General features: G+C 56.3%; 48 protein-coding genes, 2 tRNA genes and 3 rRNA genes (1 of these 53 running past the window's edge). 28 read left to right on the top strand and 25 right to left on the bottom strand.

Annotated elements, in window-relative coordinates:
• The 6 genes from CPY64_RS00265 to CPY64_RS00240 all read left to right on the top strand — a co-directional run.
• On the top strand, positions 1-2,578 hold the 3' portion of the coding sequence (locus CPY64_RS00265) for a non-ribosomal peptide synthetase (RefSeq protein WP_042488629.1). The gene continues 1,346 nt to the left of window position 1, outside the view; only the last 2,578 of its 3,924 coding nucleotides appear in the window; the start codon falls outside the window, past its left edge; it ends in the stop codon at positions 2,576-2,578.
• A 3-nt stretch (positions 2,579-2,581) separates the two neighbouring features.
• Entirely contained in the window at positions 2,582-3,832 is a 1,251-nt protein-coding gene (gene entS / locus CPY64_RS00260; protein WP_042488632.1) for an enterobactin transporter EntS, read from the top strand.
• Positions 3,833-3,929: 97 nt separating this feature from the next.
• Positions 3,930-5,327, top strand: coding sequence for a YncE family protein (locus CPY64_RS00255; protein ID WP_042488635.1), 1,398 nt, complete (start codon positions 3,930-3,932; stop codon positions 5,325-5,327).
• 68 nt (positions 5,328-5,395) lie between these two features.
• A complete protein-coding gene (locus tag CPY64_RS00250; protein WP_042488638.1) occupies positions 5,396-6,601 on the top strand; it encodes an isochorismate synthase in 1,206 nt (401 codons plus the stop codon).
• Between the two features lie 14 nt (positions 6,602-6,615).
• Positions 6,616-7,254: an isochorismatase family protein gene (locus tag CPY64_RS00245; protein ID WP_042488642.1), complete on the top strand. Its 639-nt coding sequence runs from the start codon at positions 6,616-6,618 to the stop codon at positions 7,252-7,254.
• A gap of 13 nt (positions 7,255-7,267) precedes the next feature.
• The gene (locus tag CPY64_RS00240; RefSeq protein ID WP_042488647.1) at positions 7,268-8,056 is read left to right on the top strand and encodes a 2,3-dihydro-2,3-dihydroxybenzoate dehydrogenase; all 789 of its coding nucleotides are present in this window, start codon (positions 7,268-7,270) and stop codon (positions 8,054-8,056) included.
• A gap of 445 nt (positions 8,057-8,501) precedes the next feature.
• Here the strand turns inward: CPY64_RS00240 and CPY64_RS00235 are convergent, their stop codons facing one another.
• The 7 genes from CPY64_RS00235 to apaG all read right to left on the bottom strand — a co-directional run bounded on the left by CPY64_RS00235 (position 8,502) and on the right by apaG (position 17,477).
• Complete coding sequence (locus CPY64_RS00235; protein ID WP_042488651.1) at positions 8,502-10,079, bottom strand: alpha/beta hydrolase; 1,578 nt, start codon at positions 10,077-10,079, stop codon at positions 8,502-8,504.
• Positions 10,080-10,188: 109 nt separating this feature from the next.
• Positions 10,189-11,736, bottom strand: a complete 1,548-nt coding sequence (locus CPY64_RS00230; protein ID WP_042488704.1) for a methyl-accepting chemotaxis protein — start codon at positions 11,734-11,736, stop codon at positions 10,189-10,191.
• 165 nt (positions 11,737-11,901) lie between these two features.
• Positions 11,902-13,518 carry an EAL domain-containing protein gene (locus CPY64_RS00225; RefSeq protein WP_052363031.1) on the bottom strand — a complete coding sequence of 539 codons (1,617 nt, stop codon included), beginning with the start codon at positions 13,516-13,518 and terminating at the stop codon, positions 11,902-11,904.
• Positions 13,519-13,830: 312 nt separating this feature from the next.
• Positions 13,831-14,562, bottom strand: coding sequence for a DsbC family protein (locus CPY64_RS00220; protein ID WP_042488653.1), 732 nt, complete (start codon positions 14,560-14,562; stop codon positions 13,831-13,833).
• A 39-nt stretch (positions 14,563-14,601) separates the two neighbouring features.
• Positions 14,602-15,795, bottom strand: coding sequence for an FAD-dependent monooxygenase (locus tag CPY64_RS00215; protein WP_042488656.1), 1,194 nt, complete (start codon positions 15,793-15,795; stop codon positions 14,602-14,604).
• On the bottom strand, positions 15,792-17,087 hold the full coding sequence (gene mltA / locus CPY64_RS00210; RefSeq protein WP_042488658.1) for a murein transglycosylase A: 1,296 nt from the start codon (positions 17,085-17,087) through the stop codon (positions 15,792-15,794). The genes CPY64_RS00215 and mltA overlap by 4 nt, the downstream gene beginning before the upstream one ends.
• Positions 17,088-17,102: 15 nt before the next feature.
• Positions 17,103-17,477, bottom strand: coding sequence for a Co2+/Mg2+ efflux protein ApaG (apaG, locus tag CPY64_RS00205; RefSeq protein WP_021447080.1), 375 nt, complete (start codon positions 17,475-17,477; stop codon positions 17,103-17,105).
• A 117-nt stretch (positions 17,478-17,594) separates the two neighbouring features.
• On the opposite strand from apaG, the gene rpe reads away from it, so the two are divergent.
• Positions 17,595-18,290 (top strand): ribulose-phosphate 3-epimerase, encoded by a 696-nt coding sequence (gene rpe, locus CPY64_RS00200; protein WP_042488661.1) that lies wholly within the window; start codon positions 17,595-17,597, stop codon positions 18,288-18,290.
• A gap of 55 nt (positions 18,291-18,345) precedes the next feature.
• On the opposite strand, the gene CPY64_RS00195 is transcribed toward rpe, so the two are convergent.
• Positions 18,346-20,148: a GGDEF domain-containing protein gene (locus CPY64_RS00195; protein ID WP_042488664.1), complete on the bottom strand. Its 1,803-nt coding sequence runs from the start codon at positions 20,146-20,148 to the stop codon at positions 18,346-18,348.
• A 211-nt stretch (positions 20,149-20,359) separates the two neighbouring features.
• Between CPY64_RS00195 and CPY64_RS00190 the strand changes: the two genes are divergently transcribed.
• From CPY64_RS00190 to CPY64_RS00150, 9 genes are all read left to right on the top strand, one after another.
• Positions 20,360-21,040 carry a phosphoglycolate phosphatase gene (locus tag CPY64_RS00190; protein WP_171902924.1) on the top strand — a complete coding sequence of 227 codons (681 nt, stop codon included), beginning with the start codon at positions 20,360-20,362 and terminating at the stop codon, positions 21,038-21,040.
• Positions 21,041-21,255: 215 nt separating this feature from the next.
• Complete coding sequence (gene trpE, locus CPY64_RS00185; RefSeq protein WP_042488668.1) at positions 21,256-22,776, top strand: anthranilate synthase component I; 1,521 nt, start codon at positions 21,256-21,258, stop codon at positions 22,774-22,776.
• A gap of 38 nt (positions 22,777-22,814) precedes the next feature.
• Positions 22,815-23,378: an anthranilate synthase component II gene (locus tag CPY64_RS00180; RefSeq protein WP_021447083.1), complete on the top strand. Its 564-nt coding sequence runs from the start codon at positions 22,815-22,817 to the stop codon at positions 23,376-23,378.
• Between the two features lie 3 nt (positions 23,379-23,381).
• Entirely contained in the window at positions 23,382-24,416 is a 1,035-nt protein-coding gene (gene trpD / locus CPY64_RS00175; protein ID WP_035268496.1) for an anthranilate phosphoribosyltransferase, read from the top strand.
• Positions 24,413-25,213 (top strand): indole-3-glycerol phosphate synthase TrpC, encoded by an 801-nt coding sequence (gene trpC, locus CPY64_RS00170; RefSeq protein ID WP_042488673.1) that lies wholly within the window; start codon positions 24,413-24,415, stop codon positions 25,211-25,213. Before trpD ends, trpC begins: the two co-directional genes overlap by 4 nt.
• A complete protein-coding gene (locus CPY64_RS00165; RefSeq protein ID WP_042488676.1) occupies positions 25,210-25,668 on the top strand; it encodes an HIT family protein in 459 nt (152 codons plus the stop codon). The genes trpC and CPY64_RS00165 overlap by 4 nt, the downstream gene beginning before the upstream one ends.
• Before the next feature lie 459 nt (positions 25,669-26,127).
• Entirely contained in the window at positions 26,128-27,966 is a 1,839-nt protein-coding gene (locus CPY64_RS00160) for a ribonucleoside triphosphate reductase (RefSeq protein WP_042488678.1), read from the top strand.
• Positions 27,967-28,142: 176 nt separating this feature from the next.
• Positions 28,143-28,325, top strand: a complete 183-nt coding sequence (nrdD, locus tag CPY64_RS00155) for an anaerobic ribonucleoside-triphosphate reductase (RefSeq protein WP_042488681.1) — start codon at positions 28,143-28,145, stop codon at positions 28,323-28,325.
• Positions 28,326-28,342: 17 nt separating this feature from the next.
• Positions 28,343-29,092, top strand: a complete 750-nt coding sequence (locus CPY64_RS00150; protein ID WP_042488684.1) for an anaerobic ribonucleoside-triphosphate reductase activating protein — start codon at positions 28,343-28,345, stop codon at positions 29,090-29,092.
• Between the two features lie 5 nt (positions 29,093-29,097).
• Here the strand turns inward: CPY64_RS00150 and ubiT are convergent, their stop codons facing one another.
• Genes ubiT through ubiU form a run of 3 tightly spaced genes read right to left on the bottom strand, consistent with a single transcriptional unit; the run spans position 29,098 to position 31,527 of the window.
• Entirely contained in the window at positions 29,098-29,595 is a 498-nt protein-coding gene (gene ubiT / locus CPY64_RS00145; RefSeq protein WP_223254103.1) for a ubiquinone anaerobic biosynthesis accessory factor UbiT, read from the bottom strand.
• Between the two features lie 15 nt (positions 29,596-29,610).
• Positions 29,611-30,513, bottom strand: a complete 903-nt coding sequence (gene ubiV, locus CPY64_RS00140; RefSeq protein ID WP_042488687.1) for a ubiquinone anaerobic biosynthesis protein UbiV — start codon at positions 30,511-30,513, stop codon at positions 29,611-29,613.
• A gap of 18 nt (positions 30,514-30,531) precedes the next feature.
• Entirely contained in the window at positions 30,532-31,527 is a 996-nt protein-coding gene (gene ubiU / locus CPY64_RS00135; RefSeq protein WP_042488709.1) for a ubiquinone anaerobic biosynthesis protein UbiU, read from the bottom strand.
• Between the two features lie 248 nt (positions 31,528-31,775).
• Here ubiU and CPY64_RS00130 point away from each other — a divergent pair, with 248 nt between their 5' ends.
• Both CPY64_RS00130 and CPY64_RS00125 read left to right on the top strand, forming a co-directional pair.
• Positions 31,776-31,997: a DUF2249 domain-containing protein gene (locus CPY64_RS00130; RefSeq protein ID WP_042488711.1), complete on the top strand. Its 222-nt coding sequence runs from the start codon at positions 31,776-31,778 to the stop codon at positions 31,995-31,997.
• A gap of 4 nt (positions 31,998-32,001) precedes the next feature.
• A complete protein-coding gene (locus CPY64_RS00125) occupies positions 32,002-33,369 on the top strand; it encodes a hypothetical protein (protein WP_042488691.1) in 1,368 nt (455 codons plus the stop codon).
• On the opposite strand, the gene CPY64_RS00120 is transcribed toward CPY64_RS00125, so the two are convergent.
• From CPY64_RS00120 to CPY64_RS00095, 6 genes are all read right to left on the bottom strand, one after another.
• On the bottom strand, positions 33,308-34,078 hold the full coding sequence (locus CPY64_RS00120) for a Crp/Fnr family transcriptional regulator (protein WP_052363033.1): 771 nt from the start codon (positions 34,076-34,078) through the stop codon (positions 33,308-33,310). The genes CPY64_RS00125 and CPY64_RS00120 overlap by 62 nt on opposite strands.
• 360 nt (positions 34,079-34,438) lie before the next feature.
• Positions 34,439-34,551, bottom strand: a 5S ribosomal RNA gene (rrf, locus tag CPY64_RS00115).
• 181 nt (positions 34,552-34,732) lie between these two features.
• Positions 34,733-37,615 (bottom strand): 23S ribosomal RNA (locus CPY64_RS00110).
• Between the two features lie 378 nt (positions 37,616-37,993).
• Positions 37,994-38,069: transfer RNA gene (locus CPY64_RS00105), tRNA-Ala, on the bottom strand.
• Between the two features lie 11 nt (positions 38,070-38,080).
• Positions 38,081-38,157, bottom strand: a tRNA-Ile gene (locus CPY64_RS00100).
• A gap of 93 nt (positions 38,158-38,250) precedes the next feature.
• Positions 38,251-39,787, bottom strand: a 16S ribosomal RNA gene (locus CPY64_RS00095).
• The 16S, 23S and 5S rRNA genes sit together here with 2 tRNA genes alongside, the layout of an rRNA operon.
• Positions 39,788-41,066: 1,279 nt before the next feature.
• Between CPY64_RS00095 and CPY64_RS00090 the strand changes: the two genes are divergently transcribed.
• Positions 41,067-41,861, top strand: a complete 795-nt coding sequence (locus CPY64_RS00090; protein WP_226791435.1) for a uracil-DNA glycosylase — start codon at positions 41,067-41,069, stop codon at positions 41,859-41,861.
• Between the two features lie 30 nt (positions 41,862-41,891).
• Positions 41,892-42,245, top strand: a complete 354-nt coding sequence (locus CPY64_RS00085) for a hypothetical protein (RefSeq protein ID WP_042484540.1) — start codon at positions 41,892-41,894, stop codon at positions 42,243-42,245.
• A gap of 200 nt (positions 42,246-42,445) precedes the next feature.
• Here the strand turns inward: CPY64_RS00085 and lipA are convergent, their stop codons facing one another.
• Complete coding sequence (gene lipA / locus CPY64_RS00080; protein ID WP_021447088.1) at positions 42,446-43,450, bottom strand: lipoyl synthase; 1,005 nt, start codon at positions 43,448-43,450, stop codon at positions 42,446-42,448.
• Between the two features lie 199 nt (positions 43,451-43,649).
• Between lipA and CPY64_RS00075 the strand changes: the two genes are divergently transcribed.
• Positions 43,650-44,441 (top strand): enoyl-CoA hydratase, encoded by a 792-nt coding sequence (locus CPY64_RS00075; protein ID WP_042484544.1) that lies wholly within the window; start codon positions 43,650-43,652, stop codon positions 44,439-44,441.
• Between the two features lie 72 nt (positions 44,442-44,513).
• Here CPY64_RS00075 and lipB read toward each other — a convergent pair whose 3' ends face one another.
• From lipB to CPY64_RS00050, 5 genes are all read right to left on the bottom strand, one after another.
• Positions 44,514-45,176, bottom strand: coding sequence for a lipoyl(octanoyl) transferase LipB (gene lipB, locus CPY64_RS00070; protein ID WP_042484547.1), 663 nt, complete (start codon positions 45,174-45,176; stop codon positions 44,514-44,516).
• 18 nt (positions 45,177-45,194) lie between these two features.
• Positions 45,195-45,467 (bottom strand): DUF493 family protein, encoded by a 273-nt coding sequence (locus tag CPY64_RS00065; RefSeq protein WP_009460108.1) that lies wholly within the window; start codon positions 45,465-45,467, stop codon positions 45,195-45,197.
• Positions 45,464-46,336, bottom strand: coding sequence for a D-amino acid aminotransferase (locus tag CPY64_RS00060; RefSeq protein WP_009460109.1), 873 nt, complete (start codon positions 46,334-46,336; stop codon positions 45,464-45,466). The genes CPY64_RS00065 and CPY64_RS00060 overlap by 4 nt, the downstream gene beginning before the upstream one ends.
• Before the next feature lie 24 nt (positions 46,337-46,360).
• Positions 46,361-47,590 (bottom strand): D-alanyl-D-alanine carboxypeptidase family protein, encoded by a 1,230-nt coding sequence (locus CPY64_RS00055; protein WP_042484552.1) that lies wholly within the window; start codon positions 47,588-47,590, stop codon positions 46,361-46,363.
• Between the two features lie 125 nt (positions 47,591-47,715).
• Entirely contained in the window at positions 47,716-48,366 is a 651-nt protein-coding gene (locus CPY64_RS00050; RefSeq protein WP_042484555.1) for an alpha/beta hydrolase, read from the bottom strand.
• Between the two features lie 57 nt (positions 48,367-48,423).
• On the opposite strand from CPY64_RS00050, the gene CPY64_RS00045 reads away from it, so the two are divergent.
• The 4 genes from CPY64_RS00045 to CPY64_RS00030 all read left to right on the top strand — a co-directional run bounded on the left by CPY64_RS00045 (position 48,424) and on the right by CPY64_RS00030 (position 51,798).
• Complete coding sequence (locus CPY64_RS00045; protein WP_042484559.1) at positions 48,424-49,293, top strand: biotin--[acetyl-CoA-carboxylase] ligase; 870 nt, start codon at positions 48,424-48,426, stop codon at positions 49,291-49,293.
• A 38-nt stretch (positions 49,294-49,331) separates the two neighbouring features.
• Positions 49,332-50,168 (top strand): type III pantothenate kinase, encoded by an 837-nt coding sequence (locus CPY64_RS00040; RefSeq protein WP_042484563.1) that lies wholly within the window; start codon positions 49,332-49,334, stop codon positions 50,166-50,168.
• Between the two features lie 335 nt (positions 50,169-50,503).
• Complete coding sequence (gene galU, locus CPY64_RS00035) at positions 50,504-51,334, top strand: UTP--glucose-1-phosphate uridylyltransferase GalU (RefSeq protein WP_035268525.1); 831 nt, start codon at positions 50,504-50,506, stop codon at positions 51,332-51,334.
• Positions 51,335-51,588: 254 nt separating this feature from the next.
• Entirely contained in the window at positions 51,589-51,798 is a 210-nt protein-coding gene (locus tag CPY64_RS00030; RefSeq protein ID WP_026483779.1) for a cold-shock protein, read from the top strand.
• Between the two features lie 156 nt (positions 51,799-51,954).
• On the opposite strand, the gene CPY64_RS00025 is transcribed toward CPY64_RS00030, so the two are convergent.
• Entirely contained in the window at positions 51,955-53,280 is a 1,326-nt protein-coding gene (locus CPY64_RS00025) for a 3-deoxy-D-manno-octulosonic acid transferase (RefSeq protein ID WP_042484569.1), read from the bottom strand.
• Positions 53,281-53,464: 184 nt separating this feature from the next.
• Positions 53,465-54,466 (bottom strand): lipopolysaccharide heptosyltransferase I, encoded by a 1,002-nt coding sequence (waaC, locus tag CPY64_RS00020; RefSeq protein ID WP_042485215.1) that lies wholly within the window; start codon positions 54,464-54,466, stop codon positions 53,465-53,467.
• Between the two features lie 124 nt (positions 54,467-54,590).
• Here waaC and CPY64_RS00015 point away from each other — a divergent pair, with 124 nt between their 5' ends.
• The 3 genes from CPY64_RS00015 to CPY64_RS00005 all read left to right on the top strand — a co-directional run bounded on the left by CPY64_RS00015 (position 54,591) and on the right by CPY64_RS00005 (position 57,552).
• On the top strand, positions 54,591-55,490 hold the full coding sequence (locus tag CPY64_RS00015; protein ID WP_026483782.1) for a LysR family transcriptional regulator: 900 nt from the start codon (positions 54,591-54,593) through the stop codon (positions 55,488-55,490).
• Positions 55,491-55,590: 100 nt separating this feature from the next.
• On the top strand, positions 55,591-56,394 hold the full coding sequence (locus CPY64_RS00010) for a putative hydro-lyase (RefSeq protein WP_086069844.1): 804 nt from the start codon (positions 55,591-55,593) through the stop codon (positions 56,392-56,394).
• A 111-nt stretch (positions 56,395-56,505) separates the two neighbouring features.
• The gene (locus tag CPY64_RS00005; RefSeq protein WP_042484573.1) at positions 56,506-57,552 is read left to right on the top strand and encodes a TRAP transporter substrate-binding protein; all 1,047 of its coding nucleotides are present in this window, start codon (positions 56,506-56,508) and stop codon (positions 57,550-57,552) included.
• Positions 57,553-57,671 lie beyond the last annotated feature (119 nt).

The raw sequence follows: 57,671 nt of genomic DNA, 5'->3' as shown, positions 1-57,671 counted from the left end.
CCAGACCGCCCACCCGGTTCCTGAAACAACGCTGTGGGCACTGATCCACGCCCAGTTGCAGGCTCACCCGGAACAAAGCGGCCTGGAATTTGAAGGCAAGAAGCTCAGCTACGCCCAGATCGACGAGCAAACCGCCAATCTGGCCGCGCAACTGCGTCTGGCCGGTGTGCAGACCGGCGATATCGTCGCCGTGGCCCTGCCCCGCTCGCTGGAGCTGGTGCTGTCCTTGCTGGCCATTCATCGTGCCGGTGCCGCCTACTTGCCACTGGATCTGGACCAGCCTGCCGATCGCCTGAACACCATCTTGCAGGCTGCTCAACCGCGCCTGCTGGTCGGCCAGCCCGATTGCACGCTGAACGCCACCCTGCTGGTTCCTCAGCCTGAACAAGCTTGCAGTGCAAAAACCTGGACCGCCGCAGGTCCGCACGATCCCTCTTACCTGATCTACACCTCCGGCTCTACCGGCACACCCAAAGGCGTGCTGGTCAACCACGACGCCATCGTCAACCGTCTGGTGTGGATGCAAACCCATTACGGCATTGGTGCCGGTGATCGCATCTTGCAAAAGACCCCGGCCACCTTTGACGTGTCGGTGTGGGAGTTCTTCCTGCCCTTCCTGTCGGGTGCGACCCTGGTCGTGGCCCCGCCACAAGCGCACCGCGATCCGGCCCATATTGCCCGCTTGATGCGCGAACAGAGCATCACGGTGCTGCACTTTGTGCCCTCCATGCTCAGCGCCTTCCTGGATGAGCCTGCCGCTCGTGGACTGGCGCCGCGTCTAGTGTTTTGTAGCGGAGAAGAGCTGTCGGCCGCTACCCGCGACCGCTTCCACTCCCTGCTGAACGCCGAGCTACACAATCTGTACGGCCCTACCGAAGCCGCCGTGGACGTGTCCTACTGGCCTGCTTCGCGCGACGACAAATCCCAGCCTGTGCCTATCGGTTTCCCCGTATGGAACACCGCTCTGTACATTCTGGACGAGCAATTGCAGCCCGTGCCGCCCGGTGTGGCCGGTCATCTGTATCTGGCTGGCCGTCAGCTGGCGCAAGGCTACTGGGGCCGCCCGGATCTGACAGAAGAACGTTTCGTGCCCGATCCTTATGCCCTGCATGGCGACCGCATGTACGCCACCGGCGATGTGGCCCGCTGGCGTGAGGATGGCGCGGTTATTTTCCTGGGCCGCTCCGATCACCAGATCAAGCTGCGTGGCCAACGTATCGAGCTGGGTGAGATCGAAGCTTTGCTGGCGCGCCACCCCGATGTGGCCCACGTAGCCGTGATTGCCCGTGAAGACATACCCGGTCAGATGGCGATTGTGGCTTACTGGGTGCCGCAAGCAGGCAGCCAGTGCACGGACAACACACTGGCCGCTTATGTAGGCGAGCACTTGCCGTCCTACATGGTGCCCAGCGCATGGATCAGCCTGGATGCCTTGCCGGTGACGGCCAACGGCAAGCTGGATCGCAAGGCCCTGCCCGTCCCTGCCTTGCAGGCACGTTCGGCTGGCTTGCCGCTGGAAGGAGCCACTCAACACCAAATCGCCGCGGCCTTCGCCACCGTGCTGGAAAGCAGCGAGGCGTTTTACGCCGACGACGACTTCTTCGCCCTGGGCGGACACTCCTTGCTGGCCGCCAAGCTGGCCTTGCTGCTGCGTGAAGCGCGCGGTCAGGCCGTGTCGATTGGCACTATTTTTGAATACCCCACCATTGCCCGCCTGGCCAAGCATCTGGATCAGGCAGGCAGTGCAGCCGCGGACGGTTTTGGTCCCATCATCACCTTGCGTCCGGCACCGAGCGATCAGCCTGCACTGTTCGTGATTCACCCGGCCGGTGGCCTGTCCTGGTGCTATGGCGCGCTGGCGCGTCACCTTCCTCCAGGCCGTGCTGTCTATGGTTTGCAAGCCAGCGTGCTGTCTGACGCCTCGCTGGGTCTGGATGGCAACCTGGACGCCATGGCCAAAGTTTATGTGGATCGTATCGAGCAAGTTCAGCCGCACGGCCCCTACCATCTGGCAGGCTGGTCCGTGGGCGGCATTATTGCTCAGGCCATGGCCGTAGAGCTGCGCCGTCGCGGTCAACTAGTGGGCATGTTGTCCTTGCTGGACGCCTACCCCAGCGATGCGTGGCGTAATGAACCGCCTCCCGAGCCCAACGCCATCTACAAGGCCCTGCTGCATATCGCAGGCCATGACCCGGACAGCTTGCCCGACGTTTCCCTGACCCGTCAGGGCGTGGTGGACTTCCTCAAGCGCAGCGGTCACCCGCTGGCCGAGTTGCCCGACACACGTCTGGACAGCGTATTCCAGGTGGTGGAGAACAATAACCGTCTGGTGCGTCTGTACGAGCATCACGCCTATGACGGCCCCATGCTGTACTTCCGTGCGGCGCTGGACCACGCAGGCAAACAATTGCATCCCGATTTGTGGAAGCCCTATGCAGGGCAGCTGGACGTGCATGACATTGCCTCCTTGCACGCTCATTTGACCGGTACTGAAGCCGTGGCCATCATGGCCCCGCTGATGGAATCGGCCATGGCTTTTGCCGAACAGGCACAAGCCCAACCTGAACTCGATGTATAAGCCATGTCTGTAAGACGTTTCTTTCTGGATATCTCGCCACTAATCGAAAGTCGGGCATTCCGCTTTGCCTACTTCGCTCGGGCCGCCACGGTGCTGGTCACCGGCATGTTAATGGTGGCTGCCAGCGTGCAGCTTTATGATCTGACCAAATCCAGTGTGGCCGTTGCCTTCCTGAACGTGTCCATGGCCACCCCCATGGTGCTGGCACTGATTGCCGGCGGTGTCTTGTCGGACCGCATGGACAGGCGCAGCCTGATGGTCTGGTCGCGCAGTGTCTACATCATCAGCGTGGTGCTGTTCCTGCTCAATACGCTCTTGCCCAACCCCCAGGTCTGGCTGATTTATGTCGCTGCGGCCATTGGTGGCGCAGCAGGCGGGATCAGCGTTCCGGCCATGATGTCGGCCACCCCGGCGCTGGTCGGTCGTGACAAGCTGGCCGCTGCGGCTGCGCTGTCCGGTCTGGCCATGCAATTGGGCGGCATTATCGGCCCCGCACTGGCAGGCGTACTGATTGCAGGCCCTGGCCTGGTGTTCTGCTACGTGATCGTGCTGTGCGGTGTCATCGTCACCCCTTTGCTCTTGCGTGCTCTGCCGCCCTTGCCTCCGCAAGCCGGCAAGCAGCCACAGAAAAATGCCTTCCAGTCCCTGCGCGATGGGCTGACCTTTGTCGCCAGCCACCCCTTGCTGCGCGCCCTGCTGCTGATTGATCTGGCCGCCCTGATTCTGGCGACGCCTCTGGCTTTGATGCCCGAATGGGGCGACACCATTTTGAAGATGGGTGCCACCGCCACCGGCTATCTCTACGCCGCTCCGGCCGTCGGTGCCACGCTGGCTGCCCTGTCCAGCGGCTGGTGCCGCCAAGTGTCCCGCCCCGGCGCCGCCATTGTGCTTGCCGTGCTGATCTGGGGCCTGGCGGTTGCGGCCCTGTCCCTGCAAACCACGCTGTGGTGGGCGCTGATCTGCCTGGCCATCATGGGCGCTGCCGACACCATCTCCAAAATCATGCGCATGGCGCTGGTTCAGCACCACACCCCCGATTACCTGCTGGGACGTGTTTCCAGCCTGTGGATGACGCAATATTCCCTGGGCCAGGCCCTGGGCAACATGCAAATGGGTTATCTGTCCCGCCTGCTTGGCCCGGCCGTCGCCGTGGCCGTCGGTGGCCTGGCCTGCGCCGCTGTCGCCTGTGGTTTCGGCGTGTTCAACCAAGGCCTGCGTTCGGCCAGCAAACAGGATGGCCCACCCAATGCCTGACATCTCGATTTTGTTCTACCCACGCCTGCTGCACGCCTGTAGAAAGATCTCCTACATGGACCGTCTTGTCGACCGAACCTTTATTTAGGATTAAAAGATGCTAATCAATGTCAATTGCATTCGCCGTACCCCCGCTGCACTGCTGCGCAAGGCCGGCCTGAGCGCAGCCGTCCTGTCCCTGTCTCTGGCCAACGCTTTTGCTGCGCCCGCCTTTGACCAGCCTGATGCTGACTTTCGCGGTTCGCTCAATGCCGCTGGTGTAGTTTATGCAGGCACCGAGGCTCAACTGGCTGGCCGTGGTTTTACACCCGGCCAGGAAGTGATCCTGCTGCAAAACGGCCACACTCTGACACCTCAAGCGCTGGTCGCTGACAAAGAAGGCAATCTGAGCACCACCGTTGCCATTCCTGCCGAAGCCGCCGTTGGCGTGCACCCCGTGGTCATGCAGGTCAGCAAGCCCTCTACCGCCGGCATCTTCAACCTGAAGGTTTCTCCTAAAGTTGAACTGAGCGGCCAGGACAAATTTGAACTGCAATCCCAGCACCTGGTGCCCGGCTTGTACCAAAGCGCTTACAGCCCCAAGAACAAAGTGCTGTTCGTGACTTCCGCCGTGGGCCGCCCGCCGGTCAAGCAATCGCAGCTGGTCAAAGTTAACCCCAAGACCCTGGCTGTTGAAGCCAGCGTGACACCCGCCGCCCAAAAAGGCCGTGATGATGGCCAGGTTCAAGCCGTTTACGGCGTGGACGTGGACGACAAGCAAGGCAATGTCTGGGTTACCAACACCCGCAGCAGCTCTGTGGCTGTGTACAGCCAAAAAGACCTGAAACTGGTCAAGCAATTTGAAGACGGCGTGGTCAGCCACCCACGTGATGTCGTTGTGGACGAGAAAGCCGACCGTGCCTACGTATCCTCGCCCGGTGCTGACACCCTGGCCGTGTTCGATACCAAAAAGCTGACTCAGCTGGACCCGATTGAACTGCAATCGAAAACCCGCAACAAACCCGGCACCATGAGCCTGGTTCTGGATGCTGAAAAAGACCGTCTGTACACCGTCAGCGCCAGCACCAACGAGCTGATCATTGTTGACCTGAAAAACGACAATGCCCAAACCGTGTTCCCCGTACCTGGCGCACGTGGTCTGGCTGGCGTGTCGGTAGACAGCAAGAATGATCAGGTCTACATCACCGCCCAGGGCAGCGACAACCTGCTGATCCTGAACGCCAAAGACGGCTCCGTTCAGCACGACATCAAGATCGGCGCTGGCGCTCTGAACGTGGTGTTCGATCCCAAGACATCCCTGGCTTACGTGGCCTCGCGCGGTGCTGGCACCGTGACCGCCGTGAACGGCAAGGGCGAAATTGTTGCCAACCTGGACGGTGGCAGCTTCCCCAACCACGTTTCCCTGGATGGCGAAGGCAATGCCTACGTGGTCAACAAATCCAAAGGCAAGGATGACCAGACCGCTGACCGCATCACGCGTCTTCACCTGAAGTAATCGCCCGACGCGCCCCTTTCAAAAAAAGGGGCGCAACGGCAAAACCCCTGCCCTTAAAAAGGACTCCTATGAACAGCCGTATCGACGATCAAGTCCGCCCTGCCGCCATTGAAGAATGGTTACAGCATTACCGGGTCGACAGCAGCGTATTTGCCTCTCCCACCGTCAGTTTGATGGCACACGGCACGGCACTGGAGCGGCATACCAATAATGCCCAGGGGCAACTGCTGGACGATGCCCGAACCTTGCTGTCGCAAGCCGCACAACAAGGTCTGGACGCGCCCCTGTTAGTGGGCGTGATCCCCTTTAACCCGTCCCGCGAAGCCTATTTGCGTGTGCCCAAGGAATACCGACGCGACCCCGTCTTGCTGCGTCCGGTCCAGCGTCCGCCGCTGGCCAAGTCCGGCAACAGCATTGCCAGCCAAAGCCTGCTGCCCGATGGCGAAGGCTATGAAGAAAGCGTCAGCCGCATCCTGGCCACGATGCGCGAACAGAACATTTCCAAAACCGTGATGGCCCGTACCGTGACCATCACGCTGAACGAAGCCCTGGACCGTCGGACTGTGTTGAGCAATATGCTCCACAGCAATCCGGCTGGCTATACCTACGCCCTGCCCCTGCCGAGCGGCCCGGCGCACGATCCCGACCTGTTTTTTGGAGCCAGCCCCGAACTGCTGGTGCGCCGCCAAGGCAACCTGGTGACCGTCAACCCGCTGGCAGGTACGGCCCCACGCTTTGCCGATCCGCAACGCGATCAGGCCAGCGCCGAAACCTTGATGGCGTCCAGCAAAGACCTGCGTGAACATGCCTACGTCATTCAGGACGTGGTGCGTATCCTTTCCCAGTTCTGCGACTCCATGGAAGTACCTGATGGCCCCAGCCTGACCAGCACCGCCAACCTGTGGCACCTGTCCACCCGTATCAGCGGCCGTTTGCGTAACCCTTCCGTCAGCTCTTTGGAGCTGGCGCTGGCCATGCACCCCACGCCAGCTGTCTGCGGCCTGCCCACCCAGCCCGCCATGCAGGCCATCGAAGCCACCGAAGTCTTTGATCGCGGCTACTTTGCGGGCGCGATCGGCTGGAACGACCACGAAGGCAACGGCGAATGGGCCGTGGCCATCCGTTGCGGCCACTACACCCAGCAAGGCCTGACCTTATCGGCTGGCGCCGGCATTGTGGACGGCTCCGTCCCTGCCCTGGAGCGCCAGGAGACCGGCAATAAACTCATGACCCTGATTAACTCACTGGGTCTGGCACAAGACATAACCCTTTAACGGAGACACGATTCATGACCATTCACGCCTTGCCTAGTTACGAGCTGCCTCAAACCCCCGTAGCCAACCGCGTCAATTGGCGTCCACAGGCAAATCGTGCCGCCCTGCTCATTCACGACATGCAGACCTACTTTCTGCAGAAATACGATATGAGCCAGGCCCCTATCCCCATGCTGATCGAACGCATCGCCGCCCTGCGCGACGTGTGCCACAAGCTGGGAATTCCCGTGTTCTACACCGCCCAGCCCACCGAGCAGCCCGAGAAAGACCGTGCTCTGCTGAACGACTTCTGGGGCCCAGGCCTGACCGCCACCGAATTTCACACCCAGCAAGCTGTCGTGCCCGAGCTGACACCGGCCGAGCAGGACATCATGCTGACCAAATGGCGCTACAGCGCCTTCCAGCGCTCCGACCTGCGTGAGCAACTGCGCAATCTGGGCCGAGACCAGCTGATCATCACCGGCGTTTACGCCCACATCGGCTGCATGACCACTGCCCTGGAAGCCTTCATGCAAGACGTACAGCCCTTCCTGGCCATTGACGGCGTTGCCGACTTCTCGCTGGAAGAACACCACATGGCCATCCGCCACGTCTCTCAACGCTGCGGCGTCAGCCTGACCTGCGCCGAAATCCAGGACAGCCTGCAAAGCTAAACAGGAAGCACACATGAGCACTAGCGCACAAGAATTTGCAGGTGAATGCATCGCCGTCACGGGCGCAGCCCGTGGCATTGGCGCTGCCGTCACCCACCTACTGCTGGAGCGAGGCGCCAGCGTCATCGCCCTGGACCTGGACGTAGAAGGCCTGACCCAACTGAGTCAGTCCGAATACAGTGATCGGGTTTCCTGCCATCTGGTCGACATCAGCCAGGCCGATGCCGTTGATGCAGCGCTGGCCCAAGGGCAGGAAAAACTGGGCCCCATTCATCGTTTGGCCTGTGTCGCGGGCGTCCTGCAAATGGGCCGCATCACCGAGCTGAGCAACGAACAATGGGATCGCACCTTTGCCATCAACACCACCGGCGTCTTTAACGTCTGCCGCAACGTGGCCAAAGGCATGATCGAGCGCAAACAAGGTGCTATCGTCAACGTCAGCTCCAACTCCGCTGCCACCCCACGCATCGCCATGGGCGCCTACGCCGCCTCCAAAGCCGCCGTCACCCAACTGAGCCGCTGCCTGGGCCTGGAACTGGCCCCACACGGCATCCGGGTGAACATCATCTCCCCCGGCTCCACCGACACCCCCATGCAACAAGCCATGTGGGCACAAGGCAGCTCGCGCGAAACCGTCATCGCGGGCTCCGGCGAGAACTACCGCCTGGGCATCCCCCTGCAAAAAATCGCCACCCCCGAAGAAATCGCCGAAGCCGTGCTGTTCCTGCTCTCGGACCGCGCCAGCCACATCACCCTGTCCGACCTGCGCGTGGACGGCGGTGCCACACTGGACCAAGGCTAAACAGCCAGACGCAAAAAAGGGCGGAAATTCCGCCCTTTTTTATTGTCCATCGGATCGAGTCTTATGAACTAGATCGAACAACTGCAGCGTTCCAAACGCCCCAACCAACAACCGTTGAAAGCAGGCCCACTCAAGAGCACTGCCACCATGCTGTTCGGGTCGGGGCAGGCTCAGGCGGGGCGGATCAGAGTGCTTGCCGCGGGCATGAGATTGCGTAGGGATGCAAGGGGCCTGCTGTTTGAGCCGGGCGTTTGTACTTGGTCCGGGGGACCAAGTACCCGGCGAGTTCAGGCCCCGCCCGTAGCAATCTTATGCCAAGGGTACTGGTGCGCAGCACCAGCAAGCGCTCAGCCCCGCCTGAGCCTGCCCCGATCCGAACAGCCCCCCGGTCCAGCCTCCTGAGCCCGCCTAAAGCCCGTCCCTCACAGCCTAAGTCCAGCTACCGCTACTTCTTGTCCTCGACCGGAGCCTCACCCTGCTCAATCCCGAACAAATGCTCCAGCCCCAAGGCCAAAGCATCCCTCCAAGCCACAAAATCATGCGCCGTCGCGCTTTCCACGTAACGCACGTCATACCCCCGCGCCCGCAGCACATCATCCAAATGACGATTAGCCTGCACCAGGCTGACATCCCGACTGGAACCTGAAGACTCGAACACCCCGGCGCTCATATAAATCTTCACCGGCACAGCTTCTGAGTCCGCCATCTGCCGCGTCAGCCACTGCCCACGAGCATCACCCGTCGGAGCCCACCAGAACGACCCCGACATGCTCAAGACATTGCCAAACCACTGCGGCAAACGCCACGCAGCATTCATGGCGGCCAAACCGCCATAACTGGAACCACCAATCGCCGTCTTGTCCGCCGTCGACTGCACACCCTGGGCATTCAACCAAGGCATGAGCTCCTTGTCCAAAAACTTGATATAAGCCTCATTCGGCGGCAACTCCCGCGCCCGTTCCGCCATGCCCGGATTGTCCACCAGGACCAGCCACATAGGCTCCACCCGTCCTTGGGCAATCAAGGTATCCAGCATGGCAGGCGCGCGCGCCAAATCCCGATAGTCGCGACCATCGAACAAAATCAAGGTGTGATCAATTTCCTGAGCCCGGGTGCCAGCAGGCTGATAAATCTGCACCTGCCGCTCCACACCCAAAGCCTCGCTGGGCAAGCGTTCCGTACGCCATTGCCCCTGCCCCAACTGCTGCGGCTCCAGCGCCACCACCTCGGCCGGTGCCTGCGTCAAACGCAAGACCGACTCACCATCAAACAGATCCTTGCTGTTCTCCGGCAAAGCATTGGGATTATGAGGATCGCGCTGCAAGGCCGCCCGCAGCACGTCACGCGCCATGCTCTGGCCTACATAAGGCACATCCGGCGCCATGCGATAGGCAAAGCGAGCATCACGCGGCAAATCGTAGGTGATGTACCAGATATCGGACTCGCCCAAACGATGCATGCGATCGGTATAAGAGAACGGCCCGCCATGCAGACGGACCTCGTTCCGGGCACCGCGCCAGACAAACGTGACGCGATCATGCGTATTGCTATAGCGCTCCACCAAGGGAGAACCCACACGCTGCACATAGTCCCAGAAACCGCGAGCCGGTTCGCCAGCGCGCAAACGCATGCTCCACTGACGGATCACATCACCTTGCAAAGGCTCGGCCTGAGCAGGCGTTTGAGGAGCCGTGACCGATTTCACCTGCCACTGATACTCACCCTGCCCCAACACCCGCAAGCGATACTCGCCCGCCGTGCTGGCAATAAAACCAAAAGGACCGCCCTGCGCAGGTGCATCCGCCCAATGACGAATCACCTTGCCATCCGGGCCGAACAGTTCCAGCGCCACATCACCACTATGCTGCCAACTGCCTTGCACCAGATCGTCCTGTTGCAAGCTCAGTATTCGTTCATGATGTTCGTGCGCCTGAACTTCACCCTGGGCCGAAGGCAGCGTAGCCGCCCAAGCCGACCCAACCATTCCCACCATCAATACAGCAACAACAGGTGCGCGCAACATACATCCTCCTAAATGCCGGTTTGCCGCAGGACAATCCCAGTACCAAGAGGCAGTATACGATCAAAAATAATCGGCGCACCCCTTGGTTGGCGCGAGTCCGCGCCTTTTATCACCCCAGACGGAAAGCCTGAGTCAAGCGATCCAGCTCTTGCACCTGGTCCTGCAACTCACTGGAAGTGTGAGCCACCTGGTTCACCATCTCCGCGTTTTGCTGGGTAGCCGAATCCAGCTGCCCCACGGCCACATTGATTTGCTCGATCCCAATGGTTTGTTCGCGAGTAGATGCCGCAATCTCGTGAACAATCGTCATCACTTGCGAGCTGCCGGTAACCATCTCATCGATCACCTCCCCCACCTGCCCCATCAACTGCACACCTTCGCGGGTGCTGGTGGAAGACGCTTCCACCAATTGAGCAATCTCCTGGGCAGAAGCCGTCGTGCGCTGCGCCAGGGCCCGCACTTCACCGGCCACCACCGCAAAACCTCGACCCTGCTCACCGGCTCGTGCGGCTTCCACAGCGGCGTTCAGAGCCAGAATATTGGTCTGGAACGCAATCGAGTTAATGACCGTGGTGATATCCGCTACCTTGCCGCTGGTGTCGCGAATTGCCCCCATGCGGTCCACCAGCTCACTGACCATCTGGCCACCATGCTGAGCGGTTTTCTGCACCTGACTGGAGACTTCCTCAGCACGCATGGCGTTTTCTTCGCTCATGCGCACCGTGCCGGTCATCTCTTCCATGGCCGATGCTGTTTCCTGCAAGGCCACCGCCTGCTGAGTGGTGCGGCTGGACAGCTCCAGATTGCCCACAGACAGTTGCGAGGTATCATCCGCAATCACGCCACTGCTGTGCTGCAAGGTGCGCATGACTTCATTCAATTTCACTCGCATTTGCTCGATGGACGCCATCACGCTATTGTCCGGAATTGAACGCAAGGAATGAGCAACCCGCAAATCACCACCGGCAATCGCTTTAGCCGCGCCATGCAAGATCGTGGGCTCGGCCCCCAGTTCGGCAAAAATCTGGCGCGCCAGAAACACGGTAACGGCCGACACCAACACAATAATCAGCAAAAACACCATCGAGGAGCTAAGCAGGCTGCTCAGAAAACGGTCCTTGATATTGTCGATATACACGCCGGAAGTCAGCACCCAATCCCACTGGGCCACGCCTTTTCCGAAAGCCAGTTTGGGCGCATTGCTCTTGTCGGTCAGCTTGGGCCAGTGGTATTCCAGGAAACCTTCACCCCCATTGCGGCCGATACGGCTCATCTCTGCAAAAGGGTAGACCCCGTTGATATCGACCACGGCACTGACGTTCTGGCCGTCCAGCTCCGGGCGGCTGGGGTTCATGATGGACACCACATCGGTAGATAACACCGACACATAACCTTCCTGTCCAAAGCGGATACTGCCGATGCGTTGCAGCGCCTGCTTTTGCGCCTCTTCCTTGCTAAGGACGCCCTTGCTAACCAGTTGCTGGTAGTCCTGCGTAATATTCACTGCGATATTGACGATGTGCTGCAAACTGCTTTTTCGCTCCTCCATCTGTGCCTGATAGAGCTGATAGTTCACAAACGCAAAAACCGCCACCAACGCCATCAAACACAAGATTAATGGCAACCACAACTTCTGTTTCAAACCCAAACGCATCATATTCCCCGAGCAACGCTGAAAAGACAGGTCCCAGGTACGCAAAAACCGACCGCTGAAAAGCGGTCGGCCTGCTTAGGAAGGCCCCATCGAACAAGCTGGGTAACGGCTTCAGGCTTGAATACTTAACTAAAGTTACATATCAAAATGAGGAGATGCTAAGGCGGCTTATAAAACACTGCCGCTCAAGCGTCGGGACGCATCATGACCTTGCCCAAAAGAAGGCTCGCTACTGGCCAGTGTCAGCAAGAACCCATCCTCGGACATCAGCTCGGACGTCAGGCGACCTTGGTAGTGACCCAGCTCCAGATTCAGCGCCAGATCACGCTGCTCCAGACTGTCCACGCCCTTGATGACCAGTTCAAAACCCTGCTCGCTGAGCAGGTGGCAGGCCGTTTCCAGCAAGGCCTTGAACGTGGCCTCACGGCAGGCACGCTGAATGACCTCGGCCTCCAGCTTGACGCCACGAATCGGCCAGCCACGCAAACGGTTGAGCTTGTTGTTTTCAATATCGGTGCTGGTCAGCCAGACCTGGATGTCCTGCTCTTTCAGGAACTGCAAAGCCTGGATCAGCTCCGGCGTTTCTTCCAGCTCCTCGTCGCAGAACAAATCCAGCTCGATGCAGCAAGGCTGCAGCTCGAACTGGCGCAACATGCTGGGCATGCGCTTGTAGATGGGCAGCAACATGTCGATGGGCAATTTCAAGCCAATATGACTGGCTCGCAGCGAATACTCCTGCCACCAGCGTCGCACATCTGTCATCAAGGTACGCAACATCCACTCGCACAAAGCCTGGCGGTGGATGGAATCAGACATATGGCGCAAGACCAGATCCGAGGACAATCGAAGGCCGGTGGGCGAGGTCCAGAACACTTGAGCATCCACACCGCTGTACTGGCCTGTGCTGGTCGCCACCCGCAATTGATATGAAAAAGACAATGCTTCGCTGGCCTGGGGATCGAGCACATCCAGCGTTTCCAGAGCGCGCAAGAGCTCCAGCGGTGTGGGCTGGCTCACTTCCTGCTCGTCGCGAGGCGCATAGAACTCCATGATCTCGCTGTCTTGCGGCTCTTGCTGGGCAATCAGTTTGCCCGTAAAGGTGTAGCCCCAGCCATGCACGGATTTGATGGGCAAGGCCACACCTGCCTGGCTGGCTTTGCGGCGCAAACGGCTGATCAGGGAATCCACAGCACGGCTGTCGCTGGCGGCCAGGCCTTTGTCGCGCATCAGGTCCTCACGGCTGAAGCGAGCATCCGCATGACGGACAAAGGCATCCATTAACTGACGCTCGCTATGCGTCAGCTCCAGGCCCACGCCATTGGGAGCGACGAGCGTCCAGCCCTTGTCGCGCAAGATCCATTCCTGTTGACCGGCCGGCTCCTGCACCTCTTCCAGAGCCTGGGCAACGCTCACGGCAGCATACACATTACGACGGCGCACGGCATGGCACCAGGCCATCAGCTCGGGAACTTGCACATCCAGTGCCAAACACGCATCGGCACCGGTCAGCAGCAACTGGACACGGGCGCTGGCAGACAGACCAGACTGAACGGCCACAATGCCCAGGGAGCCAAAATCATTGCGCAGCTTGGCTACCATCAAAGGGACGTAGCCCGTCTCGACCGGAAACAGCAACAGGTCGGCCTGACTCAACCGCTCCTCAGCCACCTTTTCCAGGGATCTGACAACGCTTGTCTTGGTACCGAAAACCCGCAATTGCTCCTGCCAGTAGTGCAAGCCTTCGTCTTCTTCCAAAACAATCAACACGCAGCGTGCATGTTCCATAAGCGCCTACTATTTAATTATTGCCAGTCCTGCGATGGACCCAGCGCGTGCCGACAATACTATTTTTTATCAATAGTTGGAATTATCACTTCTAGAATACAGAGCACAAAGTAAAGAATGGTCAAATGTGGCGTTTGAAATTTTTTGTCTTCAAAATAACGTCAGCCTTACCCTCTGAACCATCTCGGGATTATTTCCCAATACCAATTCTTTTAAAATTCTGCCCCACAAATAATTATAGTTTTCATAACACTTGAACATAAAAAACCCGCTCGAAAGCGGGTTGTTCTAGCTCAAGACCAGCGGGAATACTTACTGGGCAGCGGACTCCAGGCGGGACTGCAGCTGGGCGGCGGGCAACCAGCCATCAGCACGGCTGCCATCGGCGAAGTAAATAGCTGGTGTACCCTGAATGCGCAGCTTTTGGCCAACAGCCAGGATTTGATCCAAGGGATGCTCACACGAGGCTTTTCCGGGTCTGGCACCACCTCCCATCCAATCACTCAGGGTTTTGGCCGGATTCTGGGCACACCAGATGTCCTCGGCTTTACGACGGCTATCCGGGCCCAGGATGGGAAACATCAGGCTATAAACCGTCACATTGTCGATCTCCTGCAGCGTAGTGTGCAGACGTTTGCAATAGCCACAATTGGGATCTTCAAAAACCACCATTTGACGACTGCCATCGCCTTTCACCAACTTAATGGCTTTATCCAGAGGCAGGTCATTTAGTGAAACACGGTTGAGTTCCTGCATGCGCTGCTCGGTCAGGTCGACACGCGTCTTGCTATCGAGCAAAGAGCCCTGCATCACGAAGCTGGCCTGCGGGTCGGTATACAGCAAGGTGCCGCCTACTTCCACTTCCAGCAAATTGGGAAAGGGTGTGGCACGAATGCCCTCAACCGTCACGCCTGGAAAAGCCGCCTCAAAGGCCTGGCGCGTGGTCTCGTAACGGGTGTCTATTTTGGCGGGGCTGGCGGCCTGTGCCAGGCTGCACAGCGACAAGAGCGCCAGAGCCAATACAGAACGAAGATGCAACATCATGACGTACTTCCTTTGCTAATCGACAAGACTCTAGCAGCCTTAAAACAAGAGAGCGCCGGGGCTGATGCCGGCAGCATGCGCAATCAGGCGGCGCTTGACCCAGGGCAAGCGGTCCACCACTTGCATGCCAGCATTGCGCAGCATGGAAGCCGGTGCTCCCGGTGCCGCAAACAGGCGGTACAAGCCATCTGTGGCGGCCCGCATGGCTGCAATGGGTTCGGCGCGGGCACGCTTGTAGCGATTGAGCACACGCATATCGCCCACCGAATAATGCGGCCCACGCTCAGACAAGACCTTGATCAGGGCTTCGATATCACCCAAACCCAGATTCAAGCCCTGACCCGCCAAAGGATGTACACGATGCGCCGCATCGCCCACCAACGCCACGCCTGGCGACACCAGGCCGCTGCGTTCAAAGGTCAAGGGGAAACCGTGTACGGGGCTGCGCAAACTGAGCGGCCCCAAACGACCATTGGATAAAGAAAGCAAGCTGTTTTGCAGATACTGCGCCTGCTCATCCGACGGCATGGCCAGCACCTTGTCGGCCTGCGCTTGCGGCACGGACCAGACCATGGAGACTTGCGCTTTGCCATCCACATCCGGCATAGGCAACAGGGCAAGAATCGAATCACCCGTGAACCACTGCAAGGCAACTTGCTGGTGCGGGCGTTCTACGTTGAAGTGGGCCACCAGGCCGGCATCCCCGTACTCGCGCCCCTGATGCTCAATGCCGGCCGCAGAACGCAAGCCGGAACGGGCACCATCCGCCCCCACGAACAAATCAGCGCTGATGCGCTTTTGCCCGGCTGTGACGATGGTATTGCCTTCCAGACGCTCAAAGCGGTCTTCAATCCAGGGCACTCCAAATACTTGCAGTGCCTGATACAGCGCCTGCTCCATCTGACCGGACTCCACGATCCAGGCCAAATAATCCTGAGCATCCTGCCAGGCATGCAGATTCAGACAACCACCGCCATCACCATGTACTTCCATGGCCTGCACCGGCGAAATACGCTGGGACGACATCAGGTTCCAGGCACCCAGCTGCGCCAAAAACCGCTGACTGGCAACCGAGACGGCATAGACACGGGGATGATATTGCCCGGCCTCCAGCTGCATAGACTTGTACGCGGGGGACAAGATGCTGACATCAAACCCGGCCTTGCGTAAACCCAGGGCGCTGGCCATACCGGCCAAGGCCCCGCCACATACCACAATCCGTTCGTTCTTCATCGTGCGCTCGGTGCTCCTGCCTGACGTGGCCACAGCAACCACATTTGTCCCTGCTGCTTCATGCGCCCGGCCTGTGCACCGGCCTGATCGCCCGTGCCCCAGTACAAGTCAGTACGTGCCGGCCCCTTGATGGCCGCGCCCGTGTCCTGGGCAAAGACCAGTCGCTGCAAAGGCTGGTTGGTTGCAGGCTGCGAGGTAGCCAGATACACCGGCGTCCCCAAAGGTACATAAGTAGGGTCAATGGCAACGGAGCGCAGGCCAATCAAAGGAATGCCATAAGCCCCTTTAGGGCCCAGCTCCGGATCCACAATGGCCTCTTCACGGAAGAAAACCATGGCGGTATTTACATTCATCATTTCCTGAACACGATGCGGATTGCGCTTGGCCCAGGCCTTGATGTTTTGCATGGAGGTTTGTGCCAGTGGCATCTCGCCCTGCTTGGCCAGCCATTGGCCTATCGAGGCGTACGGGCGACCATTATGGTCGGCATAGGCCAGACGCACGGCGCTGCCATCAGGCAGCACGGCACGGCCCGAGCCTTGAATTTGCAAGAAGAAACCTTCTACCGGATCTTCCGCGTACACAATCACGGGCGGCTGGCGCTCAGGCTTGGCCATGATCTGCTCGCGAGTGTCGTAAGGCACAATGCGCTTGCCCTCCTGCTTGCCACGAATCCGCTTGCCGGCCAGCTCGGGGTACAAGCCGCCCAGATCAATCGTCAGCAAATCATCCGGCGCGGCGAACAGCGGCCACTGATAGCCGGCGCTACGAGTACGTGAGGCTTTGAGCAAAGGCTCGTAATAGCCCGTGACGGTGTTTTGAGCCACCGCGCCCTGAGCTGTCAGCAAGCGCCAGGGCTGCAACTGCTGTTGCAGGAAATTACGTACGGCCGCCGTATCTTTGGTGTCAGCGTTCAAACCTGCGGAGGCAGCGGCCTGACATACAGGCTGCCAGGCACGAGGATTGGCACGTGCAGGCATGGCCAGCGACCCGCTAACCGGGCGCATCAAGCCCTTGCAGTTATTGATGAAGCCTTTCCAGACATGATCCAGCGAATCGGCTTGCCAACCCGGCAAGGTAGACCAGTTCACCGCCTGATAGCGGCCTGCCAGCGCTCGTGCCGGGGTTTCCGGCAATGCTGACAGGGAAGGCACCCGCAAGGGCTGCAACGCTATATCAGGACCACCCTCTGTTGTCCCCGGAGCTGTTGACGAAGACCCCTGATCCACCGGCGTCGTGGAACAGGCACTCAAGGCCAGCAGTACGGCTGGCACGCAATAAATTAGCTTCATGACTGGGTTTGGCCCTTAGTGCAAGGTACGGGGGGAGGAAAGGATGAACTCCTGAATGGCGACCTCAAAGGGCACACCATTTTCACCAACACATTGATAGCTGCCGCGCATGGTGCCAAAAGGCGTGTTCAAGGGGCAGCCACTGGTGTACTCAAAGGTCTCGCCTGGAGCCAGCACCGGCTGCTGTCCCACAACCCCCAGGCCACGCACTTCCTGAACCTGCTGATTGTCATCCGTAATGATCCAGTGACGACTGATGATCTGTGCCGTCTGCTGTCCATTGTTGGTAATCCGTACGGTATAGGCAAAAACGTATTGATTGCTATCGGGCTCGGATTGCTCAGGCAGGTACTGGGGCGTGATCTGCACCTCAATATCGTCAGGCTTCATAATGGATTCCAGGTTACGGCTGTACAAATACGGGGCGCTGCACAGCCCCCCGCTTGAAACTATAATGATGACATATGGCCACGATTTTCGTGATGTCTAATCTTTACGGCACCTATTATGTCCCAAGCCAGCTCCACACGTATCGCTCCCAGTATTTTATCGGCTGACTTCGCCCGTCTGGGTGAAGAAGTCCGCAATGTAGTTGCCGCCGGCGCCGACTGGGTTCACTGCGACATCATGGACAACCACTTTGTACCGAACCTGACTTTCGGCCCCATGGTCTGTGCCGCCCTGCGCCCCCACACCACCGCTCCTATCGACGTACACCTAATGGTAGAGCCTGTGGACGCACTGATTCCCGAATTTGCCAAAGCCGGTGCCGATTACATCAGTTTCCACCCCGAAGCCTCGCGCCACGTGGATCGCACCCTGTCACTGATCCGTGACCACGGCTGTAAGGCCGGCCTGGTGTTCAACCCGGCCACCCCGCTGAACTGGATGGATCACTTGATGGACAAGCTGGACCTGGTCCTGCTGATGTCCGTGAACCCCGGCTTTGGTGGCCAGGCCTTCATTCCCAGTTCCATGGACAAGTTGCGCCAGGCTCGCGCCCGCATTGATGCCTGGACCGCAGAAGGCGGCCAGCCCATTCTGCTGCAAATTGATGGTGGCGTGAAAGTGGACAATATCGGCGCCATTCGTGCTGCCGGTGCCGATACCTTTGTGGCCGGTTCGGCTATTTTTGGCCAGCCCGACTACGCCCAGGTCATCCGCGACATGCGCGCGCAGATCGCTCTGGCTGAAAAAGCCTGAGCCCTGCGTCCGGCCTACTCACAGGCAGGCTGCCAGCGACTACTTGCTGTGCCCTCTACTGCAACGTCGTATTGCGGCTATAACTACCTTGCCGCACCGGATTGTCCGGGCGACGACGCTCCACGAACAAGGCATTGCCCTGCACGCGCTTGGCCTGTGCCTTGGCAGAGCTGGCCAGCTCTGCAATCAAAGAGCCCGAATACAATTCGGGCTCATCTACTGTGACCACACCTAGAGACAGGCTCACTAGCGGGTGAAACACCAGCACGCCTTGACGGTTTTCAGCCAGATAACCGCCAGCCTGCCGGTGCTCCAGACGGTATAAAGACTCCAGTTCTTTTTCCAGCTCGTCCAGAATGCTTTGGCAGCGCTCGGCCCAGTCCGGGCTGGTGAACACCAAAATAAAATCGTCTCCACCCACATGGCCTACAAAGTCCATGCGCGCGACGGCATATCGGGTAAAGAGCTCCGCCATGGAGCGCAACAACTCATCCCCTTTGCGGTAGCCGTACAAGTCGTTATAGGGTTTGAAGTGATCCAGATCCGCATAGCACACCGCGAAGTTCTGACGATTACGCAGCAAGCCATCAATATGCTCATCAATGGGCACATTGCCCGGCAATTGCGTGAGCGGATTGGCATAACGGGCCGTCATGATCTGAATCTGCGTAATTTCACGCATCAGCTCCACACTGGAGCCCAGGCCCAGGTATTCGCCGGCGCCGGTAATGATGAAACCGTCGCTAAGTGCATCCCCCGCCCCCTGCGTCATCAGGGTGCCCAACTCCAGCAAGCTGGTATCGCAGTCCACAATCAATGGCGGGGTTTCAATAAACAGGGAACATGGCTTGTTGCCATAAAGTTCGCGGTGATAAGGACGAGCCAACTGATCATAAAGCTGACTACGGCGCAAAATCCCCGTCGGCCTGTCTCCTCGCAATAAAGCCACCGCACTCAAATCAGGGTGGCTTTGAAATAGCTCATAAACACGATTCGTCGGGGTGTTATCCGGAACAGCCGGTGCTGCACGCAACAAGCGCCGCACACTCATGGAATCCCGGCCCTGAACCTGCCGTTGCGAGCGGCTCGTAGAAGGACCAAACAGCGCAGCCTGGGCCGCTTCCAGCTGTGGTGGAGGGTTGGGTTGGGGGCGACACAATAAATACCCCTGCCCACAGGACACGCCCAAATAGCGCAAGGTACGTAATTCGGCCCCCGTTTCAATACCCTCGGCAATCACGGTCGATTGGGCATGGCTGGCGATATCGCAAATAGAGCGCACCAATTGCTGCTTGAGCACATCGGTATCAATATCGCGCACAAAGTATTTATCGATCTTGACGTATTCAGGTCGCAGTTCCGACCACAAGCGCAGCGAGGCATACCCCTCGCCCAAATCATCAATCGCAAATTGCAGGCCTTCCTGGCGGTAAAGCTCGATAGCCTGATTTAAATAGTCGTAACTGTCGGTGCGCTCGGACTCGGTCAGCTCGACCACCACACGACTCCAGTCAATGCCATCGAGTTGCGGCATGCCAGTACGCGGATCAATCCGGGCCGAAGGCAGCATGCGCATCACCACATCCGGACTGGAGTTCAAAAACAATTTGCCCGCCAAACCCTGCTGATTGAAACTGCTGACCAGGGTATGGCAACACAGCTCTTCCAGATCCCATAAACGCCCGCACTGCCGAGCAGCGTCAAACAAGGCCAATGGCGAATAAAAGCTGGTGTCCTTTGGTCCCCGAATCAACCCCTCGTAACCCAGAATCAAGCCAGACTGCAAATCCACAATAGGCTGAAAGACGGGCGTGACTTGTTTTTCTACGAGAATCTGATGAAATGTCTCGAGCATCATTCTTCCGCTCCTAGTGCCTTTCTGAACAGACTATCAAAAGCCAATCTTGTACCAAAATACGGTTTGCTCACTAAATTGATAAGCCCGCGTGCAGTAAGGAGCTTTAACATGATGAATCAAACGAAATGAAAAACCCGATGTTCGGAAAACTTTTTCTGCTCGACCTTAACAGGAATTTGACAATATTTTGTCACAAGATCGCTACAAAAAGATGAATATTTTCTCTGTACTGTTCGATTTGGATGGCACCCTTCTGGACACCATTCCTGATCTGGCCTCTGCCTGCAATGCCATGCGTCTTGATCTCGGTCTGCCGGTGCTTCCAGAGGAGCGTATCGCCACTTTCGTGGGCAAAGGCTCGGAAAATCTGGTGCGACGCGCCCTGACCGACCTGCCCAATCCTCCTGCCGATTACACCCAAGCATTGGAATCATTTTATTACCATTACCAATTATGTAATGGCCAACACAGCCGCCTGTATCCCGGTGTACTAGAAGGATTGGATGACTTTAAAAGCCAGGGTTTACGCCTGGCAGTGGTCACCAACAAGCCCGAACAATTTGCGCGCCCCTTGCTGGAACAAACTGGTTTAAGCCCCTATTTCGAGCTGATTGTGGGCGGCGATACCTGTCCGCGCAAAAAACCCGACCCCATGCCTTTTCTGTACGCCTGCGAGCAAATGAAGCAGGCTCCTGAACAGGCTCTGGTCATTGGGGACTCCATGAATGACGCCCAGGCAGCCCGTGCCGCACAAATCCCCATACTGTTGGTTCCTTACGGCTATAACGAAGGCAAGGATGTGCAAAGCCTGGATTCCGATGGTATAGTTGCCTCTATTGCCGACGCGGCCACTTGGCTGCGCAATAAACGCAACACCATATCTACGTCATAAAATTCATGTCTACTCGCACTTACGCAACCACAATCTACGGCGCTTATTGGCGCTGGTGGCGTTCGTGTATCGGGTAGATATAACCTTGAAGTCTGGCGTCCCTGCAAAGTAGTACACAGCGGACCGCCTCCAGGAAAATAAGCCCGGTAATCAAAACGACCGGGCTTTTTTTGTTTCTGTCCGGCTCGTCGTACCCACTGACCCTCGAGATCCCAATGACAGAAATAGAATTCAATGCCCTAGCAGCAGAAGGCTTCAACCGCATTCCCCTGATTGCGGAAACCTATGCCGACCTGGATACGCCCCTGTCGATTTATCTGAAACTGGCGCACAACGGCCCCGAAGGTGGACGTTACAGCTGCCTGATGGAATCGGTTGTGGGCGGCGAGCAGTTCGGTCGCTACTCCTTTATTGGCCTGCCTGCCCGTACCGTGATCCGCAGCTATGGCCGCCACACCCAAGTGCTGCACGATGGCAAGATTGTCGAAACAGCCGAAGGCGATCCGCTGGAATTCATCGAACAGTTCCAGGCGCGTTTCAAAGTCGCCCTGCGTCCTGGCATGCCCCGCTTTGCAGGTGGCTTGGCTGGTTACTTTGGCTACGACACGGTGCGCCACATCGAACCGTCCCTGGGCATGAACCGCAAACCCTTCCCTTCCGACCAGGAAGAAGGCGTACCGGACATCATGCTGCTGCAAGTGGACGAGCTGGTGATTGTGGATAATCTGGCAGGCCGCACTTACCTGCTGGTCTACGCCGATCCCGCCCAGCCCGAAGCCTACGTACTGGCCAAGCGCCGTCTGAAAGATCTGCGCGAAAAACTGCGCTCGCCCGTAGTGATCCCTTACGCCTACGCCAGCATGCAAACCGAATGCGAACGTGACTTCGACAAAGAGGATTACCTGAAGGCCGTGGCCCGCGCCAAGGACTACATTGCAGCCGGTGATCTGATGCAAGTGCAGATCGGCCAGGTCATCACCAAGCCTTTCCGCGACTCGCCCCTGTCCCTGTACCGTGCCCTGCGTTCCTTGAACCCATCGCCTTACATGTACTTCTGGAACTTCGACGACTTCCAGGTCGTGGGTGCATCGCCAGAAATTCTGGTACGACAGGAAGAACACCGTCAGGATGGCCGCAACATGGAGCGCGTCACCATTCGCCCACTGGCCGGCACCCGCAAACGCGGCGCCACGCCTGAAGCCGATGCCGCACTGGCCGCCGAACTGAAGTCCGATCCAAAAGAACGCGCTGAACACCTGATGCTGATTGACCTGGCTCGCAACGATATTGGTCGCATCGCCAAAACCGGCACGGTACAAGTGACGGACACCATGGCAATCGAACGCTACTCGCATGTTCAGCACCTGGTCTCCAACGTCTGCGGCGAACTGCAAGACGGCATGAGCCAAATGGACGTGCTGCGCGCTTCCTTCCCGGCGGGCACCCTGACCGGCGCCCCCAAGGTACGCGCCATGGAAGTCATTGATGAGCTGGAACCCGTACGTCGTGGTGTGTACGGTGGTGCGGCTGGCTACCTGAGCTACTCGGGCGAAATGGACCTGGCTATTGCCATTCGCACCGGCGTCATCAAGGACGGCATGCTCTATGTGCAAGCCGCCGCCGGCATCGTGGCCGACTCCGATCCCGAAAAAGAATGGCAAGAGACCGAAGCCAAGGCACGTGCGGTGATCCGCGCTGCCGAACAAGTGCAATTCGGTCTGGACGAACCCATTTAATCGCCTGACTGCCATTCTTTTTCTGCCGGAGAATTCCCATGCTGTTCATGCTCGATAACTATGACTCGTTTACCTACAACCTGGTCCAGTACTTTGGAGAACTGGGTCAGGAAGTAGTGGTACGACGCAACGATCAAGTCACCCTTGAAGAGATTGAAGCCCTGAATCCCAGCCATCTGTGCGTCTCGCCCGGCCCCAAGTCCCCTGCGGATGCGGGCCTGTCGGTTGCACTGATCCAGCACTTTGCCGGCAAGCTACCGATTCTGGGCGTCTGCCTGGGTCATCAAGCGATCGGACATGCTTTTGGTGCACGCATTATTCGTGCGCAGCAAATCATGCATGGGAAAGTCTCCCCGATTACCCACCAGGGCACGGACGTATTCAGCAACTTGCCCTCCCCCTTTAACGTCACCCGCTACCACTCCCTGGCCATCGAGCGCGACAGCCTGCCCGATTGCCTGGAAGTGACTGCACAAACTGAAGACGGCGAGATCATGGGTGTCCGTCACCGTGAATTGCCTATTTATGGCGTGCAGTTTCACCCAGAGTCGGTGCTAAGCGAGCATGGCCACGCCTTACTGAAGAACTTTCTGGACCTTTAAATCATGAACACCATCACTCCTACCGAAGCACTGGTGCGCTGTATCGAACACCGGGAAATCTTCCACGACGAAATGCTGCATTTGATGCGCATGCTGATGCGCGGCGAAATGTCGCCCCAGATCGCAGCCGCCTTGCTGATGGGCCTGCGCGTGAAAAAAGAAAGCGTCGGTGAAATTTCTGCCGCCGCCCAGGTAATGCGCGAATTTGCCACCCCCGTCATTACGCCTAACCCGGACGAACTGCTGGATATGTGCGGTACAGGTGGCGACGGCTCCAATACCTTCAATATCTCCACCGCTTCCATGTTTGTGGCTGCCTCCGTAGGGGTGAAAGTAGCCAAGCACGGCAACCGCAGTGCGTCTTCCTCGTCCGGCAGTGCAGACGTGCTGGAAGCCCTGGGCGTCAACCTGACCTTCTCGCCTGAGCAAGTGGCACAAAGTATTGCTGAAACCAATATCGGCTTCATGTTCGCCCCCGCTCACCATGGTGCGATGAAAAACGTCGCCGCCGTCCGCAAAGAGCTGGGCGTGCGCACTATTTTCAATATTCTGGGCCCCCTGACCAACCCGGCCGGAGCAACCAACCAGCTGATGGGCGTCTTTCACCCCGACCTGGTGGGGATTCAGGTCCGTGTGATGCAACGCCTGGGGGCCAAGCACGTGCTGATCGTGCACGGCAAGGACGGCATGGATGAAGCGTCTCTGGGTGCCGCCACCCTGGTGGGCGAACTGAAAGACGGCCAGGTGCGTGAATACGAAATTCACCCCGAAGACTTTGGTATGGCCATGACCTCCAATCGCAGCATTCGCGTCTCCAGCAAAGAAGAATCTGCCGTCATGATTATGGAAGCCCTCAATAACCAAGAGGGTACGGCTCGTGATATCGTGGGCCTCAATGCTGGTTTGGCCATTTATGCCGCCAACCACGCCGACTCCATTGAACAAGGCCTGCGCATGGCTTTTGAGGCCATTGCCAACGGTGCCGCCCGCGAAAAACTCGAACAATTCCGCGCTTATACAAGGAAGTTAAATCCATGAACGACATTCTGGCCAAGATCCTCGACACCAAAAGAGCTGAAGTCGTCACCGCCCGCCAACTGCGCAGCGAGTCCGACCTGCTGCGCGAAGCGAAGAACCGGAACGACCTGCGCGGCTTTGCCAGCGCGATTGAAGACAAGATTGCTCAAGGCAAGCCTGCCATTATTGCGGAAGTCAAAAAGGCATCCCCGTCCAAGGGTGTGATCCGCGCCGACTTCAACCCCACGGAAATTGCTTCCAGCTACGCCGCCCACGGTGCGGCCTGCCTGTCAGTCCTGACCGATATTCAGTATTTCCAGGGTTCCTACGATCACCTGCGTCAGGCCCGTGCCGTATGCGCGTTGCCCGTACTGCGCAAAGATTTCATCATTGACCCCTACCAGATCATCCATGCCCGTGCCATGGGTGCCGACTGCATCTTGCTGATCGTTGCCGCGCTGGAGCAGGATCAACTGATGGAATACGAAGAAATGGCCCACGAACTGGGCATGGACGTGCTGGTTGAAGTGCATGACCGCGCCGAGCTGGACATTGCCTTGCAAATGAAGACCAGCCTGCTGGGCATCAATAACCGCAATCTGCGCACCTTTGAAACCAGCACCCAGAACACCCTGGACCTGCTGCCCTTTATCCCCAGCGAAAAACGCGTTGTCACTGAAAGCGGTATCCATACTATTGAAGATGTGGCCCTGATGCGTGAGAACCAGGTGCAAGCCTTCCTGGTGGGTGAAGCTTTCATGCGTGAGCCTGATCCGGGCGTCGCCCTGCAAAACCTGTTCTTCGGTCAGCCTGCATGAGCAGCACCGCTTGCCCCCTGTGCGCCTTGAAGCCCGATCAATGGCTATGGTCGGGCGCAGGGCTACAGGTACTGGCTGTCACAGACAGCCCATTTCCTGGCTATACGCGAGTGATCTGGCAAGAGCACGTGGCTGAAATGACAGATTTGTCGGAGGAACAGCGGCAATACATCATGGCGGCGGTCTACGTGGTCGAACAGACTCAACGTGAGCAGTTGGGGGTCACCAAGATCAATCTGGCCCAATTCGGGAATCAGGTGCCGCATCTGCATTGGCACATCATCCCTCGCTGGAAGGACGACCCGTTCTTTCCGGATTCAGCCTGGTCGCCCGCCCCCACACGCACAGAAGAACAAAAGCAAGGCTGGGCTTCCCACGAAGAACGCCTGCTTGAGCAAGTCAGCCAGTATCAGCAGGCACTGTGTAGTGCGCTAAAAGCACGATTCAAGCACTAAACCCGCTATTCAAGTCCTGCTATTCAAGAAATACCCGCTGGCCTGTAAAAAGTCAGCGGGTATTTTTTTGCCTCCCGGAAAAGAGACGGCGCACTGTAACAGACAAGTACACCGCTTATCCGTGAAGCCCGCTACAGTGCGACTCCACCGGCAGGAGCCAAGCTGCTGTTGTGCTACTTGCACGCAACCCACATAAACAGCTTGCTTGCATAGCATGGCCATAGCCAACTCTTTACACCTGGCAGCACGACCACCTCGACTTCACAAATCTCCACCTACGAACGATCAGGGTAAGGAGTGCCCAACGACTTCTTTCCGACAAAATCCTTGATCTTGTCACTTCGAGCACAAAATTAACCTAGATCAAGCCTGGGCAACAATCGCCTAGCCCCATCAAAAACCACCATATATAGTGGCGTGAATCCTAAAAATCACTATATATAGGCTTTGGTGAAAAACATGGCTACCCAGGAAACCGCAACGCGTCCAGCTGCTCAGCTGGACATCATCCGCTCCATTACCGAATATCTGGACCGCCAGGACTGGCGCGTCCAGGCCAATGCCAACCAGGGCTACTCGCTGGGCGGACTGATTCTGAACAGCTCGGGCAAGATGATTGCCAACTACTGGCTCAGCCATGTGTACCCCGAAGCCATCGGTCAGGCACACCGTCAGGCTGACCTGCACATCCACGATCTGGACATGCTCTCTGGTTACTGCGCCGGCTGGTCCTTGCGCACTTTCCTGAATGAAGGGCTCAATGGCGTACCCGGAAAAATCGAATCCGGCCCACCGCGGCATCTAAGCAGTGCAGTTGGCCAGGTCGTCAATTTTCTGGGCACCCTGCAAAACGAATGGGCTGGCGCCCAGGCTTTCAGCTCCTTTGATACCTATATGGCACCCTTCATCCGCAAGGACGACCTGAGCTACAAGCAGGTGCGCCAATGCGTGCAGGAGCTGATCTACAACCTGAACGTACCCTCACGCTGGGGTACGCAGACGCCCTTTACCAATCTGACCTTTGACTGGATATGCCCGGAAGACCTGCGCGAGCAAGTGCCGCAAATCGGTGGCGTAGAAATGCCGTTTTGCTACGGGGATCTGCAAGCCGAAATGGACATGATCAACCAGGCCTATATCGAAGTCATGAGCGAGGGCGATGCCCGTGGCCGTGCCTTCACCTTCCCGATCCCCACCTACAACATCACTCGGGATTTTGACTGGCACAGCCCGAATGCCGAACGCCTGTTTGCCATGACGGCCAAATATGGCCTGCCCTACTTCCAGAACTTCATTAATTCCGAGCTGGAACCCAATATGATCCGCTCCATGTGCTGCCGCCTGCAGCTGGATCTGCGCGAGCTACTCAAACGCGGTAATGGCTTGTTTGGCTCTGCCGAGCAAACCGGCTCCCTGGGAGTCGTCACCCTGAACTGCGCCCGCCTGGGGTATCTGTATCAAGGCAATGAAACCGGTCTGTTTGCCCGTTTGGATGAGCTGCTGGAAATGGGCCGCGACAGCCTTGAAATCAAGCGTACCGTGATTCAGCAACATATGGACCAAGGGCTGTTTCCCTACACGCGCCGCTATCTGGGCACCTTGCGCAATCACTTCTCCACGCTGGGAGTTAACGGCATTAACGAGATGATCCGCAACTTTACCCAGGACAAGCAGAATCTTTGCACGCCGTGGGGACACCGCTTTGCCTTGCGTTTGCTGGATCACATTCGGGAGCGCATGGTGGAATTTCAGGAAAGTACCGGCCACCTGTACAACCTGGAAGCCACCCCTGCCGAGGGCACCACTTATCGCTTTGCCAAAGAAGATCGCGCCCGCTGGCCTGACATTTTGCAAGCAGGGACCGAGCAGATGCCCTACTACACCAATTCCTCACAGCTGCCGGTGGGCTTTACCGAAGATCCTTTCGAAGCGCTGGAGCGACAAGACGAGCTGCAAGGCAAATATACCGGCGGCACCGTGCTGCACCTGTACATGACCGAAGCCCTGTCCAGCACCGACGCCTGCCGCAATCTGGTGCAACGAGCCTTGAACCGTTTTTCCTTGCCTTACATCACCGTCACGCCCACTTTTTCCATCTGCCCTAAACACGGCTATCTGTCTGGAAAACATGAGTTTTGTCCACATTGCGATAGTGAACTGCTGGCCAACAAGATAGCTCAGGCCAGGGTCGAAACTGACGCTCAAAACGACGCGGGCGCGGAAGCCTCAATGCCATCGCAGGCAACAACACCGACACCGACACCGACACCGACACCGACACCGACAGCAGTCCATTAAAGCCGATCTCTTCAAACAGATCTCTTTTATCCAGATTGACTACACCCAATCCACTTAGCGCAGCTGAAACCAGGCTTTTTGTTTTCCTCAGCGTTTATCTACAACCCGCCTTTTGGCACACAACTAGCTAGTCACATCCGCTTAGCGTGACGGCCCTTTTATCCAGGGAGTTATTCATGAACACCAACACCATCACTCTTCAAGATTCCGAACGCCAACCTTGCGAAATCTGGACACGCGTCATGGGCTACCACCGTCCCATGTCGTCCTTCAATATTGGCAAGCAAGGCGAGTTCCACGAGCGACGCTACTTCACCGAAGCCAGCGCCTCTGTAAGCAACACTGCCCCAACCCTGTAAACATCCACTTAAGTGTCATGACTTACGCCACGCGCCGTCTATATCCAGCCATGCCTCCACGCAAAGTGGCCTTGAAAGTGGGCGGCTGTGCCCCTTTCTCAGCCACGGATTACCCCGGCCAATTAGCCGCTGTCATCTTTGTGCAGGGCTGCCCCTGGCGCTGTGGCTACTGTCATAATCCTCACCTGCAAGAACGCACGCCAGACAGTGCTATTGATTGGAACGCCTTGCTGGACTTTCTGAATCGTCGAGTCGGCCTGTTGGACGCCGTCGTCTTTAGCGGCGGCGAGCCCACACTGGACCCAGCCCTGGGTTCCGCCATACGCGCGGTGCGCAGGCTGGGCTTCAAAATTGGTTTACACACGGCAGGCACACATCCGGCCAGACTGTTGGAGATTCTGCCGTGGGTGGACTGGATAGGCCTGGATATCAAGGCAGAGTTCAGCCATTACGACGCCATTACTCAACGCAGCAATAGTGCGGCCGCGCCTTTACGCAGCTTGCAACTATTGCTGAACGAGGACGTTCTGTTTGAATGTCGCAGCACCATTCATCCCCAACTGCATAGTCCCGCCTCGGTACAGGCTTTGGGGCAACACTTGCATGAGCTGGGCGTCCAGCGCTATGCCGTGCAGATTTTCCGCACACAAGGCTGTGATGATGATTTCCTGAATGAAACTGGGCAGGCTTTGCAGGCCTACCCAGGAACGGAAGTTTTGGAAAACCTCCAGAAGCTGTTTCCACACTTTGAAGTGCGGCGCTCTTAACTGTCTCAGGAAGAGGCTGGCGTACGTATCGGGCGACGCAGCACATCCTGCAAAGCCGCTTTCCCCTGTTTGAGCACGGCACGCGGATGCAGAATGTCGGGGTCCAAGGCGTCCAGGGTGTTTTTCACCATCAAGCCCAATTCGGTATCGCCCTCAATCGACAAACGTCGATTAAAGAACAAGGTATCCGGGTCTTCCTGCCGCTGCAAAAGCTGATAAAAAGCCCAAAGATCTGCTTTCAGAATCAGATCCGGACTCTGCGCGCGCGCAGACAAAGGGTAAAAAGCGCCCTGACGCCAGGTATAGTCAAACGCCAAACCAGCATCCGCCACCTGTATGCGTAAAGCCCGGCCCTCCAGCCGTTCGGCAATATCAGCCGGCAAGTGTGGGCGCATCAGCACGTTCAAGCCCGTACAAAACAGACGGGAGCCCGGCCAAGGGGGTAGACGGCTTAGAACACCCGCCACAACAGCGGGTAAACGGGGAGTCGTTATTTCATTCACTTTTGTATCCCTCCCTTAAAAACGCTCTGACACCGGCGACACCCATTCCAAACCGGGCCGACCATGCCAGAAACCGTTGCAGGCTTTAGCGGGCAGTAAAGGCAGCATATCCTCGTGGGCATCTATTGCCTGAATACGCCCCTCAATCACGTCGTTAAACAAATGCACGACCGCGTCCATATGTTGAGATTGCGGGCTCAGGCGCAGCATATTCACGCCCAAGTCGCGCAAATCCTGCACCTGCTCCAACAAGGTATATACCCAGGCAGATTGAGTCTGAATACCGTTGATCGTCAGAAAACCCTGCCCTTCACGGGTTTCCAGTAACAGCCCGTCGGGATAGTCCATGCATACATATTGGCAGTTATCCTTGGGCAAGTTGCGGTTACGCGCCGCAAAGCAACGGGCCGAGAAGGCCAGGGGCAAGCGCCCGAAGGCGAAGACCTCGGTTTCCAAACCGGCAGGTCTGTCCTGCTGCAACTGCGCCAATCCCGCACGGCCCATTTCCAAAGGCATCACCCAGCGCACAGCGCCTTGAGAGGCGATCAAATCCAGCACTGGCCCGTTATAAACATTCAAAAAAGGACCGGCAACAAAGTCTCGGCCCTGCATCAAACGTACTGCCCCCATATCGTTGGCTTCGACCAGATAATCAGCCTGCTCGGTGACCTTGCGTAGTGTATTCACGTCCCGCCCGGACTCCAGCAAGACTTGGCTGGACAGAACCGGCACTTTGCCGGCCTGGGCCAGCATCTGAGCGATATCCAGCCAATCATCCAGTCGTAGTTCGTGACGGCGTGAACATACGGTCTCGCCCAGATACACCACATCTACCGGCCAATCGCAGGCCGACTCATAAAACTGCATGGTGGCGACGCGGGACCAGTAGTACTGCAAGGGGCCTAAGGATAATTTCATGTTTGAGCCTCCCATGCTCTACTTCCAGGGCCGAGAATAGGCACCCAGCGTATGTTGCTGCCCTTCGGCCAACTTGTTCAAAGCCCCCATCCAGGCCGGATGGACTGAATAACGGGCTGGCGTGGATTTGGCCGAATCAATGGCTTGCCGCCAAACCTGGGTAACTTGAGCCACATAAGCCGGGCTGCGCTGTCGGCCTTCAATCTTGATTGCGCTGACACCCGCAGCCAACAGTTGTGGCAACAAGGACAAGGTGTTCAGGCTGGTAGGCTCTTCCAGGGCGTAATAGTTCTCGCCCGCCACATCAAAACGCCCTTTGCATAAAGTGGGGTAAGCCGCGTTTTCGCCATCCTGATAGCGGTCGATCAACACACCATTCAGACGCGACTCCAGGCCCTGATCAGTCTGCTCCCAACGCACATGCCCGGCGGGAGAACAGACACCATGTGTATTGGGCGACTCGCCTGTGGCATAGGATGACAAGGCACAGCGGCCCTCCACCATTACGCACAAACTGCCAAAACCAAACACTTCTACTTGAACAGGGACCTGCTCACAGACCTGCTCCACTTGGGCCATGGACAAGACGCGCGGCAAGACCACACGCTGAATGCCAAAGTTCTGGTGGTAATACTTGATGGCTTCCGGATTGGTGGCTGAACCTTGCACCGACAAGTGCAAGCGCAGATTGGGATGTGCCTGGCTGGCATACGCCATCAAGCCAGGATCTGCCATGATGACCGCATCGACTTGGGCCTCTGCGGCTCGGTCCACCGCGTCGCGCCACTGCTGCCAGGCATTGGGTTGCGGGTAGGTATTGAGAGCCAGCAAAACCTTGCGGCCGCGCTGATGCGCGTAATCAATCCCTTGTGCAATCGCCTGCGCATCAAAATTAAGCCCGGCGAAGTTCCGGGCGTTGGTGGCATCCCGGAACCCCAGGTAAACACTATCGGCGCCGTTATCAATCGCCGCTTTCAAGGCAGGCAAGCTGCCCGCGGGGCAAACCAGTTCCATCTGCGGGTTATCGGACGCGGCTAAAGCCGTGGACGCTGTATTCATGACACTCCCCGATCAGCAATCTGGCCAGGGCGGATCCTGGCTCGACAAGACCACCACTATGCCTGCTCTGAAATTAAGGGGCCTTAACGCATATCAAATTCTTTCCACCTCCTGACCCGTGGCAAACAAGTCCCACTTTGCCTGCGCCATAGGCGGGCAGAATGGTACACAATGCCTTCCAAGCCTTTCGTGCTGGAGTCTTGATGACACAAACTGAGATCATGCTGGATACTCGCGGCCTGCCCGCACCGGAACCTTTGGAGCATTGCCTGGAAGCACTGGCCGAACTGGCTCCCACCCAAGCCTTGCTCATGTGGCTGGATCGAGAGCCCTTCCCTTTGTATGAAATCCTGCGACGCAGTGGTTTCAAATATCACGGCACACACCAGGAAAACGGCTTTCAGCTCATCATCCGCAGGAACTAAGTCTATGCAACGCGCTTTATCGCTGGATCAGTCGCCCTCTTTGTCACTGACCCTGCCCCTGTTTGCGAACGTCCCATTTTTTGGACTGCTGGCCGCCATATTGGCGCTCTATAGCGGACCGGAATTATTCAACTCCCGCTGGCACCCGACTACCTTGGCCTTGACTCATGCCTGGACCTTGGGAATTGTGGGTAGCGCCATGTTTGCCTCTTTGGCGCATATTCTGGCGGTGGCCTGTAATGTGCCTATTCAGGTATCACGCGGTCGGGCCCTCGTTTTTTGGTGCTTGCTCAGCGCCGGCACACTGTTGCTGATGACAGGCTTTCTTAGCTGGCAAAGCTGGGTATACACGCTGGCCGGCGCTTGTCTGGCCATGGCTCTAGGGGGCTATCTGCTGACTGTCATGCTGGCCTTGTGGCGCTCTCGGCGCGACGTCTTTCGCGGCGCCAAAGAGATTGTTGCTCCTATTCGCCTGGCCTTGCTGGGTCTGCTGCTGACCGTCTCAACGGGGCTTGCCATGCTGGTTGCTCTGGCAAGCGAACAAGCTGTCGCCAATCTGCTGAACCTGCACGTGATGATGGGTTTGGCCGCTTGGGCAGGCTTGCTGCTGATTGCCATGTCGTTCCAGCTGCTGCCTATTTTTCAGATCACCGAACTCTATCCGGCGCCCCTGGTACGTTGGCTACCTTGGGTTGTAGGGGCATTGTTGATCGCACAATGGGGCCTGGCCTCTTTGCCCGGCTCCTGGCTACCTGTGCGCGATCTGGTCATCTACCTGATATTTTTAAGCTACGGCTTATGGGCAGTGATTACCTGGGCGCGACTCTGGAAACGCAAACGTCCAACAGCAGGAGCCAGCACCCTGTTCTGGTATAGCTCTTTAAGCAGCCTGTTGATTGCGGTCCTTTTAAACTTCTGGACCCATAATCCCGCCGCCTCCAACGCAGAGCTGGCCATAGGAGTCTTGCTGATTATGGGAGCCTTGGGCTCCGTCGTCTGTGGAATGCTCTATACCATCGTGCCTTTTCTGCTTTGGCGCGAGGCCCAGGAGCAGGTCAGCATGGATACGGACAATACCGAGCACACGCGTGCCCTCTTGCGCCTTATCCCCAAGACTGCCAACTACATCCCCGCATCCACCGCCCGCGCGCATTGGGCTTTGCATAGCCTGAGCCTGATACTTTGGACAGGCGCAAGCTTGGGTATCGAATCTTTCGCGTGGTTGGCAGCCCCTGCCTTGCTGCTGTCCTTTGCGACCCTGTCGTGGAATCTATGGACAGCCTGGCAGCGTTATCGCCATAGCCTGCGCGCTATCCACGCATATCAGGCAGAGCACCATATTGCCGCAAAGCCGCACTGTCCAGAATCGTAAAATTACGCCGCTGAACCCGAATCAGATCCCGGTCCATCAAATCACGCAAGGTACGTGACAAGTGCTCCGGGGTCAGATTCAGGCGGGAGGCAATGACGGACTTGCCAACATCAATCCTGAAGGGGACACCCTCTTCGCCCGGCCACTCCTGCAAAAGGTAATTCACCAGACGTTGCACCCCATTTTGCAGCGTATAGGCCTCCAACTCGCCCATCAAGCGATACAGCCGCTCGCTTAAACCAGCCAGCATCAGGCGGGCAACATCACTGCCCTTCTCCAGCTGTTCCATCAAAGTGTCTCTGTTGATATGCAAAAGCAGAGAATCCACCAAAGTCTGGGCCGTCACGATGTAATTACGGCCCATGAACATCAATGCCTCACCAAAGCCTTCCCCTGGCCCGACCAAACGCACAACGCGCTCGGAACCCGTGGACGAGACAAAGACCAGTTTCACGCGGCCATAAACCAGCATGTGAAAGCCCAAACAAGGGTCACCGCTGTGGAATAAAGTCGTCCCGCGCAAGGCGTGCACTTCCTGAGTACCTTTGGCGATAGGCTCCAACTGGTCTGGAGGCAGCTCCTTGAATATAGGTAGATGAGCCAACTGAGCCTGTATGCGTTTCCAGCGTCCAGGTCCTTCCCCCTGCACGAGCCTGGTGTCCGACAAATCATCATTGCTTGCCTGCGAGGCCGTGTCTTGAGCCGCCATATCTTTTCCATAAGCCAAATAGAACCATAGCTAGACTGACACACTCCCTTCCCTCTTGTTCAGATTAGCTCGGCGCCTGATTGACGCACGTCAAACAGATAAATAGAGGAGGTGAAGAGGAGGTAGAAAGTCAGTCAGAACTGCTAGTTCAGCATGACTTAAGGACAGATCCAAGCAAGAAGCGGTCAAAATTGACCATGTTGCAGGTAGGGAATATGAAGGGGTGAATGTTCACCTGAAGCGATGTTCCAGGAGATCAGGCCTGCATGCCATCAGGGCGTGCCGCTGGCCTGTGCGTTGGCGACGCATAAAACAAAACCCCCGCAAGCGGTGCGCTTGCGGGGGTTTTGAGGAATAAGAGCTTGACGATGACCTACTTTCACAGACGTCCGTCCACTATCATCGGCGCAAAGGCGTTTCACAATCCTGTTCGGGATGGGAAGGTGTGGGACCACCTCGCTATGGTCGTCAAGCGTAACTGGTTGCCGAGTCGTCTTTTTAAGGGACGCCCCAGCCAATTGGAAGAAGCACACCACTAGCGATCAGTACGGATCAGCTAGCAGCGGTTACGAAGGTGTCGAGCGCGGGTTGCGCTGCACTTCAATATTACGTTCTGTGGTCAACAACTTAACTCACTACAACCTCAAGGGTTATAGGATCAAGCCACACGGGCAATTAGTACTGGTTAGCTACATGCATTACTGCACTTCCACACCCAGCCTATCAACGTCCTGGTCTCGGACGACCCTACAGGGAGGTCAAGCCTCCGGGATATCTAATCTTCAGACGAGTTTCCCGCTTAGATGCCTTCAGCGGTTATCTCTTCCGTACGTAGCTACTCGGCAATGCCATTGGCATGACAACCGATACACCAGTGGTACGTCCACTCCGGTCCTCTCGTACTAGGAGCAGGCTCCGTCAAATATCCAACGCCCACGGCAGATAGGGACCAAACTGTCTCACGACGTTTTAAACCCAGCTCACGTACCTCTTTAAATGGCGAACAGCCATACCCTTGGGACCGGCTACAGCCCCAGGATGAGATGAGCCGACATCGAGGTGCCAAACACCGCCGTCGATATGAACTCTTGGGCGGTATCAGCCTGTTATCCCCAGAGTACCTTTTATCCGTTGAGCGATGGCCCTTCCATACAGAACCACCGGATCACTATGTCCTACTTTCGTACCTGTTCGACTTGTCAGTCTCACAGTCAAGCACGCTTATGCCATTGCACTATCAAGACGATTTCCGACCGTCTCTAGCGTACCTTCGAACTCCTCCGTTACACTTTAGGAGGAGACCGCCCCAGTCAAACTGCCCACCATGCACGGTCCCCGATCCCGATAAGGGACCTAGGTTAGAACCGCAAACAGACCAGGGTGGTATTTCAAGGATGACTCCACGCGATCTGGCGACCACGCTTCAACGTCTCCCACCTATCCTACACAGGCCGGTTCACAATCCAATGCAAAGCTACAGTAAAGGTTCATGGGGTCTTTCCGTCTAGCCGCGGGGAGATTGCATCATCACAACCATGTCAACTTCGCTGAGTCTCAGGAGGAGACAGTGTGGCCATCGTTACGCCATTCGTGCAGGTCGGAACTTACCCGACAAGGAATTTCGCTACCTTAGGACCGTTATAGTTACGGCCGCCGTTTACCGGGGCTTCGATCAAGAGCTTGCACCCCATCACTTAACCTTCCGGCACCGGGCAGGCGTCACACCCTATACGTCCACTTTCGTGTTTGCAGAGTGCTGTGTTTTTAGTAAACAGTCGCAGCCACCGATTCACTGCGGCCTCTTCATGCTTTGTGCGCAGGCACATCACACTAATGAGGCATACCTTCTCCCGAAGTTACGGTATTAATTTGCCGAGTTCCTTCTCCTGAGTTCTCTCAAGCGCCTTGGAATATTCATCCCGTCCACCTGTGTCGGTTTGCGGTACGGTCTCGTAGAGCTGAAGCTTAGAGGCTTTTCTTGGAACTGCTTCCAGTTAGTTTAGAGCCGAAGCTCTATCCAGTCACACCCTTGAATTACGCACCCGGATTTGCCTAAGTGCCTTCTATGATGCGCCAACGGGGACATCCAACACCCCGATAACATTCTGCAATCCGTCCCCCCATCGCACTCTACGACGGTGCGGGAATATTAACCCGCTTCCCATCAGCTACGCATCTCTGCCTCGCCTTAGGGGCCGACTCACCCTGCGCCGATGAACGTTGCGCAGGAAACCTTGGACTTACGGCGAGGGGGCTTTTCACCCCCTTTATCGCTACTCATGTCAGCATTCTCACTTCCGATACCTCCAGCATTCCTCACGGAACACCTTCACAGGCTTACGGAACGCTCTCCTACCATGTGTACATAGTACACATCCGCAGCTTCGGTCTATGGCTTAGCCCCGTTACATCTTCCGCGCAGGACGACTCGATCAGTGAGCTATTACGCTTTCTTTAAAGGATGGCTGCTTCTAAGCCAACCTCCTGACTGTCTATGCCTTCCCACTTCGTTTCCCACTTAGCCATAGTTAGGGACCTTAGCTGGCGGTCTGGGTTGTTTCCCTCTTGAGTCCGGACGTTAGCACCCGGTGCTCTGTCTCCCGTACTGTACTTGCCGGTATTCGGAGTTTGCCATGGGTTGGTAAGTCGCTGTGACCCCCTAGCCATAACAGTGCTCTACCCCCGGCAGTAATATACGAGGCACTACCTAAATAGTTTTCGGAGAGAACCAGCTATCTCCAGGCTTGTTTAGCCTTTCACTCCGATCCACAGCTCATCCCCTAATTTTTCAACATTAGTGGGTTCGGTCCTCCAGCACGTGTTACCGTGCCTTCAACCTGGCCATGGATAGATCGCCTGGTTTCGGGTCTACACCCAGCGACTGAATCGCCCTATTCGGACTCGCTTTCGCTACGCCTCCCCTATTCGGTTAAGCTTGCCACTGAATGTAAGTCGCTGACCCATTATACAAAAGGTACGCAGTCACACCACGAAGGTGCTCCTACTGTTTGTATGCATACGATTTCAGGATCTATTTCACTCCCCTTCCGGGGTTCTTTTCGCCTTTCCCTCACGGTACTGGTTCACTATCGGTCGATCACGAGTATTTAGCCTTGGAGGATGGTCCCCCCATATTCAGACAGGATTTCACGTGTCCCGCCCTACTTGTTCGATGCTTAGTTCCACGTACTGAATTTCGCCTACAGGGCTATCACCTGCTACGGCTGGACTTTCCATTCCATTCGACTATTCACTACGCTAAAACATCCAGGCTGGTCCGGTTTCGCTCGCCACTACTTCCGGAATCTCGGTTGATTTCTTTTCCTCGAGTTACTGAGATGGTTCAGTTCACTCGGTTCGCCTCCACATGCCTATGTATTGAGCATGGGATACCGTATTACTACGGTGGGTTTCCCCATTCGGACATCTACGGATCAAAGCTTGTTTGCCAGCTCCCCGTAGCTTTTCGCAGGCTACCGCGTCCTTCATCGCCTGTGATCGCCAAGGCATCCATCATATGCACTTATTCGCTTGATCCTATAACGCTTGATGCTGTTATAGGAATATGAGTATACGTTGTTGCCGTTCATCAATCCTTAGCTGTTATCCAATCCGAAGATCGAACAACGTCTATATTTTTGAGAACTTTCGTTGAACATAATTTGTTCTGTTGCAATCACAACCCGTGTATTGTCATCACAAGGCGACTAATCGCTTTGCGTTTATTAGACAACACACCTTCGTTGTGCTTCTTCCTAATTGTTAAAGAGCAATTCGTGGGTTGCATAACCCAACGAGCAGTATTCTTTAAAAAGAACACTCTTCGTTGAATCTAGCGCCAGGTCAACCGTTGTTGCCCTGTGCCCTATACTCTGTCATGAACCTTGCTGTATCGACAACCAACCACAAAAGCGGTGGTGGAGGATGACGGGATCGAACCGACGACCCCCTGCTTGCAAAGCAGGTGCTCTCCCAGCTGAGCTAATCCCCCGAGGTAATCGTTGGTGGGTCAAGTTGGAATCGAACCAACGACCCCCGCCTTATCAAGACGGTGCTCTAACCGACTGAGCTACTGACCCATCTATCACCAGTGGGCGATACCTTCAATGGTCATGACATTAACTAACAGCCAATAAGTGTGGACGCTTTCGCTTTGCGAGCCATTCGCTCTAAAAGGAGGTGATCCAGCCGCACCTTCCGATACGGCTACCTTGTTACGACTTCACCCCAGTCATGAATCCCACCGTGGTAAGCGCCCTCCTTACGGTTAGGCTACCTACTTCTGGTGAAACCCACTCCCATGGTGTGACGGGCGGTGTGTACAAGACCCGGGAACGTATTCACCGCGACATTCTGATCCGCGATTACTAGCGATTCCGACTTCACGCAGTCGAGTTGCAGACTGCGATCCGGACTACGATCGGGTTTCTGAGATTGGCTCCCCCTCGCGGGTTGGCGACCCTCTGTCCCGACCATTGTATGACGTGTGAAGCCCTACCCATAAGGGCCATGAGGACTTGACGTCATCCCCACCTTCCTCCGGTTTGTCACCGGCAGTCTCATTAGAGTGCTCTTGCGTAGCAACTAATGACAAGGGTTGCGCTCGTTGCGGGACTTAACCCAACATCTCACGACACGAGCTGACGACAGCCATGCAGCACCTGTGTTCCGGTTCTCTTGCGAGCACGGCCAAATCTCTTCGGCTTTCCAGACATGTCAAGGGTAGGTAAGGTTTTTCGCGTTGCATCGAATTAATCCACATCATCCACCGCTTGTGCGGGTCCCCGTCAATTCCTTTGAGTTTTAATCTTGCGACCGTACTCCCCAGGCGGTCAACTTCACGCGTTAGCTGCGCTACTAAGGCCTAACGGCCCCAACAGCTAGTTGACATCGTTTAGGGCGTGGACTACCAGGGTATCTAATCCTGTTTGCTCCCCACGCTTTCGTGTCTGAGCGTCAGTATTATCCCAGGGGGCTGCCTTCGCCATCGGTATTCCTCCACATATCTACGCATTTCACTGCTACACGTGGAATTCTACCCCCCTCTGACATACTCTAGCTCGGCAGTTAAAAATGCAGTTCCAAGGTTGAGCCCTGGGATTTCACATCTTTCTTTCCGAACCGCCTACACACGCTTTACGCCCAGTAATTCCGATTAACGCTTGCACCCTACGTATTACCGCGGCTGCTGGCACGTAGTTAGCCGGTGCTTATTCTGCAGATACCGTCAGCAGTATCTCGTATTAGGAGATACCTTTTCTTCTCTGCCAAAAGTACTTTACAACCCGAAGGCCTTCATCATACACGCGGGATGGCTGGATCAGGGTTTCCCCCATTGTCCAAAATTCCCCACTGCTGCCTCCCGTAGGAGTCTGGGCCGTGTCTCAGTCCCAGTGTGGCTGGTCGTCCTCTCAAACCAGCTACGGATCGTTGCCTTGGTGAGCCTTTACCCCACCAACTAGCTAATCCGATATCGGCCGCTCCAATAGTGAGAGGTCTTGCGATCCCCCCCTTTCCCCCGTAGGGCGTATGCGGTATTAGCCACTCTTTCGAGTAGTTATCCCCCGCTACTGGGCACGTTCCGATATATTACTCACCCGTCCGCCACTCGCCGCCAAGAGAGCAAGCTCTCTCGCGCTGCCGTTCGACTTGCATGTGTAAAGCATCCCGCTAGCGTTCAATCTGAGCCAGGATCAAACTCTTCAGTTTAATCTCTGTGGTTGTCCCGTCTTGCGACGAGACCGATTGTGTCTCAAAGAAAAATTCAGAGTTACACAAGGTAATTCTTCATCTTTCGTTTGTGAGCACTTGATACAAACTTGTGGCGATCCCCGAAGGGTTCGACTCGCTCATTCCAAGCGCCCACACTTATCGGCTGTTAATTGTTAAAGAGCAGTGACAGTTGCCTGTCATTCCACTGACCAACCCGGCTGGCTCGTCGCGTTTAGCGCTTCGTGCCTTGCTGTGTTAGCAGCAGAGAAACGAGATTATGAAGCAGATCAGGCAGTGTGTCAAGCGTTTTTTTTGAAGAAGCTAGAAAGTTTTAAAACCGTCCAACTCATCCCGCTTAAACCAGAACTTTCGTTCCGTCCCACCTGGCGAACAATCAACCCAAAAGGCCAACCATCCCACTTCACAAACAAGGGTAAATCTTCAAATCCGTTTCAACCTTCGAAACCGCTTAAAAACTTAACGTTGCGTTCTCTGGAGCAGAACCTAGAACTTTAACACAGAATTTTCTGATTTGTCAAGCTCTGGGTTTTACACCGTGTCAGTTACCTGACTCAGTCATTCAAGCTTCGGTGCGGGCCTCTTGGCCAAGGCGGTGAATCTTGTCTAACTGCTCTCTGTAGCGCTTTGAGGGAAAACCCTGTGTGTGCTGCAGCGAGAAAAGAACTATAGCACGATGATTTTCGACTTGGCAAGTTTTTTACCTGAACATTTCATGTAAAAGAGGTAGCTTACAGTGATTTTTTGCTTAGACCATTGTTATATATAAACAATTTAAAATGAAACTAAATGATACTTACTTGCCTGCCATTCATGTATAGCTGGATCGGCACCAGAACTGACAGGCGAAACACTGAGGAGTCACAGCGTAGAACAGGGGGATTCTGGGCTTTTTCTCTCCGGCTCTGCGTCGATTCTCTTGTTTCGCACTGCATTCCCCTGCTCAAAAGTGTTTTCGCAGACAGACAGACAGACAGACAGACAGACAGACAGACAGACAGAAAAGATAAGAATGCGGTTGAAATCCTGGGGAAGGCTACACAAAGACCCGGCTATCACCATAGGCCGCTAATCTAGAACCTGGTCTACAACACTCTATATATAGACCGCCGGTCATCCCTCTATATATAGAGGCATAACAATCGCCCTACTTTTGATCGACAACCCCCTCTCTATATAGAGAGACCCCATCCAAGCAGATAGGTAAGCCACATCTCCCCTATTACAATAGGCGGACAAATAACTCTGTATGCAGACTATGGCCCGCTCATCTTCTCAAGCCCCTGCGGCACAGCTCAGCCTGATTGGCGAAGAAATACTCTCCGGCAATCTCCTGACCGAGAACATCCTGACGCAAGCTGCCCGCCTTCCCAGCGACTGGCGTGCCACATTGGATCGCCCGGAACTGCAAGACATACTGGCAACTCTAGCCAAGTGGTTGGACAAGGAGTGCCAGGATGGTGCCTCTATTTACCCGGCCACCCCTTTCCGCGCACTGGAACTGCTGCCATTGCAGAAAGTCAGCGTAGTGATTCTGGGCCAGGACCCTTATCACGGTCCCAATCAAGCACAGGGCCTGTCATTTTCTGTGCCTGACACCTGCCCGGCCCCGCCCAGTCTGCGCAACATCTTTAAAGAGCTGGAACTGGAATATCCCGACACAGCGTTACCCAGCAGTCATGATCTGAGCAACTGGGGCCGACAAGGTGTCTTGCTGTTGAATACATCACTAACTGTAGAAGATGGTTTGCCTGCCTCTCACGCCAAGAAAGGTTGGGAACAGATTACTGACTCCCTGCTGATGAACCTGGCTCAGCAAACTACACGCCCTATTGTTTATATGTTGTGGGGTGCGCACGCTCAGGCCAAAGAGGCTTTGATTCGGCAGCACTCCCAGCAGCCCCATCTGATTTTGAAGGCCAATCACCCATCCCCCCTGGCTGCACGCCGCCCCCCTGTGCCCTTTATTGGTTGCGGCCATTTCCAGCAAGCCAATGAGTGGCTCAAAGAGCAAGGCGCCGCCCCCATACAATGGTTTGCCACCGGCGCCTGACCATCCGTTCCCCTTACCTGACCCAGAACCATGCCTTTAAGCCCTGCCAATCCAGAATTAAGCTCTCAAGAGCAACATGCTCTTTGGTCGAACGAACTGCTCGAACAGTATGCCTGGCAGTTCCAGGGGGAAACGCCATTTGCCGTCCCTTCGAGCAGCCTGCCCTTGCTGGATGAGTTATTCAAGTTTGTGAACGAGACCATCAAGGACTCTTTTGACCGCTCTTTATTCTGCTGGACTGATCTCAAGCAAGACAGCAAAGGCCTGACAGCCTGGTATTTGGGCGTCGAAGATTACGACGAAGTTCTGGAGCCTTATATAGAGAGTCTTTCTGCCAAGGCCCTGGCCCAGAGTGATACGGTGGGAAGCCCGCCATCCAAGTAAACAACCAAACTGCCATTGATAGCATGATCAAAGAGCCGTTAAAGGCTCTTTGGTCTTCTACCCGCCCTGGAACCTGAAGTCAAAACAGACAGGCGTGAATCGACAGTGCTTGAAATCCTGGCAGGCATAAAAAACCCGGCGCCAAGGCCGGGTTCTTCAAATATAAAAGCCAAGTCTTACAAAGACCCGTACTCTTATTGTTAAGGTTGCACCCCTGCAGCGTGTGCCTGCTGGTCTGCGTGATAGGACGAGCGCACCATAGCACCAACGGCGGCATGGGTAAAGCCCATTGCATAGGCTTCACGCTCAAACATCAAGAACTCGTCAGGCGTCACGTAACGCATTACGGGCAAGTGATGCCCGGACGGTTGCAGATACTGGCCAATGGTCAACATATCAATATCGTGAGCACGCATATCGCGCATCACTTCCAGAATCTCTTCGTTGGTCTCACCCAAGCCAACCATCAAACCGGATTTGGTTGGAATGTTTGGATGCAGCTTCTTGAACTCTTGCAGCAGTTTCAAGGAGTGGTGGTAGTCCGAACCCGGACGCGCCTGCTTGTACAAGCGAGGCACCGTTTCCAGGTTGTGGTTCATCACATCAGGAGGGCAGGCATTCAGGATGCCCAACGCACGGTCCAGACGTGCACGGAAGTCCGGCACCAGCACTTCAATGGTCGTAGTGGGCGAATGCTCACGCACCTGACGAATACATTCCACAAAGTGGGCAGCGCCACCATCACGCAGGTCGTCACGGTCTACGGAGGTAATCACCACGTAGGACAACTTCATGGCACCAATGGCCTTGGCCAGGTTGGCGGGCTCGTTCTCGTCCAGCGGATCGGGACGCCCGTGGCCCACGTCACAGAATGGGCAACGGCGTGTGCACTTGTCGCCCATGATCATGAAGGTTGCCGTGCCCTTACCAAAGCATTCCCCAATATTGGGACAGGAGGCTTCTTCACACACCGAGAACAGCTTGTGCTCGCGCAGTGTTTCCTTGATCTCGTAGAAACGGGAGTTCGGCGCGGCCGCCTTCACCCGAATCCAATCAGGTTTTTTCAAACGCTCTGCCTGCACGACCTTAATGGGAATGCGCGAGGTCTTGGCCTCGGCCTTCTGCTTTTGCGTTGCGTCGTATTCGACAACGCGAGGGCGCACAGTAGGTTTGGAATCGACGGACGTATCTGTAGGGGTGGTCATAGGCGTCTAAATAGAAAAACAGCGTGCGGGCAGCATCACTAAACGATGGGCGCAGTGGTCAATTGTAGCCCCTTCGCTTTACAAGCGCCTAGAACAAGGGCGATAGTTTGTACCAGACCCCTCTAATATAGAGGTCGACCTAACGATGCCGCAACACCCGAAAATAAAACCTGCACATACTATAAGTACGGAGACTTGCATGTCACAAGAGCACCCCGCCGATCCCGTCCTGCTGGAACAGCATCAGGGACTGGCCCGCATCACCTTGAACCGGCCCGCCAAGTACAACGCCCTGTCTGAAGAAGTGTTGGACTCTTTACAACACATTCTGGACAAGCTGGCCCAGGACCCCAGCTTGCAGTGCGTCATTATCCAGGCGGAAGGCAAGGCCTTTTGTGCCGGACACGATCTGAAACAGATGCGCTCCAAGCCCGAACACGACTACTACCGGGATCTGTTCAGCCGCTGCAGCCGCGTCATGCAAGGTGTGCTGGCCTTGCCCGTGCCGGTGATTGCTCGTGTGCAAGGTTTGGCCACTGCAGCGGGCTGTCAACTGGTTGCTACCTGCGATATGGCTGTCGCCACCGAGTCCACTCGCTTTGCGGTTTCCGGCATTAACGTTGGCCTGTTCTGCTCCACCCCCGCTGTTGCCCTGTCTCGCTGCGTGCCGCCCAAGGCCGCCATGGAAATGTTGATGACGGGCGAATTTATCAGCGCCCAACGTGCTCAAGAGCTGGGGTTAATCAATTACGCCGTAGCCGAAGACCAGCTGGATCAAACCGTACAGAAACTGGCCGACAGCATCATGGCCAAGAGTCCGGTTGCCGTCCGTGCAGGCAAGGCCATGTTCTACCGCCAGCGCAGCCTGGCTATTGAACAAGCCTACGACTACGCCGGCCAGGTCATGGCTGACAATATGATGAGCAACGATGCCTGCGAAGGTATAGACGCCTTTATCGAAAAACGCGCGCCGCAATGGAGCGGAAGCTGAGGCCGCCCTTGACAAATAAATAACAATATAAAGATGAGCGCCGCCCCATGCGGCGCTTTATCGCTGCGCTATTTAAGCTGCCGCTGCCTGTAGGCGCAGAGCTATAGCTTGAGATAGATAATTAGACAAATACTGTGCAACCTCGTCCATGGGGACCACGACGCCTTGCGAACGCACATCCGTCGTTTGCAGCCCTTCATAGCCACAGGGATTGATACCGCTAAATGGGCTTAGATCCATACCTATATTCAAGGCCAGACCATGGTAAGAGCGGCCATTGCGAATCTTGATCCCCAATGCGGAAATCTTGGCCAACTCCTGGCTTGCCACCCCTTGCGGTACATAGACACCCGGTGCCCCTGGCTTGCAGCAAGCCCCTTCGACACCAAAATGCGTCAGACAGGCAATAACAGCCTCTTCCAAAAGGCGTACGTATTCTTTGACGTACAGGCCTACCCGGCGCAGATCAAACAGGCAGTACACCATTAACTGCCCAGGGCCGTGATAGGTAATCTGCCCGCCCCGGTCGGTTTGCACCACGGGGATGCCACCGGGGTTCAGCAGATGTTCCGGCTTGCCAGCCTGTCCTTGCGTGTAGACAGGCGTGTGCTCGACAAGCCAGATTTCATCAGCAGTCTCTGGCCCGCGCTGCTCGGTAAAGTCGCGCATTGCCTGCCAGATGGGTTCATAGGCGCTAGGCCGCTCAAACCACTTGATACGAACTGAGTCGGACATGAACGCCTGATCCCTGCTTTACATCACCACACGCACCAGATGATGCGCATGCAGAGCACGATAAAGATTATCCAACTGCTCACGCGAGACGGCGCGCACCGTGAAAGTCAGGCCCGTGTAGTTGCCTGCCTTGCTGGGACGCACCTCAATGGTGGCAGCGTCAAAACCTGGATCGTGTTCCAGCACGATGGCCAGCAATTCGTCTTGCAGGGTTTCGTGAGTCTGGCCCATGACTTTGATAGGAAAGTCGCTGGGGTATTCGATCAACGATTCTTCGGGGGAAATGGTCATGCTTGCTCCGCAGCCTTGATGGCCTTGTCATAGCCTTCACGTAATTTGGCAAAGACAGGGCCGGGTCGTCCGTCACCGACGGGCTGACCGTTAAATACAACGATGGGCAGCACCTCTTTGGTAGCTGACGTCATCATGATCTCGTCGGCAGTGTCGACCTCTTCACGAGAGATCTGACGCGCCTGAAAAGCGATGCCCGCCTGGGCGGCAAGCTCTTCCATCAAACTGTAGCGAATCCCTTCCAGGATCAAATTGTTGCGCATGGGTGCCAGCAAAGTGCCGTCGCGCACAATCCAGATGTTGCAGGAGGCCCCTTCGGTCAGAAAACCGTCTCTGAACTGAATGACCTCATCCACGCCGGCTTCAACCGCCTGCTGCTTGGCCAACACATTGCCCAGCAGAGAAACGGATTTTATATCGCAACGCAGCCAGCGTTCATCTTCAATAGCCACTGCCTTCAAACCGGTTTCGCGTTCTTGCTGCACACGCTTGAAGGGCGAGACCATGATGAAGATGCTGGGCGGCACATTGCTGGGGAAGGCATGGTCGCGCTTGGCAACACCGCGTGTCACCTGAATGTAGACCATGCAGTCGGCGCCCCGGCCCGAACGGGCCAGCATATCCAGCACCAGCTTTTCCCACTCACGTCGAGTGAAAGGATTGGTGATGCCCACCTTGGCCAGACTGCGCTCCAAGCGCCCCAGGTGTCCATCTATACGGAAAGGTTTCCCGTGATAAGCAGGCACGACATCATAAATGCCGTCGCCAAAGATGAAGCCACGATCCAGTACCGAGATCTTCGCTTCGCCCAAGCGCACGAAATCGCCGTTCAAATAAACAATGCTGTCGGGGTCAATGCCTGCAATCATAGGTTTCAGCCTCGCACCAAGGAATTACTCAAACATCAAGCGCACTTTGTCAGCCATACGACCGAAAAAGCCTGCCTCGGGCACATCTTGCAGCACCAGCAAAGGCTGTTCTGCCAATACTTTGCCATCCAAGGACAAAGTCAGTGTACCGACCTTGTCACCCTTGCTCAACGGAGCCAGCAAGGGCTGGGTATAGTTGGCGACAGGCTTGATTTCCGAAGACTTGCCGCGCGGAACCGTCAGCCACAAGGCTCCTTCTGTACCCAGGCCTACATTCTCGACCTCACCTTCCCAAACACGGGCGGTAACAGCAGGATTGCTGGCGTCGTACAACTTCACGGTTTCGAAGTTCTGGAAGCTCCAGTTCAGAAGCTTCAGGCTGTTTTCTGTACGAGCGGCGTCATTTGCCGTGCCCACCACAACCGACACTACGCGACGGCCATCGCGCAAGGCGGTCGACACCAGGCAATAACCGGCCGATTGGGTGTGGCCGGTTTTCAGACCATCAACCGTGTTATCCAGCCACAGCAGGCGGTTACGGTTGGGCTGCTTGATATTGTTATAGGTGTACTCTTTCTGGCTGTAGTAGTGCAGGTACTGAGGAAAGCGGGCAACCAGCGCAGCGGACAACACGCCCAGATCACGCACCGAAGTCAGATGCTCGGGATCGGGCAAGCCGGTGGAGTTCTTGAAATGCGTAGCCGTCAAACCCAGCTTGGCGGCCTCTTCGTTCATCAAGGCAGCAAAAGCATCTTCACTACCGGCAACGGCTTCGGCCAGAGCAACAGAGGCGTCATTACCCGATTGCACGATCACGCCTTGCAGCAGATCATTCACCGCCACTTGAGAGTTGACCTTCACAAACATGCGCGAACCTTCGGTGCGCCATGCCTTATCCGAAATCACAACGGTCTGATCCAGCTTCAGGCGACCGGATTCCAGAGCATCAAAGACCAGATAGGCCGTCATCAGCTTGGTCAGGGAGGCAGGCTCGACCTGTTCGTTCAGCCCTTCTGCCGCGATGATCTGGCCACTATTAACGTCCATGGACAACCAGGCACGGGCCGTCAGGCTAGGTGCGGGTACAACGGACAAATCACCTGGCAAGGCAGGCGTCTGAGCGCCAAGCACTTGAGCCGATTCTGTCGGGGCAGGAGTTTGAGTTTGTGCCTGAGCCACCATAGGCAGCGCCAGGGCAAGAGCCACCACACAACGAGAGAGGACTGGAGATGCAAATTTTTGAATAGAAGTCATGGAAAAAATCGATTGCTTTGACAGTGGCGGAAAGAACCCATTATGGCAGAGCCATCTGGGCCTGTGAGGGGCAAGGCCCCTGAGTCTGAACAGGAAAACGCAACGATTTGAAAGCAAAACCCGGCTTAGGTTCCAAGCCCGGCCAAATGACGGCTAACCAGCTCGCGCAGCTGGATCAGCTTGCCATGAAAAAAGTGGCCAGCCTCGGGCAGCACGACCATGGGCAACTGATGCTCACGCGCAAAGTCCATGCCTTCCGACAGGGGAACAACATCGTCGGTTTCACCGTGTACTAATAAAGTGTCGACAGGAGGGCTTACATCCCGGAAGCGAAAGCGGTTGACCGCGGTGCCGGTCAGGATGAACGCACCGGGCAAAGGCGCCTGCGCTTCTTGCAGGCTGGCATACACTTGGGCAGCGACCGCGGTGCCAAATGAAAAACCGGCCAACATGGATGGGCCGGAACTCCACTGCGGGAAATGCGATGGGAATTGCTCAATAAGGGCCAGCATATCGGCGGTTTCGCCACGGCTGCTGTCGAACTCCCCAGCAGACTTTCCGACACCCCGGAAATCGGGGCGTACTGCCAGCAAACCATGTTGTGTGGCGCTGCGCGACAAGGTGGTCACGACTTTGTTATTACGTGCTCCACCATGCAAAGGATGAGGATGCAGCAGCAAGGCCCAACCCTTGGGCTCGCCTGCTGGCCAGTCCAGAGCACAGTCAATAACACCGGCCTGGCCGGAAAATTGGATTGTATCTACGCGTTCAGACATGCTCAGATCAAATATCACATAAGATTACGTTTAACTCATCCAGTGTACCGGATTGTCATGAATACCTCTTCTGCATTCACCCTACCCAGCCCTCGCGACATGATGGCAGAGCTGCGTACGCGCTTGCCCCATTTTCCCCAGATACGCTGGGTGGATTCGACCGAATCGACCAACGCGGATTTGCTCGCCCTGGCCCGCCAGGAATCCGGGCCGCGTGTGCGTCCCTGGCTGTTGGGCGCTCATCTGCAAAGCCGTGGCCGTGGACGTGCTGGCCGCACCTGGGAAAACAGCGTTGGTGCAAACCTGATGTTTTCCTGTGCCTTCGATATTTTTCTGCCGGCACGACAACTGCCTACGCTCTCGCCGCTGTCCGGTCTGGCAACAACAGAAGCGCTGCGCCAGTTTCTGGAACCCGCCGTACGTAATCGTCTGGCCATGAAATGGCCGAACGACGTGCTGTGGGATCAGGCCAAGCTATCGGGCATTCTGGTTGAAGCAACACGCGCCAGCGCTGCACCCAGTTCCAGTGACCATCATGTCGTGATTATTGGCATAGGCCTGAATCTGCGCGATGCGACAACCATCAGCCAAAATACACAACGCGCCATTGCGGACTGGAGCAGCATTGCGGAACACTCCCAGCAAGCAAGCCTGGCACGATGTTCGGACATTGTGGCCAAGGTTGCCCAAAGTCTGTACCTAAGCCTGAACCATGTTACGGCCCAGGGCTTCGCGGATCTGCCCACACGCTACGCGCAAGTTGATGCACTGATAGGCCAGCAAGTCCATATCATCGACAACGGCCAGGTCCTGCACACCGGCATTGTGACGGGCATCAATACCTCGGGGCAATTATTGTTGCGCCACCCCGATGGTTCCGAACGAGCGGTCACGGTGGGCGAAGTTTCCGTTCGCGCCCAACGCTGATCGCTATACTGCACTCTTTTCAGCTCTGACGACCCGGCATGACCCTGCTTATCGACTCTGGCAATACCCGCATCAAATTAGGGTGGTGTCATCCTTTAACCGGCGCGCGCGAAAGCCAGCCGGTTAGCGTGCATGCGGACCAATTGGATCAATTGGCAGTTTGGCTGGAAGCAGGCCAGGCCCCCTTGCAAGAATTCGCCAATCAAAAAGGTGTGCAAGCGCTAGGGGTGAATGTGGCAGGTCCCCAGGTGCAAAAACAAATTGATGCCGCTGTCAGCCGTCTGGGTTTGGGTCCGGTACGCTGGTTGCAGGCACAAGAGCAAGTTTTTGGGCTGCACAACGATTATGAGCAGGCCAGCCAACTGGGCGCCGACCGCTGGGCTTCCCTATTAGGGCTGAGCGATCTGCTGGCCCAGGAATACCCGGCCGAACAAGGGGCCTTGCTGATCAGCTTTGGTACTGCCACAACGATTGATTTGCTGGGGCCTGCGCAAAACGAGGTACGTCACTTTTTGGGCGGTTCCATCTTGCCCGGCCCCAGCTTGATGCTGGCTTCGCTCAAGCAAAATACGGCGCAGCTTCCCGAGGCACATGGACAAACAGCGGCGTTCCCGCGCAATACTCAAGCGGCTATCAGTACAGGGGTGGCCGCGGCGCAGGCTGGGGCGGTATTGCGGCAATGGGAAAAAGGCCGTCAACATCTTGGACATGGCCCATTAGTGTTTCTGGCCGGCGGTGGCCGCGCTCTGGCGCAGCAAGAACTGTTAGAACAATTAAGTCACCATTGCCGCCTGCTCAATATAGAGGTACCCCAGCTGCAGGAACTGGAAACGCCTGCTTTGCGTGGCTTGGCGCTGTTTGCCGCCCATTTGTAAGCCCGAATGGGTTTCACAACGGGCTTTCAGCGTCAGACAAGTGGGGAGACCCTTAGATACGATTGGCATTAAAACGGATGAACTTAAACTCCCCTACCCGTACAATCTTGGGTTGAACTGTATTTTTCAGGGCATCTGCGATGCGACTGCTTTTCATACTGATCCTGGTGGCAAACGTCGCCCTTCTAGCTTTTGGACAAGGCTTTTTCGGCACACCTCCCAGTGAACAAGGGCGTGAGCCTCGGCAGTTTTCGCAGCGAAACCAGGATGCCATTCAACTTGGAACTCCGGCTCATCCCGCGCCAGCTTCACCTTGATCCTCGATTGACGACACTATGAAACCTATACGCAAAGCTGTTTTCCCCGTCGCCGGTCTAGGCACACGTTTTCTGCCGGCCACCAAGGCCATGCCCAAGGAAATGTTGCCAATCGTCGACAAACCACTAATTCAGTACGCTGTCGAAGAAGCGGTTGCCGCCGGAGTCACAGAGTTGATCTTTATTACAGGCCGCAACAAACGGGCCATTGAAGATCACTTTGACAGCATCCCGGAACTGGAGCACGAGCTGGAAGGCAAGAACAAGCTGGAATTGCTGGACGCCGTTCAGAACATCATCCCCAGCCATGTGAGCTGTATTTACACCCGCCAGCCACGCGCGCTGGGTCTGGGCCATGCCGTGCTGTGCGCTGCCCCCATCGTGGGCAATGAGCCCTTCCTGGTCCTGCTGGCGGACGACCTGATCGACGCCACCACGCCGGTATCCCGGCAACTGGTCGAGGCAGCTCATCAATACAACGGCAGTATTGTGGCGACACAAAATGTAAATAGAAATGAAACAAATAAATATGGAATTGTTTCGGGTAATTTAGTCGATTCCAAAGCCACCCGGCTAAATGGAATTGTTGAAAAGCCAGCACCCGAAGTAGCTCCCTCTACACAAGCCGTTGTAGGGCGTTATGTATTGGAGGCAGAAATATTTGACCACCTGCGACGCACTCAAGCGGGGGTAGGTGGAGAGATTCAATTAACGGATGGAATTGCCAGTCTTTTGGAAAGTCGTGCGGTATATGCATATGAATATGAAGGCACGCGTTACGACTGTGGTAGCAAGTCCGGTTTCTTTCATGCTACGCTTGAATTTGGTCGTAAATACCACGGACTTTAACGAGGGGCGCAGAGGGGTCCGTTGCGATAACAAGCTTGGTTGTAATTGTTGATCAAACACTGCCTGAAAACCACGCAAAGGGTCGATTTAGCTTGACTTACAGGTTAAATACCCCCTACGATTGGCGGTGCAGGATTTCAAGTTCGTCGAAGTTTGTTCAATACGGTATTGTTTCTAATACTCATTGCCCTGATTTTTACATCTTGACAATCTTTTTTGAGCAGATTGCTCGTCATTTTTAGGGAATGCAGGAAATGCAAACAGAAACCGGTATCGTGAAATGGTTCAATAACGAAAAAGGCTACGGCTTTATCTCCCCCGACAACGGTGGCAAAGATCTTTTCGTTCACCATTCCGACATCTTGGGCACGGGCTTTAAATCCTTGGAAGAAAACCAGCGCGTTTCGTACGTGTCGGCTGAAGGCCAAAAGGGTCCACAAGCTAAGAGCATCCAAAAACTGTAAATCGATTTCGATCAGTTTTTAGATCTCAAAAAAGCCCGCTTAATGCGGGCTTTTTTTATTCAACTTGATTCAAATCAAGGCAAGCTGTCCTCAATTCACCACAAATTCAAAAACACGTAAAAATAAATACTTATTAGCTAATAAACAGCTCGGTATTTAATCGCGAATTTGTGCCAATCCAGAAAGTACGCGCTGCACTGCGCCTTCATGCATCTGAACCCAATGCAGACCCGCGTCAGCCATCTTGTGATGGCGTGCTGGATCATCCACCAGCTCCAATGCCTGTTGCAGCGCCACGGCTGGCGTAGCGGCACGTATCGCGGCACCTGCCTGCATGGCATCTTGCATGGCTTGGGCAAAATTATGAGTATGCGGGCCCACAATCACAGGGACACCAACTGCACAGGCTTCGATGAAATTCTGGCCGCCCAGGGGCTGGAAGCTGCCCGCAACAATGGCCACGCGCGCCAGGCCGTAGTACCAGTGCATTTCGCCAATGGTATCTCCCAGAAGCACATCGACCTCTCGACAGGCTTGAATCGCACTCGTGCTGGTATCGCCCTGCTTTAACAGTTCGCTACGTCGCACTGAACGTAAACCTAGCTGATTCAAATAATCTGCCGCTTCCTCAAAACGCTCGGGGTGACGCGGAATAACGACAAACAAGACCGGACTGTGCAGCTCGCTGCCGTGTTCACGTTCGCGGCGCAAATAGTGGGCAATCGCATCCATGAAATCGGCATGTTCGGTCTCGCGGGTACTGGCAATCACCACCACACGTCGTCCCAGATCACTGGCAAAACCACGACCACGGGCAATCTTGTCCTGCGGCAAGACCACATCAAACTTCAAGTTCCCAGATACGCGCACGCCTTGTGCTCCTGCCAGCTCCAGACGCTGCGCATCGGCCAGGCTTTGAGCGTAAATCAGCTTGAAGGAGCGGTATGCCTCGCGCATGACCGAACCCGCCTTCAAGCTGGTGCGCAACGCACTTTCCGAGAACCGGGCACTGGCCAACATCATGGGCACACCTTGTCGGCGTGCGGCAGCCAGCAGATTGGGCCACACTTCGCGTTCAATCAACACCCCGGCACATGGACGGTAATGCGCAAAAAAACGTCGTACAGAGCCGGGAAAGTCGTAAGGCAGCCATTGCTGCAGCAACTGTCCGCTTGCGATCTCGGCGGCAAATGCACTTGCCCCCTCTGCTCGGCCCGTAACGGTCATATGCGTCAGCAGGACCGTTTCGCCCTGGTCCAGCAAGGCACGGATCAAAGGCTGGGCCGCACGTGTCTCACCCAAGCTGACTGCGTGCACCCATACCGGCGCTTTGCTGGGTACCGGCAGGGCACCATAAAAACCAAAGCGCGGGCCCGATAACACCTGCCACTCGCCACCCGCTCGGCGGGCACGCAAGCCCATCCAGGCCATCAAGGCTGGAGCCAGAATACGAATGGAGGCGGTATAGAAAAATCGGTTCACCCGCTTAGCCTCGGTGCGAAACCAGCAGCGGCCAAGCCAGGCTTGGCACTACCAGGAGGAAATATAGGAAACGATGCCAGGCAGCAAAAAGCCTGTATTCAAGCGGGGCCGCAGGCCCCTTGGCATCGCGTATTGTAAGCACAAAGCCGACTGACAAAAAAACGAATTGGCACCCAGGCTCAAACTAGTTCTTTTGCGAGTCCAGCAAGCCGGCCTCTGGCGCCGTCGTCCGTCCCAATGCCTGATCGATGGCACAGAGCACCGTCTCTGCCGAAGGAGGGTGCCCGCGCTCGCCCAGGCTGGCGGTATAGGCGGAGCCTTCCAAGGGAGTACGTACGGGGGTCGAGGCTTTATAGATACCAATGGTGGGCCGCCCCAGGCCGGCCGACAAATGCGTCAACCCGCTATCGAGCCCAACCATCACCTGCGCGCCGGCCAATTGCAGGGCAATAGGCGTCAAATCCATTCGTGGCAGCACTTGCGCCTGGCTACGCCCGGCAATCAGGGCCTCGGCACGCTCGGACTCGGCAGGGCTGCCAGCCAACAGCCGCAGCGCCATGCCCTCAGCTTGCAGGCGGTCAAAGACCTGCTGCCAGTTCTCCGGCTCCCAGAGCTTATCGTCGCGGCTGGCCGAAGGCATGATGATGGCGTAAGGATCCTCATCCTTGGGGGCTTGCGCGGCCAAACCCTGCAAACCAAAATCAGGAGCGCCTTCAAACTGATAACCAAAGGCAGAAGCGGCCAAGCTGCGCTGGCGGAAAACAGCAGGCTGCCAGAAACCGACGCGATGACGCACATCGTAAAACAGCGAGGCCAGCGGTTCACGCGCGGACTTCCAGTCCAGTCCATGACGACGGCCTTTAGTCTGCCGCACCAGCCAGATGGATTTCATCAGCGCCTGCATGTCCAACACCACATCGTATTGGCGCGATTGCAGTTGCTCGCGCAAGGCGGCGCGCTCCTGGCGTGTCTGGGCAGACCACCATTGCTTGCGCCAGCGTCGATGCGCCACCGGAATCACTTCATTTACTGCCGGGTGCCAGCCTGGAATCTGAGCAAAGCTCTCTTCTACGAGCCAATCAATTTGTGCACCGGGCACATGGCGTGCAATGTCCGAGATTGCTGGCAGCATATGTACCAGATCTCCCAAAGAGGACGTACGCACAATCAGTATCTTGCAAGTCATGGGCGAATTATAGTGGTGGGCGCGTTCAATCAAACAAAGATACGGAAAAATATCCGTCAGCTCTACTTCTGACCGCCAATAGCGATCAGGCATAATAAGACTGCCTATTTTCTGGACCGGAAACATGATTGATCTCAAACAGATCGAAGCCTTTGTGTGGGTTGCCGAGCTTGGCGGTTTCCGGGCGGCTGCCGAAAAACTCAACACGACCCAACCGTCTATTTCTCAGCGCATCGCCGGACTGGAATCCAGTCTGGAACTGCGCCTGTTTGATCGGGGCGCCCGGGGCATCAAACTGACTGACAAAGGCCAGGAACTACTGTCACACGCACAGCGCATGCTGGACTTGCGCACCGAGATGCTGCGCGCGGCCAAAGAGCAAAACGCCATTCGCGGCCTGCTGCGCCTGGGGGTTGCTGAAACCATTGTGCAAACCTGGTTGCATGAACTGATCGACAAGCTGCATCAGGAATACCCCTCCCTGGTCATTGAAATCCACGTGGACACAACGAGCGTACTGCGCCAGCAACTGGCCAGTTTCCAGATTGACATGGCCATGATTGTGGGCGTGGGCCAAGACCCCAAAGAGCAGTGCATTCGACTTTGTGCTTATCAGTTAGGCTGGGTCGCCAGCCCCGAATTGAAGCTGCACGGCCGAAAAGTCAGTGTTTCAGAGCTAGGGGTTTACCCTGTAATTACCTATCCCTCGGGTAGTGTTCCTTACCTGGCCACACGCGAAGCGCTGCTGCGTGCCGGCGTCAAATCTCCCCGTATTTTTGGCAGTGCATCCCTGAGCACAATCGTGCAAATGACGCGCCACGCAATGGGTCCAAGCGTACTTGCACCGGACGTCATAAAAGACGAGCTTTCCGAGGGAAAACTGCGTCTTTTGAAGGTTGATCAGCCACTGCCAGCGATCGAATTTTTTGCCTGTTGGATGGACTCGCCGGACAGTCATATTGCCCGCGTCGTCGCCGATCATGCGCAAGCGATCGCCCAACAATACGTGCAGTCCGATAAGTAATCTTTATGGCCTTGGATTCAAACATACGATTGGACACACATTATCCGATCGGTTGCAATCCGATGCTGTGATCAACCCCCTTTTGTGCGAGTGGTCATTCATGAACCTGCAAACCCTGCCTGTGCTGGCGCCCGAGGCCGAAAAATGCCGCGAGCTGATCCGTCAAGAAACCCATACTGGTCCTACTGCAGGACTAGCGGCAGGCTACGTGCAGGCCAACCTGATGATCCTCCCCAAAGACTGGGCCGATGAGTTCTTGCTGTTTTGCCAGCGCAACCCCAAACCCTGCCCTTTATTGGCAGTGACCGAACCGGGTCAATTCCAGGTTCCAACCTTGGGGGGCTCGATTGATCTGCGCACGGACTTCCCTCGTTACCGTGTCTGGCAGAACGGCGAGCTCAACGCCGAGCCGCTGAACATCGAAGATGTCTGGCGCGATGATCTGGTGTCCTTTCTGATTGGCTGCTCCTTCTCCTTTGAAGAAGCGCTGCTGGCCGACGGAATTGATGTGCGCCATATCAGCGCGGGTGTGAATGTGCCCATGTATCGCAGCTCGATCCAGACCCAGGGTACACAGCGCCTGTCTGGCCCCCTGGTGGTGTCGATGCGCCCCATGCGTGCGGCCGATGCCATCCGTGCCATTCAGATCACCTCGCGCTTTCCGTCCGTGCACGGTGCCCCGGTCCATATCGGCGACCCGTCCCTGATTGGAATCAGCGACCTGCAACAACCCGACTATGGCGATGCAGTGCCAGTCGGCCCCGACGAATTACCCGTTTTCTGGGCTTGCGGCGTCACCCCTCAAGCCGTTGCTGCCCAGGCCAAGCCGCAGTTTTGTATCACACATGCCCCTGGCCATATGTTGATTACCGATCTGCCCAACACACGGCTGGCCGCGCTGTAAGCAAGATTTGACCGGCACCCCCGGTCGCCCCTTTGGTTTCAATATGCAGCCCCTGCAAACAGGGAGCGCACTCTATCAACCATACAGCTGGACCGCTATTAGGAGCACCTTATGAAAAAAATCGTACTGACCTCCCTGGCTTTAGGCTCGCTGGCCCTGGGCTCTGCCGCCATGGCCCAGGAACTGCCCAAGACTTCCCTGAAAGTTGTCGGTGGCTTGAGCAACCTGACCGCCTACCAGAACACCGAGCAGCCCTTCTGGGCCAAGAAAGTGCCTGAGCTGTCCGGTGGCCAGATCACCGCTGATATCAAGGGCTTTAACGACATGGGCCTGAAAGGTCCTGAAATCATGCGCTTGATCGGTCAGGGCGTGATTCCCTTTGGTACGGCTACCCTGGCTTACTTCGCCAGCGACAACTCCATTAACGAAGCCATCGACCTGGCTGGCCTGGCTCCCGATATCGAAATGGCCAAGAAGCTGACCGACGCCTTCACCCCTGCTTACGAACAGTTCTACGCCAAAAACAACGTCAAGGTACTGGGCTTTTCCACCTACCCGGCCCAGGTTCTGTTTTGCAACGGCAACTTCAACGGCCTGAGCGATCTGAAAGGCAAGAAAGTGCGTACCAGCAGCCGTACACAGGCTGAATTCGTTCAGGCTCTGGGCGGCAACAGCGTAACCATCCCATTCGGTGAAGTGGTTCCTGCCCTGCAAAACGGTGTGGTCGATTGCGCCATTACCGGCTCCATGTCCGGCTACTCGGCCAAGTGGTACGAAGTCAGCTCCAAGCTGTACGAAATGCCCATCAACTGGAACCAGCAGATTCACGCAGCCAACCTGGGCACCTGGAACAAGCTGGACCCCAAAGTTCAGGAATTCCTGGCCAGCAACATCAAGGCCATGACCGAAGAGATCTGGGCGGCCGCTGCCAAGGAAACGCAAGAAGGCTATGACTGCAACACTGGCGCCGACACTTGCACGCAGCCTCTGAAAGGCAAGATGACTCTGGTCAAGCCTACAGACGCTGACCGCGAACTGCTGAAGAAAGTCATGAGCGAAACCGTGGTGCCCAAGTGGGCCGATCGCAGCTCCGCTGACACTGTGGCGGCATTTAACGCCAGCCTGAGCCCGATCCTGGGCTTTGAAGCCAAGAAGTAATCTGACTTGATGTCACTGCCAACTGACGCTACCCCTCGCGTCAGTTGGTGGCCCAGCACCTGGGCCCACCCTGTCTCCAGGGCCTACTCGTCCATTTATAAGCCCCCTGAACCCTATAC

The sequence above is a fragment of the Alcaligenes faecalis genome (assembly GCF_002443155.1).
GTDB lineage: Bacteria > Pseudomonadota > Gammaproteobacteria > Burkholderiales > Burkholderiaceae_B > Alcaligenes > Alcaligenes faecalis.
This window is presented reverse-complemented; position numbering and strand designations above follow the sequence as displayed.

Excerpts from the sequence above, each read along its gene's own strand:
- CPY64_RS00230 (WP_042488704.1), bottom strand. The coding sequence starts at position 11,736 with ATGATGCGTTTGGGTTTGAAACAGAAGTTGTGGTTGCCATTAATCTTG.
- CPY64_RS00160 (WP_042488678.1), top strand. The coding sequence starts at position 26,128 with ATGGCTACCCAGGAAACCGCAACGCGTCCAGCTGCTCAGCTGGACATC.
- CPY64_RS00235 (WP_042488651.1), bottom strand. The coding sequence starts at position 10,079 with ATGTTGCGCGCACCTGTTGTTGCTGTATTGATGGTGGGAATGGTTGGG.
- rpe (WP_042488661.1), top strand. The coding sequence starts at position 17,595 with ATGTCCCAAGCCAGCTCCACACGTATCGCTCCCAGTATTTTATCGGCT.
- CPY64_RS00065 (WP_009460108.1), bottom strand. The coding sequence starts at position 45,467 with ATGACCATTTCCCCCGAAGAATCGTTGATCGAATACCCCAGCGACTTT.
- CPY64_RS00190 (WP_171902924.1), top strand. The coding sequence starts at position 20,360 with ATGAATATTTTCTCTGTACTGTTCGATTTGGATGGCACCCTTCTGGAC.
- CPY64_RS00125 (WP_042488691.1), top strand. The coding sequence starts at position 32,002 with ATGCAACGCGCTTTATCGCTGGATCAGTCGCCCTCTTTGTCACTGACC.
- CPY64_RS00245 (WP_042488642.1), top strand. The coding sequence starts at position 6,616 with ATGACCATTCACGCCTTGCCTAGTTACGAGCTGCCTCAAACCCCCGTA.
- CPY64_RS00085 (WP_042484540.1), top strand. The coding sequence starts at position 41,892 with ATGCCTTTAAGCCCTGCCAATCCAGAATTAAGCTCTCAAGAGCAACAT.
- lipA (WP_021447088.1), bottom strand. The coding sequence starts at position 43,450 with ATGACCACCCCTACAGATACGTCCGTCGATTCCAAACCTACTGTGCGC.
- CPY64_RS00150 (WP_042488684.1), top strand. The coding sequence starts at position 28,343 with ATGACTTACGCCACGCGCCGTCTATATCCAGCCATGCCTCCACGCAAA.
- CPY64_RS00250 (WP_042488638.1), top strand. The coding sequence starts at position 5,396 with ATGAACAGCCGTATCGACGATCAAGTCCGCCCTGCCGCCATTGAAGAA.
- CPY64_RS00040 (WP_042484563.1), top strand. The coding sequence starts at position 49,332 with ATGACCCTGCTTATCGACTCTGGCAATACCCGCATCAAATTAGGGTGG.
- CPY64_RS00050 (WP_042484555.1), bottom strand. The coding sequence starts at position 48,366 with ATGTCTGAACGCGTAGATACAATCCAATTTTCCGGCCAGGCCGGTGTT.
- entS (WP_042488632.1), top strand. The coding sequence starts at position 2,582 with ATGTCTGTAAGACGTTTCTTTCTGGATATCTCGCCACTAATCGAAAGT.
- ubiV (WP_042488687.1), bottom strand. The coding sequence starts at position 30,513 with ATGAAATTATCCTTAGGCCCCTTGCAGTACTACTGGTCCCGCGTCGCC.
- nrdD (WP_042488681.1), top strand. The coding sequence starts at position 28,143 with ATGAACACCAACACCATCACTCTTCAAGATTCCGAACGCCAACCTTGC.
- lipB (WP_042484547.1), bottom strand. The coding sequence starts at position 45,176 with ATGTCCGACTCAGTTCGTATCAAGTGGTTTGAGCGGCCTAGCGCCTAT.
- CPY64_RS00055 (WP_042484552.1), bottom strand. The coding sequence starts at position 47,590 with ATGACTTCTATTCAAAAATTTGCATCTCCAGTCCTCTCTCGTTGTGTG.
- CPY64_RS00225 (WP_052363031.1), bottom strand. The coding sequence starts at position 13,518 with ATGGAACATGCACGCTGCGTGTTGATTGTTTTGGAAGAAGACGAAGGC.
- CPY64_RS00010 (WP_086069844.1), top strand. The coding sequence starts at position 55,591 with ATGAACCTGCAAACCCTGCCTGTGCTGGCGCCCGAGGCCGAAAAATGC.
- ubiU (WP_042488709.1), bottom strand. The coding sequence starts at position 31,527 with ATGGAACTGGTTTGCCCCGCGGGCAGCTTGCCTGCCTTGAAAGCGGCG.
- apaG (WP_021447080.1), bottom strand. The coding sequence starts at position 17,477 with ATGAAGCCTGACGATATTGAGGTGCAGATCACGCCCCAGTACCTGCCT.
- CPY64_RS00180 (WP_021447083.1), top strand. The coding sequence starts at position 22,815 with ATGCTGTTCATGCTCGATAACTATGACTCGTTTACCTACAACCTGGTC.
- CPY64_RS00075 (WP_042484544.1), top strand. The coding sequence starts at position 43,650 with ATGTCACAAGAGCACCCCGCCGATCCCGTCCTGCTGGAACAGCATCAG.
- CPY64_RS00005 (WP_042484573.1), top strand. The coding sequence starts at position 56,506 with ATGAAAAAAATCGTACTGACCTCCCTGGCTTTAGGCTCGCTGGCCCTG.
- CPY64_RS00045 (WP_042484559.1), top strand. The coding sequence starts at position 48,424 with ATGAATACCTCTTCTGCATTCACCCTACCCAGCCCTCGCGACATGATG.
- waaC (WP_042485215.1), bottom strand. The coding sequence starts at position 54,466 with ATGACTTGCAAGATACTGATTGTGCGTACGTCCTCTTTGGGAGATCTG.
- CPY64_RS00120 (WP_052363033.1), bottom strand. The coding sequence starts at position 34,078 with ATGGCGGCTCAAGACACGGCCTCGCAGGCAAGCAATGATGATTTGTCG.
- CPY64_RS00240 (WP_042488647.1), top strand. The coding sequence starts at position 7,268 with ATGAGCACTAGCGCACAAGAATTTGCAGGTGAATGCATCGCCGTCACG.
- mltA (WP_042488658.1), bottom strand. The coding sequence starts at position 17,087 with ATGAAGCTAATTTATTGCGTGCCAGCCGTACTGCTGGCCTTGAGTGCC.
- CPY64_RS00255 (WP_042488635.1), top strand. The coding sequence starts at position 3,930 with ATGCTAATCAATGTCAATTGCATTCGCCGTACCCCCGCTGCACTGCTG.
- CPY64_RS00130 (WP_042488711.1), top strand. The coding sequence starts at position 31,776 with ATGACACAAACTGAGATCATGCTGGATACTCGCGGCCTGCCCGCACCG.
- CPY64_RS00165 (WP_042488676.1), top strand. The coding sequence starts at position 25,210 with ATGAGCAGCACCGCTTGCCCCCTGTGCGCCTTGAAGCCCGATCAATGG.
- CPY64_RS00060 (WP_009460109.1), bottom strand. The coding sequence starts at position 46,336 with ATGATTGCAGGCATTGACCCCGACAGCATTGTTTATTTGAACGGCGAT.
- CPY64_RS00195 (WP_042488664.1), bottom strand. The coding sequence starts at position 20,148 with ATGATGCTCGAGACATTTCATCAGATTCTCGTAGAAAAACAAGTCACG.
- CPY64_RS00220 (WP_042488653.1), bottom strand. The coding sequence starts at position 14,562 with ATGATGTTGCATCTTCGTTCTGTATTGGCTCTGGCGCTCTTGTCGCTG.
- CPY64_RS00015 (WP_026483782.1), top strand. The coding sequence starts at position 54,591 with ATGATTGATCTCAAACAGATCGAAGCCTTTGTGTGGGTTGCCGAGCTT.
- trpC (WP_042488673.1), top strand. The coding sequence starts at position 24,413 with ATGAACGACATTCTGGCCAAGATCCTCGACACCAAAAGAGCTGAAGTC.
- trpD (WP_035268496.1), top strand. The coding sequence starts at position 23,382 with ATGAACACCATCACTCCTACCGAAGCACTGGTGCGCTGTATCGAACAC.
- CPY64_RS00030 (WP_026483779.1), top strand. The coding sequence starts at position 51,589 with ATGCAAACAGAAACCGGTATCGTGAAATGGTTCAATAACGAAAAAGGC.
- CPY64_RS00215 (WP_042488656.1), bottom strand. The coding sequence starts at position 15,795 with ATGAAGAACGAACGGATTGTGGTATGTGGCGGGGCCTTGGCCGGTATG.
- trpE (WP_042488668.1), top strand. The coding sequence starts at position 21,256 with ATGACAGAAATAGAATTCAATGCCCTAGCAGCAGAAGGCTTCAACCGC.
- CPY64_RS00090 (WP_226791435.1), top strand. The coding sequence starts at position 41,067 with ATGGCCCGCTCATCTTCTCAAGCCCCTGCGGCACAGCTCAGCCTGATT.
- galU (WP_035268525.1), top strand. The coding sequence starts at position 50,504 with ATGAAACCTATACGCAAAGCTGTTTTCCCCGTCGCCGGTCTAGGCACA.